This window comes from Bacillus sp. K2I17 (assembly GCF_002209985.1).
Taxonomy (GTDB): domain Bacteria; phylum Bacillota; class Bacilli; order Bacillales; family Bacillaceae_G; genus Bacillus_A; species Bacillus_A wiedmannii.
Genome location: NZ_NJGF01000023.1, coordinates 1 through 57671, shown reverse-complemented (window position 1 = coordinate 57671; position 57671 = coordinate 1). Strand labels below are relative to the sequence as shown.

Annotated in this window: 56 protein-coding genes and 1 pseudogene (1 of these 57 running past the window's edge); 17 read left to right on the top strand and 40 right to left on the bottom strand. The window is 35.4% G+C overall.

What is annotated here, in order from left to right; all coding sequences use genetic code 11:
• From CER22_RS22080 to CER22_RS22070, 3 genes are all read left to right on the top strand, one after another.
• Nucleotides 1-345 carry the 3' portion of an amidohydrolase gene (locus tag CER22_RS22080; protein ID WP_000698306.1) on the top strand. 786 nt of this gene lie to the left of the window's left edge, so 345 of the gene's 1131 nt are visible here — the last part of the coding sequence; its start codon lies beyond the left edge, outside the window; its stop codon occupies nt 343-345.
• Between the two features lie 241 nt (nt 346-586).
• A complete protein-coding gene (locus CER22_RS22075; RefSeq protein ID WP_000914737.1) occupies nt 587-1144 on the top strand; it encodes a GNAT family N-acetyltransferase in 558 nt (185 codons plus the stop codon).
• Nucleotides 1145-1254: 110 nt separating this feature from the next.
• Nucleotides 1255-1374 carry a YfhE family protein gene (locus CER22_RS22070; RefSeq protein ID WP_000358487.1) on the top strand — a complete coding sequence of 40 codons (120 nt, stop codon included), beginning with the start codon at nt 1255-1257 and terminating at the stop codon, nt 1372-1374.
• Between the two features lie 369 nt (nt 1375-1743).
• Here the strand turns inward: CER22_RS22070 and CER22_RS22065 are convergent, their stop codons facing one another.
• From CER22_RS22065 to CER22_RS34120, 13 genes are all read right to left on the bottom strand, one after another.
• On the bottom strand, nt 1744-2910 hold the full coding sequence (locus tag CER22_RS22065) for a diglucosyl diacylglycerol synthase (protein ID WP_000594705.1): 1167 nt from the start codon (nt 2908-2910) through the stop codon (nt 1744-1746).
• Nucleotides 2911-3322: 412 nt separating this feature from the next.
• Nucleotides 3323-4054: a pyruvate formate-lyase-activating protein gene (gene pflA / locus CER22_RS22060; RefSeq protein ID WP_000589742.1), complete on the bottom strand. Its 732-nt coding sequence runs from the start codon at nt 4052-4054 to the stop codon at nt 3323-3325.
• A 68-nt stretch (nt 4055-4122) separates the two neighbouring features.
• Nucleotides 4123-6372 (bottom strand): formate C-acetyltransferase, encoded by a 2250-nt coding sequence (pflB, locus tag CER22_RS22055; protein WP_088609562.1) that lies wholly within the window; start codon nt 6370-6372, stop codon nt 4123-4125.
• Nucleotides 6373-6711: 339 nt separating this feature from the next.
• Nucleotides 6712-8259 (bottom strand): glycosyltransferase family 2 protein, encoded by a 1548-nt coding sequence (locus CER22_RS22045; RefSeq protein ID WP_141542761.1) that lies wholly within the window; start codon nt 8257-8259, stop codon nt 6712-6714.
• Nucleotides 8252-9217 (bottom strand): NAD-dependent epimerase/dehydratase family protein, encoded by a 966-nt coding sequence (locus CER22_RS22040; protein WP_060486943.1) that lies wholly within the window; start codon nt 9215-9217, stop codon nt 8252-8254. The genes CER22_RS22045 and CER22_RS22040 overlap by 8 nt, the downstream gene beginning before the upstream one ends.
• Entirely contained in the window at nt 9214-10455 is a 1242-nt protein-coding gene (locus CER22_RS22035; protein WP_075313226.1) for a nucleotide sugar dehydrogenase, read from the bottom strand. Before CER22_RS22035 ends, CER22_RS22040 begins: the two co-directional genes overlap by 4 nt.
• Nucleotides 10448-11992: a glycosyltransferase family 2 protein gene (locus tag CER22_RS22030; RefSeq protein WP_088061666.1), complete on the bottom strand. Its 1545-nt coding sequence runs from the start codon at nt 11990-11992 to the stop codon at nt 10448-10450. Before CER22_RS22030 ends, CER22_RS22035 begins: the two co-directional genes overlap by 8 nt.
• Nucleotides 11993-12005: 13 nt before the next feature.
• Nucleotides 12006-12200, bottom strand: a complete 195-nt coding sequence (locus CER22_RS22025) for a hypothetical protein (protein WP_000899469.1) — start codon at nt 12198-12200, stop codon at nt 12006-12008.
• Between the two features lie 16 nt (nt 12201-12216).
• Nucleotides 12217-12618 carry a hypothetical protein gene (locus CER22_RS22020; protein WP_000335522.1) on the bottom strand — a complete coding sequence of 134 codons (402 nt, stop codon included), beginning with the start codon at nt 12616-12618 and terminating at the stop codon, nt 12217-12219.
• 167 nt (nt 12619-12785) lie between these two features.
• Complete coding sequence (locus tag CER22_RS22015) at nt 12786-13601, bottom strand: sugar ABC transporter ATP-binding protein (protein ID WP_088609561.1); 816 nt, start codon at nt 13599-13601, stop codon at nt 12786-12788.
• A 239-nt stretch (nt 13602-13840) separates the two neighbouring features.
• The gene (locus CER22_RS22010; protein ID WP_088061664.1) at nt 13841-15094 is read right to left on the bottom strand and encodes a serine hydrolase domain-containing protein; all 1254 of its coding nucleotides are present in this window, start codon (nt 15092-15094) and stop codon (nt 13841-13843) included.
• A gap of 254 nt (nt 15095-15348) precedes the next feature.
• Entirely contained in the window at nt 15349-16851 is a 1503-nt protein-coding gene (gene nagE / locus CER22_RS22005; protein WP_048567302.1) for an N-acetylglucosamine-specific PTS transporter subunit IIBC, read from the bottom strand.
• Between the two features lie 142 nt (nt 16852-16993).
• Nucleotides 16994-17107: a transcriptional regulator gene (locus CER22_RS34120; RefSeq protein ID WP_074651593.1), complete on the bottom strand. Its 114-nt coding sequence runs from the start codon at nt 17105-17107 to the stop codon at nt 16994-16996.
• 69 nt (nt 17108-17176) lie between these two features.
• On the opposite strand from CER22_RS34120, the gene glsA reads away from it, so the two are divergent.
• Together glsA and CER22_RS21985 are read left to right on the top strand one after the other, a co-directional pair.
• Entirely contained in the window at nt 17177-18106 is a 930-nt protein-coding gene (glsA, locus tag CER22_RS21995; RefSeq protein ID WP_001149862.1) for a glutaminase A, read from the top strand.
• Nucleotides 18107-18281: 175 nt separating this feature from the next.
• Nucleotides 18282-18623, top strand: coding sequence for a DUF3969 family protein (locus CER22_RS21985; protein WP_000766602.1), 342 nt, complete (start codon nt 18282-18284; stop codon nt 18621-18623).
• A 22-nt stretch (nt 18624-18645) separates the two neighbouring features.
• Here CER22_RS21985 and CER22_RS33170 read toward each other — a convergent pair whose 3' ends face one another.
• Complete coding sequence (locus CER22_RS33170; RefSeq protein WP_000532409.1) at nt 18646-18804, bottom strand: hypothetical protein; 159 nt, start codon at nt 18802-18804, stop codon at nt 18646-18648.
• A 115-nt stretch (nt 18805-18919) separates the two neighbouring features.
• A complete protein-coding gene (locus CER22_RS21975) occupies nt 18920-19531 on the bottom strand; it encodes a manganese efflux pump (RefSeq protein ID WP_000100745.1) in 612 nt (203 codons plus the stop codon).
• Nucleotides 19532-19661: 130 nt separating this feature from the next.
• Here CER22_RS21975 and CER22_RS21970 point away from each other — a divergent pair, with 130 nt between their 5' ends.
• Nucleotides 19662-20315 carry a DUF1232 domain-containing protein gene (locus tag CER22_RS21970; RefSeq protein WP_001123723.1) on the top strand — a complete coding sequence of 218 codons (654 nt, stop codon included), beginning with the start codon at nt 19662-19664 and terminating at the stop codon, nt 20313-20315.
• 99 nt (nt 20316-20414) lie between these two features.
• On the opposite strand, the gene CER22_RS21965 is transcribed toward CER22_RS21970, so the two are convergent.
• The 3 genes from CER22_RS21965 to CER22_RS21955 all read right to left on the bottom strand — a co-directional run bounded on the left by CER22_RS21965 (nt 20415) and on the right by CER22_RS21955 (nt 23573).
• Nucleotides 20415-21737, bottom strand: coding sequence for an acetylornithine deacetylase (locus tag CER22_RS21965; RefSeq protein ID WP_142291667.1), 1323 nt, complete (start codon nt 21735-21737; stop codon nt 20415-20417).
• Nucleotides 21738-21797: 60 nt separating this feature from the next.
• Entirely contained in the window at nt 21798-23219 is a 1422-nt protein-coding gene (locus CER22_RS21960) for an amino acid permease (protein ID WP_000969239.1), read from the bottom strand.
• Between the two features lie 99 nt (nt 23220-23318).
• The gene (locus tag CER22_RS21955; protein ID WP_000784766.1) at nt 23319-23573 is read right to left on the bottom strand and encodes a biotin/lipoyl-containing protein; all 255 of its coding nucleotides are present in this window, start codon (nt 23571-23573) and stop codon (nt 23319-23321) included.
• Between the two features lie 274 nt (nt 23574-23847).
• Here CER22_RS21955 and CER22_RS21950 point away from each other — a divergent pair, with 274 nt between their 5' ends.
• Both CER22_RS21950 and CER22_RS21945 read left to right on the top strand, forming a co-directional pair.
• Nucleotides 23848-25251 (top strand): sigma-54 interaction domain-containing protein, encoded by a 1404-nt coding sequence (locus CER22_RS21950; protein WP_088061645.1) that lies wholly within the window; start codon nt 23848-23850, stop codon nt 25249-25251.
• A gap of 106 nt (nt 25252-25357) precedes the next feature.
• Nucleotides 25358-25555 carry a hypothetical protein gene (locus CER22_RS21945; RefSeq protein ID WP_000063921.1) on the top strand — a complete coding sequence of 66 codons (198 nt, stop codon included), beginning with the start codon at nt 25358-25360 and terminating at the stop codon, nt 25553-25555.
• A gap of 53 nt (nt 25556-25608) precedes the next feature.
• Here CER22_RS21945 and truA read toward each other — a convergent pair whose 3' ends face one another.
• The 6 genes from truA to CER22_RS21915 form a co-directional block, all read right to left on the bottom strand.
• Complete coding sequence (truA, locus tag CER22_RS21940) at nt 25609-26346, bottom strand: tRNA pseudouridine(38-40) synthase TruA (protein ID WP_075313210.1); 738 nt, start codon at nt 26344-26346, stop codon at nt 25609-25611.
• Nucleotides 26347-26402: 56 nt separating this feature from the next.
• Nucleotides 26403-27782 carry a 23S rRNA (uracil(1939)-C(5))-methyltransferase RlmD gene (gene rlmD, locus CER22_RS21935; RefSeq protein ID WP_000615214.1) on the bottom strand — a complete coding sequence of 460 codons (1380 nt, stop codon included), beginning with the start codon at nt 27780-27782 and terminating at the stop codon, nt 26403-26405.
• Between the two features lie 10 nt (nt 27783-27792).
• A complete protein-coding gene (locus tag CER22_RS21930) occupies nt 27793-28656 on the bottom strand; it encodes a DNA-3-methyladenine glycosylase family protein (RefSeq protein ID WP_000269433.1) in 864 nt (287 codons plus the stop codon).
• 59 nt (nt 28657-28715) lie between these two features.
• A complete protein-coding gene (gene pdaA, locus CER22_RS21925) occupies nt 28716-29498 on the bottom strand; it encodes a delta-lactam-biosynthetic de-N-acetylase (RefSeq protein WP_000875960.1) in 783 nt (260 codons plus the stop codon).
• Between the two features lie 126 nt (nt 29499-29624).
• Complete coding sequence (gene fumA, locus CER22_RS21920; RefSeq protein ID WP_000413499.1) at nt 29625-31145, bottom strand: class I fumarate hydratase; 1521 nt, start codon at nt 31143-31145, stop codon at nt 29625-29627.
• A 206-nt stretch (nt 31146-31351) separates the two neighbouring features.
• Nucleotides 31352-31534: an SE1561 family protein gene (locus CER22_RS21915; RefSeq protein WP_000513547.1), complete on the bottom strand. Its 183-nt coding sequence runs from the start codon at nt 31532-31534 to the stop codon at nt 31352-31354.
• A gap of 212 nt (nt 31535-31746) precedes the next feature.
• Between CER22_RS21915 and yfkAB the strand changes: the two genes are divergently transcribed.
• Entirely contained in the window at nt 31747-32874 is a 1128-nt protein-coding gene (gene yfkAB, locus CER22_RS21910) for a radical SAM/CxCxxxxC motif protein YfkAB (RefSeq protein ID WP_000156029.1), read from the top strand.
• Between the two features lie 118 nt (nt 32875-32992).
• Here the strand turns inward: yfkAB and CER22_RS21905 are convergent, their stop codons facing one another.
• Nucleotides 32993-33790, bottom strand: coding sequence for a YfkD famly protein (locus CER22_RS21905; protein ID WP_088061643.1), 798 nt, complete (start codon nt 33788-33790; stop codon nt 32993-32995).
• An 81-nt stretch (nt 33791-33871) separates the two neighbouring features.
• Nucleotides 33872-34927, bottom strand: a complete 1056-nt coding sequence (gene cax, locus CER22_RS21900; protein WP_142291666.1) for a calcium/proton exchanger — start codon at nt 34925-34927, stop codon at nt 33872-33874.
• 179 nt (nt 34928-35106) lie between these two features.
• On the opposite strand from cax, the gene CER22_RS21895 reads away from it, so the two are divergent.
• The 3 genes from CER22_RS21895 to CER22_RS21885 all read left to right on the top strand — a co-directional run bounded on the left by CER22_RS21895 (nt 35107) and on the right by CER22_RS21885 (nt 36397).
• Nucleotides 35107-35523 (top strand): pyridoxamine 5'-phosphate oxidase family protein, encoded by a 417-nt coding sequence (locus tag CER22_RS21895; protein ID WP_000550224.1) that lies wholly within the window; start codon nt 35107-35109, stop codon nt 35521-35523.
• Between the two features lie 154 nt (nt 35524-35677).
• Nucleotides 35678-35824, top strand: coding sequence for a BH0509 family protein (locus CER22_RS21890; RefSeq protein WP_000817786.1), 147 nt, complete (start codon nt 35678-35680; stop codon nt 35822-35824).
• Nucleotides 35825-35968: 144 nt separating this feature from the next.
• On the top strand, nt 35969-36397 hold the full coding sequence (locus CER22_RS21885) for an EamA family transporter (RefSeq protein WP_088061639.1): 429 nt from the start codon (nt 35969-35971) through the stop codon (nt 36395-36397).
• Between the two features lie 8 nt (nt 36398-36405).
• Here the strand turns inward: CER22_RS21885 and CER22_RS21880 are convergent, their stop codons facing one another.
• Nucleotides 36406-37002 (bottom strand): DedA family protein, encoded by a 597-nt coding sequence (locus tag CER22_RS21880; RefSeq protein WP_046953695.1) that lies wholly within the window; start codon nt 37000-37002, stop codon nt 36406-36408.
• A gap of 474 nt (nt 37003-37476) precedes the next feature.
• Between CER22_RS21880 and CER22_RS21875 the strand changes: the two genes are divergently transcribed.
• A complete protein-coding gene (locus tag CER22_RS21875; RefSeq protein WP_088061637.1) occupies nt 37477-40239 on the top strand; it encodes a tetratricopeptide repeat protein in 2763 nt (920 codons plus the stop codon).
• Nucleotides 40240-40281: 42 nt separating this feature from the next.
• Here CER22_RS21875 and lepB read toward each other — a convergent pair whose 3' ends face one another.
• The 3 genes from lepB to CER22_RS21860 form a co-directional block, all read right to left on the bottom strand.
• Nucleotides 40282-40818, bottom strand: a complete 537-nt coding sequence (lepB, locus tag CER22_RS21870; protein ID WP_087982334.1) for a signal peptidase I — start codon at nt 40816-40818, stop codon at nt 40282-40284.
• Between the two features lie 218 nt (nt 40819-41036).
• Nucleotides 41037-41717, bottom strand: coding sequence for a lysoplasmalogenase (locus tag CER22_RS21865; protein WP_088061635.1), 681 nt, complete (start codon nt 41715-41717; stop codon nt 41037-41039).
• 122 nt (nt 41718-41839) lie between these two features.
• Nucleotides 41840-42790 (bottom strand): DMT family transporter, encoded by a 951-nt coding sequence (locus CER22_RS21860; RefSeq protein ID WP_088061633.1) that lies wholly within the window; start codon nt 42788-42790, stop codon nt 41840-41842.
• Nucleotides 42791-43060: 270 nt separating this feature from the next.
• Here CER22_RS21860 and CER22_RS21855 point away from each other — a divergent pair, with 270 nt between their 5' ends.
• Nucleotides 43061-44986, top strand: coding sequence for a heavy metal translocating P-type ATPase (locus CER22_RS21855; RefSeq protein WP_088061631.1), 1926 nt, complete (start codon nt 43061-43063; stop codon nt 44984-44986).
• A gap of 186 nt (nt 44987-45172) precedes the next feature.
• On the opposite strand, the gene CER22_RS21845 is transcribed toward CER22_RS21855, so the two are convergent.
• The 3 genes from CER22_RS21845 to CER22_RS21835 are packed head-to-tail and all read right to left on the bottom strand — an operon-like array spanning nt 45173 to nt 47082.
• Nucleotides 45173-46042 (bottom strand): YihY/virulence factor BrkB family protein, encoded by an 870-nt coding sequence (locus tag CER22_RS21845; protein ID WP_001226530.1) that lies wholly within the window; start codon nt 46040-46042, stop codon nt 45173-45175.
• A 6-nt stretch (nt 46043-46048) separates the two neighbouring features.
• Complete coding sequence (locus tag CER22_RS21840) at nt 46049-46564, bottom strand: DUF4075 domain-containing protein (RefSeq protein ID WP_001085384.1); 516 nt, start codon at nt 46562-46564, stop codon at nt 46049-46051.
• A 53-nt stretch (nt 46565-46617) separates the two neighbouring features.
• A complete protein-coding gene (locus CER22_RS21835; RefSeq protein WP_000250910.1) occupies nt 46618-47082 on the bottom strand; it encodes a low molecular weight protein-tyrosine-phosphatase in 465 nt (154 codons plus the stop codon).
• Between the two features lie 173 nt (nt 47083-47255).
• On the opposite strand from CER22_RS21835, the gene CER22_RS21830 reads away from it, so the two are divergent.
• Nucleotides 47256-47480 (top strand): DUF1128 domain-containing protein, encoded by a 225-nt coding sequence (locus CER22_RS21830; RefSeq protein WP_000366197.1) that lies wholly within the window; start codon nt 47256-47258, stop codon nt 47478-47480.
• Nucleotides 47481-47673: 193 nt separating this feature from the next.
• The gene (locus tag CER22_RS21825) at nt 47674-50340 is read left to right on the top strand and encodes a cation-translocating P-type ATPase (protein WP_088061627.1); all 2667 of its coding nucleotides are present in this window, start codon (nt 47674-47676) and stop codon (nt 50338-50340) included.
• 82 nt (nt 50341-50422) lie between these two features.
• On the opposite strand, the gene CER22_RS21820 is transcribed toward CER22_RS21825, so the two are convergent.
• The 7 genes from CER22_RS21820 to CER22_RS21790 all read right to left on the bottom strand — a co-directional run bounded on the left by CER22_RS21820 (nt 50423) and on the right by CER22_RS21790 (nt 57003).
• On the bottom strand, nt 50423-51505 hold the full coding sequence (locus CER22_RS21820) for a toxic anion resistance protein (protein ID WP_001064402.1): 1083 nt from the start codon (nt 51503-51505) through the stop codon (nt 50423-50425).
• Between the two features lie 18 nt (nt 51506-51523).
• Entirely contained in the window at nt 51524-53155 is a 1632-nt protein-coding gene (locus tag CER22_RS21815; protein ID WP_000492830.1) for a YceG family protein, read from the bottom strand.
• Between the two features lie 110 nt (nt 53156-53265).
• Complete coding sequence (locus CER22_RS21810; protein WP_000025692.1) at nt 53266-54057, bottom strand: TerC family protein; 792 nt, start codon at nt 54055-54057, stop codon at nt 53266-53268.
• Between the two features lie 73 nt (nt 54058-54130).
• Complete coding sequence (locus CER22_RS21805; RefSeq protein WP_000236650.1) at nt 54131-54709, bottom strand: TerD family protein; 579 nt, start codon at nt 54707-54709, stop codon at nt 54131-54133.
• Nucleotides 54710-54791: 82 nt separating this feature from the next.
• The gene (locus CER22_RS21800; protein ID WP_000146727.1) at nt 54792-55376 is read right to left on the bottom strand and encodes a TerD family protein; all 585 of its coding nucleotides are present in this window, start codon (nt 55374-55376) and stop codon (nt 54792-54794) included.
• A 26-nt stretch (nt 55377-55402) separates the two neighbouring features.
• The gene (locus CER22_RS21795; RefSeq protein ID WP_001121585.1) at nt 55403-55996 is read right to left on the bottom strand and encodes a TerD family protein; all 594 of its coding nucleotides are present in this window, start codon (nt 55994-55996) and stop codon (nt 55403-55405) included.
• Nucleotides 55997-56133: 137 nt separating this feature from the next.
• On the bottom strand, nt 56134-57003 hold the full coding sequence (locus tag CER22_RS21790) for an ROK family protein (protein WP_088609560.1): 870 nt from the start codon (nt 57001-57003) through the stop codon (nt 56134-56136).
• A 201-nt stretch (nt 57004-57204) separates the two neighbouring features.
• Here CER22_RS21790 and CER22_RS21780 point away from each other — a divergent pair.
• A pseudogene (locus tag CER22_RS21780) lies at nt 57205-57671 on the top strand (cell wall anchor protein); the annotation flags it as partial.

The following is a 57671-nucleotide window of genomic DNA, read 5'->3' as shown; positions in this document are numbered from 1 at the left end:
TCTAAAATCGAACTTAAAAACAAAACATGGGATACTTACCATATATTATCGAAAAATGGTGTGGAAGTTTCTATAACAACAGATCACCCTTATACACCAATTCAATATTTAAATATTTGTGCTGCTGTCGCAGTAAGAGAAGGATTAGACGAAAAAACTGCACTAGAAGGAATCACCATATTTCCAGCACGAAATTTACGTTTAGAGGATAGAATTGGAAGCATTGAGGTCGGAAAAGACGCTGATCTTGTGTTATGGACTCATCATCCTTTCCATTATTTAGCCAAGCCTGTACTAACCATGATTGATGGAAAAATAATTTACAAAAAAAATAAAAAAAACTAGTTTATTTTTTTGACTAGATAAAGTATTATACGATTATAAACTGAATGAAACCATAATCAATTTGTGTCGTGATTATCATTTTCAAATTGATGAATGGGGAAGGCAAATGGTGCGCCACCAGCGTTAGAAACTGGTTCTAGTGGGTTCGATTCCCACCCCGAAATTTTTTAAAGATTGATATAAAAATTTCGAGGGTGGGGTGTTTTTTCGTCATGCTACCCTCGTGTGAGGAGGAGTTAGTATGTTGAAAAAACGCGACTTACACGACAGCCACGTTCTATACGAGTTAATGGTGGACCCAGCTGTCTTCCCTTTTGTGCGTCAAAAGGCTTATTCTTATGAAGAGTATTTATTTTTAACGAAACAAACGATTGAAGCTGAAGAGCGTGGGGAATTAATTTCACGCACAATTTTAGATGAATGGGGTAACCCTATCGGAACAATTACTTTATTTGATGTGCAAGAAAAAGCCGGATTTCTCGGAACATGGCTTGGCAAACCCTATCATGGAAAAGGCTATAATAAATTGGCGAAAGATTCATTTTTTAGTGAACTTTTCTATGAATTAGATATTGAAACAATCTTTATGCGTATTCGTAAAATAAATATTCGTTCTATTAAAGCTGCCGAAAAACTACAATATGTAAATCTAGCAAACGAAACAAGAAAAGCCGTTTATGATGAAATTAACGCAAATGAAGAAGTATATAACTTATATGAAATCCCAAAAGATCAATATACACTTGCTACAATGCGAGATACAACGTTCCAAGATGCTCACCAATTAAAAGAAGCATAATCTAAATTTCCAGAAAAAATAGTTAATCATTAACATTTTACCATATACGTATATCACCCTATGTCTTTGGAAACGATAGATAGTGACTTTAGGACACGAGGTGATTTGTAATGGATAAAAAGAAACGTGACAAAACAAAAAACACATTATCTAGTACACAAGAAGTTCTTTACCAACGAGAATTTCGCAAAGCAGATCGCGCAGCGGGTTATCGCTCGAAAAGTATTTAAAGTGAGAATGAATAATTAGAAGTTTTCCCCCCTAATTATTCATTCTCATTACATATTTTTTCTACGTGATAGAATAGACAAAAAGGTTCCTTATTTATAAGGAACCTTTTTTGTGTGGATAACGTTATCCACACAATTTATAGAATTGTGAATAAATTCAACAAATCCTTCACAAGTTTATATGTTGTAACGCATAGTAAATGTTAGAATTGTGGATAGTTTTCTAAAAATTGTGGACAATGTGGATATAGTTGTTAATATTTCGACTTTACTGTTTAATGAAAGCGTAATCTTCATGTGGATAAGTTACTACTTTATCTTATAAAACAATAAAGAACCCTCTTTAAACATATAAAAGAGGGTTTCATATTAAGTAAATAATTGTGCAAGAGCAGGTGATTTAATAGGTATATGATTCGGTTCTACATGATTTTCTGTCAAAATTGTATCCACAATATGACCAGCTGGCTCCGGACGATAAATGCTTTTCATCGCTTCTTTCATTTGAAGAAGCTTCATATCATCTTGTAATAACGCCTCTGTCTTTGCAAAAACCTCACTATCATCACGAATGACAACTGCAGCTCCTTTTCTTTCAAAGTACATCGCATTTTCATTTTCTTGCCCTGGAACAGGCTTATATAAAATGACAGGTACTTGCAATGCTGCCGCTTCACTTAACGTAATACCGCCTGGCTTCGTAATCATACAAGAAGTAACACGGAATAATTCATCAATATTTTCAACATAACCAAATACTTTTAATGCATCAGGATTTTTTTCCTGTACTCCTAATAAATCCTGTTTTAACGCTTCATTCTTTCCACAAACGACAACTACTTGTAAATCAGGTAATGACATAAATGATTGGCATAGTTCTTTTACACTTCCTAATACCCCATGAGCACCTGCTACAATTAGTAAAATCTTTTTATTCTTACATAACTGATATTTATTATATATAATGTCTGGATTGATCTTCAGCTCAAAACTACTACGAATCGGAATTCCAGTTTCAACAATTTGCTCCGAGGGCACACCAATATCAACCATAATTTTTTTCACGTGATCCGTTGCTACAAAATAACGATCTACTTCCCGATGAATCCATATTTTGTGCACACAAAAATCCGTTAATACGTTATAAACAGGAATTGAAATACCTGTTTGCTTTTTTAACTCTGGTACAGCTATGATCGGAAAAGTATTAATAACAATATCCGGTTTCTCTGCTTGTAAAAGTAATTTCAAACGTTTTCTTCCAAAGTTCGCATACCAAGATGCTATTTTTTTATCATAAATTTTTTCTACGCCATAATAAAACAAGCGGTATAATTCTTTTCCTATTGTATAACTTTTTAAATATAAATATTTTGTAATATCGGTTATAACTGGATGTGATTCTCCGAACAAATCGCATACAATTACATCTTTAATTCCTTTTTGGCGAAATGTTTGTTCTAATGTTTTCGCTACTTGCACATGACCATTACCGTAATGTGCAGTTAATATTAAAACCTTGGGGTTTTTTATCAAACAAATCCACTCCTAGCTTATTGTTTCTCCATATTGCATATACGACAATAGGAAAAACATTTTCCTTAAAAATTACATAAACAGATTCTAATACTTCTCTTTCAGCTATGTACCTGTCGTGGATATGCAAAGCATATAAGATTGACCCCTTAATCCTATCTGTGCTCATATCTTTACATTATACTTTCCTATAAGAGCTTTCGCAATAACTTACAAATGTTCTCTATTCCATGATACTCACTCTTTTACTTCTTAATTCTTTTTACTATTTTGATTTCCCTTTACAATTATGTAAATTTCTCCACTTATTCCTTACAAAAATATGGATATTCTATTTTTAGTATACTCTTTTCTATATACATACTCTAGGTTTTATTGTAAAGAAAGCAAAAAGCCTAATCCAATATTTGGATTAGACTGCTTGTAAAATATGTCTTGCTTGCTCTACATTTTTTTCAGTAGGTGGTTCTACATTCGCGAGTGGATATTTATGCCCAAGTGCCTCCCATTTATATACACCAAGCTTATGATATGGTAGCACTTCAACCTTCTGAACATTAGACAGGCTTTGAATAAAGCTAGATAATTTTTGTAGATCCTCTTCATTATCCGTAACACCAGGAACTAATACGTGTCTTACCCAAATTGGTTTATTTTTATCCGATAAATAACGAGCAAATTGTAAAATATGTTCATTTGGTTTCCCTGTTAATTTACGGTGTTTCTTTGAATCAATATGTTTCAAATCCAATAAAACTAAATCTGTGTAATCCATTAAAATATCTAGCTTATTTTGGAATTCTGGTTCTTCAGAATAACAACCACCCGAAGAATCAATTGTTGTATGAATTCCAACTTCCTTACATTTCTTAAATAATTCAATTAAGAAATCTAGCTGTAATAATGGTTCACCACCACTAACTGTTATACCGCCTCCAGAAGCTTCAATAAAAGGAAGGTAACATGTCACATCCTGCATTACTTCTTCAACTGTTATTTCTTTTCCTTTACCGATCTCCCACGTATCAGCATTATGACAGTATTGACAACGTAATAAACACCCTTGTGTAAATATGACATAACGAATTCCTGGGCCATCAACAGTACCACAAGACTCTACAGAATGAATTCTTCCTTTTATCATGTTACTTCCTCCTTTATTGAAGCAGCCCCCCTCTGCTATTTATAAAAAGCAGAGGGACACTTTTTCACTTACATACTTTCATGCATTGTACGATTAATTACATCGATTTGTTGTTCACGAGTTAATTTAATAAAGTTTACAGCGTAACCAGATACGCGAATTGTTAATTGTGGATATTTCTCAGGATGTTCCATCGCATCCATTAATGTTTCACGATTAAATACGTTAATATTTAAGTGATGGCCTTCTTTTACTGCATAACCATCAAGCATTGATACTAAGTTACGTACTTGTACATCATCTTCTTTACCAAGTGCTTTTGGAATAATAGAGAATGTATTAGAAATACCATCTTGTGCATCTTCATATGGTAATTTAGCTACAGATAATAATGAAGCTAATGCACCTTTTGTATCACGACCATGCATTGGGTTCGCACCTGGTGCAAATGGTTCTCCAGTACGGCGACCATCTGGAGTGTTACCAGTTTTCTTACCGTATACAACGTTAGATGTGATTGTTAAGATCGACATTGTATGAACAGAATTTCTGTATGTTTTATGTTTACGAAGTTTATTCATAAATGTTTTTACAAGATTTACAGCGATTTCATCTACACGGTCATCATTGTTACCGTATTTAGGGAAATCTCCTTCGATTTCAAAGTCAACTGCAATACCGTTTTCATCACGAATTGGTTTTACTTTTGCGTGTTTAATTGCACTTAAAGAGTCTGCTACTACAGATAGACCCGCGATACCTGTTGCCATTGTACGAAGAACATTTGTATCATGAAGTGCCATTTCAATACGTTCGTAGCTATATTTATCATGCATGTAATGAATAACATTTAATGTGTTTAAATATAGACCTGCTAACCATTCCATTGTCATATCAAACTTACGCATAACTTCTTCATAATCTAATACTTCAGAAGTAATCGGTGCGTACTCAGGACCAACTTGTGCTTTAGATTTTTCATCTTTACCACCGTTAATCGCATATAGTAATGCTTTTGCTAAGTTTGCACGTGCGCCGAAGAACTGCATTTGTTTACCAATTCTCATTGCAGATACACAACAAGCAATTCCGTAGTCATCACCGTAGTCAGCACGCATAATGTCATCATTTTCATATTGAATTGCTGATGTTTTAATAGACATTTTCGCACAGTAGTTTTTAAAGTTCTGCGGTAATTGTTTAGACCAAAGAACTGTTAAGTTTGGTTCTGGAGCTGGTCCTAAATTATCTAATGTATGCAAGAAACGGAATGAGTTCTTTGTTACTAATGGACGACCATCTAATGCCATACCACCGATAGACTCAGTTACCCAAGTTGGGTCACCAGAGAATAATTCATTATAATCAGGTGTTCTTGCAAATTTCACAAGACGTAATTTCATAATGAAGTGATCCACAATTTCTTGTACTTCTTCTTCTGTTAAAGTACCATTTGCTAAATCTCTTTCAATATAAATATCTAAGAATGTAGAAGTACGTCCAAGACTCATTGCAGCTCCGTTTTGCTCTTTAATTGCTGCAAGATATGCGAAGTATAACCATTGGAATGCTTCTTGTGTGTTTGTTGCTGGCTTAGAAATATCAAAGCCATGAGAAGCAGCCATTTGTTTTAACTCTTGAAGTGCACGCATTTGCTCAGATAACTCTTCGCGTAAACGCATTGTATCTTCGCTCATTACACCGCCAGTTAAATTCAAATCAGCTTTTTTCGCTTCAATTAAATGATCAATACCATATAATGCTACGCGTCGGTAGTCACCGATAATACGTCCACGTCCGTATGCATCTGGAAGACCAGTAATTACACCTGATTTACGTGCATTTCTCATTTCTGGTGTATAAGCATCGAATACACCTTGGTTATGAGTTTTTCTCCAATCTCTAAAAATACGACTAAGCTCTTTATCCATTTCGTATCCATAAGATTCACAAGCTTGTTCCGCCATACGAATACCACCATATGGTTGTAAAGAACGTTTAAATGGTTTTTCAGTTTGGAAACCGACTACTTTTTCAATATCTTTATTTAAATATCCTGGTTCATGTGATGTAATAGAAGAAACAATTTTTGTATCCATATCAAGAACGCCACCGTTTTCACGTTCTTTCGTTGTTAAATCCATTACTTGATCCCAAAGTTGTTTCGTTGCTTCAGTTGCTCCCGCTAAGAAAGATTCGTCTCCTTCGAAAACGTTTACATTATTTAAAATGAAATCGCGAACATCAATCTCTGCTTTCCATTTTTCACCTTTAAAGTTTTCCCATGCGTTTTTAACATTTTCTAATACTTGAGTCATCCTAATCTCCTCCATTTTTGATTAGTACAGGACTAAGATTTTTTATATAACAGCTTACACACTTAGAATACTACTTTTTTGCTAAAGTGAACGAAATAGTTGTGACATGTTTGTGAAATATTGAGCAAACTACTATATGCACAGTGTTAACTTCACTTAAAAGTCTTTATAATTAACCCTTTCCTTAATTGTATTTTTTTGGTACCCTTATATACGAGTCCTATTTTGTAATATAAGAACAATACCCATTGTAGAGCTGTAATACTCTTATCTCCTAATCTGTTATAGTTTTTATAACAGAACAAAAAAGTGTACATATGTTGTACACTTTTTTTGTTACTACTCTAAAACATCTCTTTTTCTATTCCCATCATAGAATCCACCACGGCTACCTTCTAATACAATTAATTGCTCTAATCCTTCTATATGATCACCTATAATTCGCAAGACAGCTGGAGGATGACCTATTTTTGCAAAATGTTCACTGGGACGAATGCGGTTCATCTTATCGACCTCTACACGACTTACACACGCAATTTCGAATCCTGAAAGAATAGCTTTCACTTGCGCTACGCAAGGTGACAATAAAGACCTATACCCAATTGATTTCAAACACTTCTGGCTAAACGCATTAGGTACAGCGATAAGAGATCCTACTCCTAAATCTTTTCTATCACAAGCTAAATTTAATGCATATTTAAATGCAGTTACAAGATGAAGCGGTACTCTTAAATCTAAATAATGATTTAGATCATTTAATGCGACATCCATTCCATCTGCAATAGCTTTTGCAAATGGATATAGCTCACTAGCTGGAATAACAAAATCACCGTCTATAAATAATACAATTTCTCCTTTGGCGAAATAAGTCCCAAGTGAACGTCCCACATCGTTGCCAAGTGCTTCTTTATATACAATTGTTGTTGCTCCCTTGTCTTTTGCAATCGTTGCTGTTTTATCAGACGAACCATTTACAACAACGATAATTTCAAAAGGTTCAATTTTGCGAAGCTCTTCTATAACATTTCCAATTGTTTTCTCTTCATCTTGTACAGGAATAATGACTGATAATTGCTTTCCTTTATACAATTTAGATGTAATGCCCCATCCTTGATAAAGATCTTCGAAATCTAAAGTATGATAGACACTATCTCTTTTCCTATTTCCATCATAATATCCTCCGCGCTCATCACTACCTACTATTCGCTCCGCTACAGCTTCTATATGATCACCTATCATCCGTTTTTCAGATTGCGAAAGACCCGTGCCGTACGCAGCATGCTCGGTCGGCCGAAATTTATTTGGCGTAATAACGTCAATTGCACAATGCCGACTAATTCTCCATTCACTTTGAACGAGGCGTAAATGAGCCAAAATAGGATTAACAAAACATTCATATCCGATGCTTTGAACGACCTCTTTCGTCAGCGCATGAGGTGCATCTAATAAGGAATCAATTTTTAATTCTTCACGCTCTAACATTGCATTTAATATTTGGCGCCATACTGTCACGGCGTGCGGTTTTTGTTTCTTTAAAAATAATGCGTCCAAATTATTTAAAACGATGTCGGCCTGATCATGTAAAATCGGATTAAGGAATAATTGTAATTTTGAAGTTTGAATAGCAAAATCTCCATCTATAAATAGTAATACATCACCTATCGCATGTTTTGCGCCAATCGCGCGGCCAACATCGTTCCCTAGTAGCTCTATATACTTGATTACTTTACACCCTAAACGATCAGCAACCTCTTCTGTACCATCGTTACAACCGTTTGCTACTACAATAATCTCTATTGGATTTAATCCTTTTGCCGATTGGATAACATCTGAAATCGTTTCAGCTTCATTACATACAGGTATAATGACCGATAGTGACTTAGCCATTATTTTCTTCACGGAACCACTTAATAGTTTCTTTCAATCCTTCTTCCCATGTTACTTCTGCTTGAAACTGAACAAGTTCTCTTAATTTCGCAACATCTGGTCTTCTATTTGGAATTTCTTCAAAGCCATGTGGGTACACCTCTTCAAAAGGAACTTGAACAATCTTTGAAGAGGATTTCGTTAGCTTTTTAATTACTTCTGCCACTTCTTTTATACTCTTTTCATTGTCAGAACCTATGTTAATAATTTCACCATTTACCTTCTCATCCATCGCTCGAATCGTTGCCTCTACCGCATCACTTACATACGTAAAACAACGTGTCTGCTCTCCATCTCCATATACGAGAATGTCTTCTCCTTGCAAAGCCGCACTAATAAATCGTGGGATTACCCCTGCATACGGACCATCTTTCGCTCTTGGACCATAAATATTAAAATAACGAACAATCGTTACCGGTAAACCTTCTAATGCGTATCCTAAACATAATGTTTCTTCTAATGTTTTACACACTGCATAACTCCAGCGTATTTTAGAAGTTGCCCCGTATAATCGATCTCCCTCTTCAGAGAAGGGTGGCTTTGCCTTACCATATACTTCTGAAGTAGAAGCAAAGACCACTTTCTTCTTTTCTTTTAGCGCTGCTTGTAAAATGTTTCTCGTTCCATCAAAATTCGTTTCAATAAGCTCTATACTCTTTTCCATTGTCGTTTTCACGCCTAAAATTGCTGCTAAATGAAACACTACATCATGTTGGTTTACTAATTCATAAATAGAATTTTTATCTAAAACACTTATTGGAATAACTCGAATTTCTTTCATTAACTCATCATGATATTTATTTTTCCCTTTATAGAAGTTATCAACGATCGTAACCCCATACCCTCTTTTCACCAGCTCTTCAGCTAAATGTGAACCAATAAATCCTGCTCCACCTGTAATTAAACATTTCTTACTCATACACTCACCTTCTTTATAATTCCACGTGTATCTATTACTCGCTTCATACCTTTAAAAAGCTTCCAATCGATATTAGAGTGATCAGTTAAAATTAATATACAACCCGCTTGTTTAACGACATGTTCATCCAAAGAAACAGATTGGTACACCTTGCCTTCAAACTTTGCAGAAGAAATATATGGATCGTGATATTCGATTTCATATCCTTCTTTTAGTAACAATTCAATAATTGGTAAAGCCGGTGATTCTCTCAAATCATTTACATCTTTCTTATATGCAATTCCTACAATTAAAACTGATGCAGGTGATTGCACCATGCCTTTTACTTTCCGGACTATTTTCTCTGGCATTTCTTCATTAATCACATGTGCAGCCTCAATTAATTGACTAATTTCCCCATTCCTTTTTATTCTCCATTGGAAATATAAAGGATCTACTGGAATACAATGTCCTCCTATTCCTGGTCCTGGCCAATATGGAGTAAATCCAAACGGTTTTGTAGATGCGGCTTCAATCGCCTCATAAAAATCAATTCCTAAACTTTCACATAGTGTGTTTAACTCATTTACTAATGAAATATTGACTAGGCGCTGAATATTTTCAAATAACTTACACATTTCCGCTACTTTCGGAGAACTAACTGGAACAACGACATCAAATGTAGTGCTATACAACTCCTGAACTTTTTGTTTACACTTTTCTGTTTGTCCACTAATAACTTTTGGAATCGTTTGAACAGAATAGTGACTATTAGCCGGATCAATTCTCTCAGGGGAATATCCGATATAGAAATCTTCTCCTACCTTTTTACCTGTTTGAGAAATAATAGGAATGATAACTTCCTCGAGTGTACCTGGATATGTGGAGCTTTCAAAAATGAAGGTTTGTCCTTTTTGAAGGTTTTGTTGTATATAATGTGAGGCTGAAATGAGGGCACTTAAGTCTGGTTCTCTTTGTTCATTAATCGGAGTCGGGACAGTAACAATAACATAATCACTATTTTGAAAATCAGCAATGCCTTGATCCGGTGTGTTCACTATTAATTTTTTTTTCACCAATAAACTTTGTAACTCTTTAGAAGAAACATCCGGAATATAGCTTTCTCCTTTTATAATTGATTCTATTTTTCTAATATCTTTATCTAACCCAAGTACTGTATGCCCTCTCTCTGCAAAATGGACTGCTAAAGGAAGGCCAACATACCCTAAGCCAATAATAGCTACTTTACTACTATTCATTTGTATTCTCTTCTTCCCTTCTCAATTGTTGAATGATATCTCTCTCTCTATCTCCATCCGTAAAGCCACCGCGTTCGTCTGTACATTGTAATAAATACGCAATCGCCTCAATTTGATCACCGAAAATACGATCAAATGCTGAAATACGCCCATTTACAAATTCGTGTTGCTCTGGACGTACTCGATTTGTTTTTATAACATCTAATAACTCTACTGCTGTAATAGAGAATCCTTCTAAAATAGCTTTCACCTGAGCTAATGGAGGAATCACAAGAGAATCATAACCAATTTTCTCTATTACTTTTTTATGCATAGCGTGTGGTACTGCTGTTAATGAGTTATTCCATAAATCTGGTCGCTTCGCTATCAAATTCACAAAATATTTTCCCATGCTAATTGGATCTGCTGGATGAAACATATCTAATAAACACTGTAAATCATTTAATGCCACATCACTTCCATCTTCAATAGCACGCAAAAATAGAATTAAATTTGTTGCTGGAATAACAAAATCACTATCAACAAATAAACAAATATCTGCCGTAGCATACATGGCCCCTATCGCCCGTGCTACATTATGCCCAAGCACTTCATCCAACTCAACAACAATAACATTCTCTAGCTTTACTTGTTTAATGGTCTTTACGGCAGCTCCATTCACAACAACTATAATTTCATCTACACCTGCTTTTTTCACTTCTTGTATAACAGACCTTATAGTTGTTTTCTCTTCTGATACTGGGATAATGGCACTATATTTCGCTTTTTTCTTTTGTAATAAAACTGGTTTATACTTTCCTACAAACTCCCTATCTTTATTGCCCTCTGAAAAACCACCGCGATTACCGTATGTTTCGATTACGTATTGTAAAGCTCGCAAATGATCACCCATAATACGACTAGTCGCTTTCGGATAAGGAGAGCCAGGTGACGTGCCCGTATGGACAGGACGAACTTTATTTGTGTAAATGACATCAACTGAAGCCATATCAGAAATATCTACTCCTCTAGACATCGCCATCGCTTGAAATAGTGCTGGATCCGCTAAATTCCACCACCCTAGTTCTTCAATCACTTCACGACTTATCGCATGTGGTATCGCAATTAAAGATCCTACAACAAATTCTTTTTTGTTCAAATAACGGTTTAACATATATTTTCCAACCGTCGTATAATGCGGTCTCATCTTCAAATAAACGGACCATGTTAAATTATTTAAAACAATCTCATGTCCTTGCTGTATTCCTTTAATAAAATTGTATAATTCTTCACTTTTCATGACGATATCGCCATCTAAAAATAAAACAATTTCACCTTTTGCTTCTCTAGCACCAATTGCCCGTCCCACATCATTACCAAGAGAATATCTATAATAAATCACACGGCAATTAAGCTGTAACGCTATTTCTTTCGTACCATCTGTCGATCCATTATCTACTATGATAATTTCATATGGTTCCAACTTCCTTACTTCTACTAAAACTTTTGATAAAGTACTTGCTTCATTATGCACTGGAATAACAACTGACACTCTCATACTTGTATCACGCTTACCCTTCCAAGCGAACATAAGCAATAATCGGAATACGTACAACTACATCTTCTGGTGGTCCATAAGAAGGAGAAGTACGAACAATTACTGCCCCATCCGTCACAGATAAAAGAACGCCTGCAATGATTTCTACAGCTGTCACAACTTGCACTAGTTCACCAACATGGTTACGTAATTCATCAGTAAATAACATATATAACTCTCCTTTCTTACACTTCTTTAATTGATATAATACTTGTAAATGGTAATAAAACTTCTGTTCCTATTCCTTCTTGCAGTGTTAAGAAATCATCACCAACTGCTACAATCACACCCGTTAACTGTCCAACTGTCACAGTAATCTCTACGTTTTTACCCAAATACTGCTCTGCAATTTCTTTAAAAGGTGATGTATTACATTCTTTTAAAATGTTACAAATAATAGATTGAAATCTACTTGATTCAATAACTTCTTCCGTAGCTTGCTTAGAGTTTCTTTGAATAAATCTCGCGAAGTTTTGTGAAAATAAAAGTCTCTCCACAGCAGGCAATAACTTATTATCTAAAAAATAATCTAATTGTCTATTAAACAATCTCGATAGCTTTTTCCAATACTTACCGAACAAACACATACACTTCTCCTCCTATTATTTTTAAAGTATAAAAACACATCCATACATCTTAATGTATACAGAGCAGGCTTTTTTTGTGATAGGTAAGGCATACATTTTTCAAAGAAACCATCTTTTCTAGTCACACAAAAAAGATAGATGGTATCCCATCTATCTTTATGTATATTTTAATTTTTAATTGTAACAATGGCAGCTGCACTATAATAAACCGCTCGTGGCAATTCTGCCTGTTCACTTATAGAAGCTGTAACAAGTGAACCACCACTTGCCGAGAAATACTTAACAGCTTCTAAAGGAATACCATCTTCTTTTACATCAATATGCGTTCCATCTCGCCAATCTATTTTCTGCATTGTTGCTGAGAAATCGCCAGCCACTTTACCAATTTCTTCACCATCCATCCCTAAAAAGGTCCATTCCCACTTTGTTAAACTTAGTACTTGTTTCAACTCTCCAATTTTCTTTCCATCTATATTAGAAAAAGTATAGAAGTTTCGTACTCCCATCTCCTTTTGAACACGCAACAATCTTTCTCCCGAATGATTATATAAATAAAATTGTTGCTTATGTAGTCCCTTTAAAAGAAAAGAAAGTACAACTTGCCATACACGTTGAATAACAAAATCATACTCTTCTTTTAAAAAACCTAATGCACTGCCATCTAATCCAAAGTACGTTATTACTTGAAATATCCCTACCTCTTTACGAACAACAAATTTTTGTTGTTCAAATAATTCAGAATTCTCTATATTATAAATTTCCTTTTTAAGTATTTTTGATCTTCGTTTTTCCATAAAGCTATATATGAATAATCCAAATGCCGGTATTACAACACTTATTAATTTCAAATTTTCTTTCTCCGAAGTGAATAGCGTCCCTTTTTTATATTCCATCACTAATACAATTGTGACAATAACCCATACAATAATAGATACAAAAAAAATGCGTTTTGCATTACGTGCGTGATGCCTATCTATACTCATACTCCTCCCCCTTTTCCATTTATCCCGCTATTCGCCGGGCAGTAAGACCCCCACTTCAAAATTCAGCGCAAGCAAAGAAGTTAGGTGGGGGATCGACTGCCCGTAAAAGCCCGATTGGTGAGGGCTAATAATCAGTGAGGGATGAAGAATCCCCCACTGATTAAAGTTTCACTTTATTTCATTATCCCATTGCCCCTACACTTCCTCAATAAAAAAAGACTATCCAATAGGATAGCCTCTTACACTTCAATATTTCGCAACATCGTATAAATGTCGTTATTCACTTTACCAAACGATTTAATATTATTTTGAATATTAGATAATAAAACGACATACACACTTCCGTTTTTGCTAAATCCATTTAAACAATTCCATCCTGGCATTACACCGTGATTCGAATAACTTCCCGGGTCTACATACCAACCAAATCCGTAATCCTTTTTCACAGCCGTAAACATTTGATTATAACTCTCTTTTGAAATCAGCTTTCCAGAGAAGAGTGCTTCATTAAATAAATATAAATCATGTGCACTTGTATATATATCACCACAACCATATAGTTGTGACATACTTGGAATATTAGGTGTTGTCATATTGTTATTTACTATTTTATAACCTGTTGATGGGAACCTTGTTTGCTCTAACGCTTTACCGAAACCAGAATGTTTCATACCCGCAGTAGCAAAAATATGTTGTTTAATATAGTCTTCTAACGGTTGTCCACTTACCTTCTCAGCGATATAGGCGAGTATCGAATAGTTCGAATCGGAATATTTCCATTTCTCTCCTGGGCTCCCAACACGCTTTTGCTTTCCTATTCGTTTTATCAGTTCTTCATGAGAAATATCCTCTGTTCCTTGCTCATACTCTGGAATTCCTGATGTATGTGTTAGTAAATGCTTTAACTGAATCCCATTACCTTGAGGGAAATCTGGAATATACTTTGCAACCGTATCCTCTACATTTAATTTATTTTGATCCTTTAATTGCATAATAGCAGTCGCTACAAATGCCTTTGAAATAGAACCAATATAAAAAGTTGTCTCTGAATTATTCGGTACTTGTTTCTCTTTGTTCGCCATACCGTATCCTTTATTCAAAAGAACTTTTCCGTTCTTCACAATAACAGCTGTCCCGCTAAATCCTGCGTTTTGTAAATATTGATCTAATTGAGCGTTTTCATTAATTTCTTGAGGTGGTCCCTCAGCAGGCTTTTCCACAGCTTGTGCTTGCTTCACTTGTTCTTCTTGTTCTTCCTGCTCTTTTTGTTTTTGTGCTTCTTGTTTCTTTTTTTCTTCTTCTTTCTTTTTCAGCTCTTCTTGTTTCTTCATTTCTGCCGCTGCTTTTAAAGTTTCTTCTTTCTTATTATGCGCAACAATTTTTGTATACATGAAATATACAAGTGAAAATAGTAAGACGAGAATGATTGTTCTTTTTATGTATACAATCGGCCGACGTGCTTTCCCATTCGCATTATTTTTTTCCTGATCCATGATTGCTTTTTTCCCCTTACTCACCAATAATTTACTTCCTCTACTAAAGATTTATTTTAGCAGATTATGGATACTCTATTCTATATCATCCCTACTTTATCACGCACTGCACATATTACCAACCTATATGTATAAAAAAGAAAAAGAAAATTTACAAAAGTAAGATTCCCGTTAAATCGTTAACATAAAAAAGAGGATATCCTCTAAAAAAATTGATGTTATCAATCTTTTGGGATATCCTCTTATCTCATTATTTATACGTGTTTTTTCATATCATCGGCAACAGATTCAACATTTGTACCTACGATAACTTGGACACTCGTGTTACTTAATTTCATAACACCTTTTGCACCAGCACGTTTTAATGCTGCTTCGTTTACTTGACCAGCATCTTTCACTTGTAAGCGTAGACGTGTTGCACAGTTATCAATAACTGTTAAGTTTTCTTTTCCACCTAAAGCTGCTACGTAAGTTTCACCAATTGAACCTGCAACAGGTGCGTCACCCTCTTCAGCTAGCTCGTCGTCATCTTCGCGACCAGGAGTTTTTAGATCGAACTTCTTAATTAAGAAGTAAAATACAACGAAATAAATTACTGCGTAAATTAAACCGACTCCCGCGAGTAATACTGGTTTTGTTGCAATACCGAAGTTTAAGAAGTAATCGATTGCACCGGCACTAAATGTGAAACCATCGTGAATGCCAAGAGTTGTTGTAATAAATAGAGACAGACCTGTTAATACAGCATGAATACCATATAATACTGGTGATAAGAACATGAATGAGAATTCAATTGGTTCTGTAATACCAGTTAAGAATGAAGTTAATGCTAGACCACCTAACATACCTGTAACCATTTTACGTTTTTCTGGTTTAGCAGCCGCAATCATTGCGAAACATGCTGCTGGTAAACCGAACATCATAACTGGGAAGAAACCAGTCATAAACATACCCGCTGTTTTATCTCCTGCAAGGAAGCGAGCAATATCACCATTTACAACATTACCTGCTGCATTTGTAAAGTCACCAAGTACGAACCAGAAGTATGTGTTCATTACGTGGTGTAAACCGATTGGAATTAATAGACGGTTTAATAAACCAAATAGACCTGAACCAACTGCCCCTAAATTAACAATTCCATGAGCTAATGCATCGATAGCATTTTGAATTGCTGGCCAAATTTGTGCGAATAGAATTCCTAATAGTAACATCACAACCGATGTAACAATCGGAACGAAACGTTTTCCAGCAAAGAACCCTAACCATTCTGGAAGTTTAATCTTATGGAATTTATTATAAAGAAGTCCTGCTATAACACCGACAATAATACCACCTAAAACTTTCATATCCACTTTAGTCGATAATTCGGCTGCCTTAGATACCTGTGTCATTGTATCTGCAAGCTTAGATGGGTCTACATTAGCGCTATTACCTATTAAATCTTGAACTTTGCCTAATTTATCTTGTAATTCTACAGTAGAATATCCCTTACTAAGTGCATCAATACTGTTTTTCATAACTAGATAACCAATTGCACCTGCAAGACCTGCTGCACCACTACCATCAACAGACAAACCGATTGCAATACCAATTGCAAAAATAAGTGCTAAATTATCAAAAACTGCTGCACCGGCCTGTGCCATAACAGGAATATCAAATACATCTGGTTGTCCTAGACGAAGCAATAATCCTGCTGCTGGTAGCACTGCGATTGGAAGCATTAACGCTTTACCAATACGTTGTAGAAACTGCAACATTTTAATTCCCCCTAATTCAATTTATGAAATCGTTATCATTATAAGTACGCCTTAGAAAACGCTTTCTATTTACATAACCATAATAACATATAGTTGTATAGATGTGTAGTTTTTATTTTTGAATTTTTTATGGATAAATCTCCTATTTCCAAACTGTTATATAAAAGGAAAATTCTCCTTTTTTAATATAGAATACTCGAAACGAAATACCTACTATAGAACATGTAACTTTCGTTTTATCATTCCACCTTTTCATGTTATTATTTATTTCCGAGCATATCGGGAAAAGTAAACGTAGTTAATTCGAAATAGGAGCGTTGGTACTATGCAGTGCATTGAAACAAACAACTTACAACAGTTGTTAGAACAAGTAAAACCATATACGAAAAAAGGAAAGCTTGCTACTTATATCCCCGAACTAGGAAATGCAAATCCAGACGATTTAGGGATTGCCATTTTCCATAAAGAAACAGAATATATCCATGCTGGCAACTCACAAACACTATTTACTCTTCAAAGTATTTCAAAAGTAATTACACTTGCACTTGCCCTTTTAGATCGTGGTGAAGAATATGTATTTTCTAAAGTTGGAATGGAACCAACTGGTGATCCATTCAACTCTATTATTAAGTTAGAAACAACAAGTCCATCCAAACCACTTAATCCAATGATTAATGCGGGAGCACTAGCTATTACGAGCATGTTAACAGGAAAAGATAATGAAAAAAAAATGGAGCGCATCCTTCATTTTGTACGTGAAATAACAGATAATCCTACCATTAATTATTCTTCTAAAGTTGCCAATTCAGAATTAGAGACAGCTTACTTAAACCGTTCACTTTGTTACTACATGAAACAAAACGGAATTATCGATTGTGACATCGAAGAACTTATGGATTTATACACTCGACAATGTGCAGTTGAAGTAAACTGTATCGATTTAGCACGTATCGGCTTAATTTTTGCGATGGATGGATATGATCCATATAAGAAAAAACAAATTATCCCTAAACATATTACAAAAATCTGTAAAACATTTATGGTTACATGTGGTATGTATAACGAGTCTGGTGAATTTGCGATCCGCGTTGGTATCCCCGCAAAAAGCGGCGTAGCTGGTGGCATTTTCGGCTGCGTAAAAGGAGAAATGGGAATTGGCATTTTCGGACCGGCTTTAGATGCAAACGGAAATAGTATCGCTGGTTTTAAAATTCTTGAACTTCTTTCTGCTCAAGAAGGTTGGAGCATTTTTTAATTCAGAGTTATCCTGCTATACTAGCAGGATTTTTTTCATTTCATAAAAACCTCAACTTTATCCGCTATCCATCCCCTTACAAAACAGTACTAAAAGTTTCTCTATATCATGCATATTTGCTCCCCCCTCCTGAATAATATAGTACAACCTAGCGCTATATGTGGAGGTGTGAAAGATGAAACTAATATTTCAAATGGAAAAACAGCCTGTTCTTGAAAAAACGATTCTTCTTTTTATATTGAGTATTGTAGAAAGCTTGAAGTTAAAAGTGGTTTCACTCGATGAAGCTCACCGATACATATTCAATTTAGAAGTACTTGAACTACTAATGGATCGGAACATCGATGATCAAGTACTTGAACTTATTCATTTCGGAATGGGACTTGAAGACATTCATCATGTGCTTCCAGAAGAACTTGAACATACTATCGAAGAATTAAAGTGGCTTTGCATTCAAGTGTTAAGTGAATACAGTATGCATGAAGAATCGGAACAACTAATTGAAGATATACGTTGAAAAAGCACCTATGTAGGTGCTTTTAATGTTTTTTTAAACTATTTTTATACGCCTCAATATTTACTGGTAGCTCTTCCTCTTCTAAAGTATGTTCATTTACATCTTTATGAATAAACGCACCTTTAGGCGGTTGATGGTCATGCCCTTTTTTCTTATGATCAAATGCTTTTCCGCGTCCCATACGGATCATCCTTTCTTTAAAAGAAATCCGTATTAGTATGGAGAAAAGTACGTCGATATATGCAATCCTTTGCCATATTTCCAAGGAAATACTCGAACATTGTTTTCTGTTCTCCTCACAATAACTGATCTATCCCAATAAGAATTAATAGCACGCCCGCAATAACAGTAGCCCATTTCCCTAAGTATTCTGCTAAAAATCGTTTTCCTACATAAGCAAAACCACTAATACAAATAAAACTAAACACCCCAGAAATAGTTGCTGTAAGCCACAGATTCAAGTTTGTTACCCCAGCGTCAAATCCACCTGCAATATTATTAATAGACAACGCAACCCCTAAAACAATTGCTTCTGAAAAACTAATTGTTTTAGAACCATCAAAATCTGCTTTTTCTGGATCACGTAAAATGCCCATAAGTACATTACCATCTTTAGAACCTACAGTATTTCTTTGCCCCAAGAAAGGCTGGCACAAAATAAACACACCGATTATACCTAAAACGATTGCTCCAATTAGGTTTGCAGTAAACTCTGAAATAAATAACGCTATCCAGTTCCCAAAAAAGCCAGCTAATAAAGTAAATAAAAAACCAAAAAATGCGATGATAAAATTGTTAAGCCACGAAATTCGAATTTTACGAATGCCATATGCAATCCCAACACCTGCATTATCTAAATTAGAAGCAATACCGATTAAAAAAATTGAAAATAGACCTGCCGTACTCATAAACAGCCACCCCTTTTTCTCACTTTTCAATGCATATTATGAAAATGTTGAGCAACTGTGCCTGTCTGTTTCATATACATGTAAGAAATGCTCAACATTTTTTCAACAATAAAAAAGGAGTGCCTTCACTATGCCTAAAGAAAACCCAAATGAGCGGCTTAGTACATTAATAAAAAAACTTTTAAAAGAACGTGCCTTATCCATGCGTCAATTAGGAATGCATACAAATATTGATCCCGCAACAATCTCAAGAATTATGAATGGTAAACAACCGCCAAAACAAAAACATCTACAAAAATTTGCAGAATGTTTGCAAGTTCCACCCCAATTGTTATTTGATGAAATGTATCCTGATTCTCCTCACATTAATAAAGAAAAGACGGATATGTACACATCTCTTGATACAATTCAGCAAACACTGCAATCCTCTAACTTATTCGATTTTGACTATACAACAACTCGCGTAAAACAAGAACTTGAAAACTATGAACGCTATGCTCAGACAACAGAAGGTGAAAAACGTATTCATGAAAGTTTCGCGAGTAAATTAGAACAAATTGATAGCGCTGGTCCTTTTATTGAACAATTAACCGATATGTATCAACAATTTTGCAATGAAACTATCTCAAAAGAAGAGCGTGCAGTTCTTGGAGGCGCATTACTGTATTTCATTTTATCGACAGATATTATTCCCGACTATCTCTTTCCAATTGGCTATTTAGATGATGCAATTGCTGTTGAATTAGCGAAAGAAAAATTAATCGAACTAAAACGAAAAACATAGAAAAATAAAGAACTATTTCAGTTGTTTCTGTTCAACTCTGAAATAGTTCACTAAAAAATCGTACAAGTATACATACCTGTACGATTTCAACACACTAATCTATTTTTTCGTGTGACACCATTTATATATAAATGCTGTTATTACTTTTGTAAATTCAATTAACTGTTCTACTTCAACTTTCTCATTTATTGAATGAGCTTCTTCTAATGTACCTGGTCCGTAAATAACAGCTGGAATATGAAATTCACTAAACCAACCACCATCCGTTACCGTTGCAGACATATCTAAAATTGCATTTTTAGATAGAATTGATTCGTGTACTGAGCTAAGAGTTTTTACTGCTTCATGTTCACTATCTACTTCTAAAGAAGGGAAAATTTCGCCACGATCCACAATCATTGATTCTCCGCCCCACTTAAATTGTGGTGGATTTTCACTTAACCATGGATCGGCAGCCGCTACTTTCTCAATATACTCTTCAATTTCTTTTATTATTTGTTCATGTGTTTCATTCGGATAGAAGTGCACCGTTATCCATAACCGGCACTCATCCGCAATAAATGCTGCATGCCGTCCGCCTTCAATAACAGCTGGGTTAATTGTTGTTGTTCCAGATGGATAACCTTCATATGTTTTCATAACTGCCCAATGACGCTCTAATTCTTGTAAACTTTGCACAATTTTCATCATTTTTTCAATCGCACTCGCTCCGAATAAACGTCCTCCAGCATGAATCATTTGCCTGCGTGTTGCATCATGAAACGTCTGGGGGCTTTTCACAGTAATCCATCCAGTAATTACGCCGCCCTGTCCTTGCATATGTAAATCACTTGTATCCACTACGACTGCAAAATCAGCATCATAACCTCTTTTGCAGCATTGAAGTGCACCTGCTTCTCCAACTTCTTCCCCAATTACTGATTGAAAGATTAAATCTCCAGGTAATTCAATTCCAGCTTCTTGTAACAGTTGAATAGCAAATAGTGCTCCAGCCAGTCCTCCTTTCATATCCGCCGCACCACGTCCAACTAACCAACCATCTTTTATAAATGGCTCAAACGGATTGGTTTCCCACGCTTCATCTACCGATACTTCTGCTACATCCACATGTCCATTAATAATAAGACTTTTATGTGTGTCACTTTCTAGCCCTTTTCTCACCCCAACAACGTTCGGGTCATTCGGATATACATCCCATTTATCAACACTAAAATTTCGTTTTTTTAGAAAATCTGCAACAAATTCTTGCGCCTCATTTGTGTTTCTCGCCGGCGGTGCTGGTGTTTCAAAACGAATTAAAATCTTTGTAAGCTCTAGTAACTCATCTTTTCGTAAATCAATCTGTTCTAATAGCTGTGAAACTTCTTGATTCATCGCTAGTTCCCCTTTGCATACATAGTATGTTTCCAGCTTTATTGTCACAAAAAAAGAGACTGTTTACAATTTTACAGTCTCTTTTTTTAGCATAAGTTTCTAATATATTTACAAACTTTCTGCCTCTGTTGTATTTGTTTTTTCAATATGTTCTACCTTACGTGCCTTATTTCTTGTCGCACGGTAAAACAGTAAACAAACAATCATAAATGGAATACCACAATATAATGCCATTCTTTGTTCTGGAATAAAAGCCATACCAACAATTACTGTTACATTTAATACTAACGCAAGCAGTGGTACGAATGGATACAGCGGTGTTTTAAATTTCAAGTCCTTCACATCCCCGCCCTGCTTAATGTATGACCTTCTAGCCAACAAGTTAGATAGAGCAATAGATGCCCAAACTAATATCGCCCCGAACCCGGCAATAGAAAGTAGCCATAAATAAACTGTATCTTCCGCATAAATACCTGATAGTAATGAAAGGCAACCTACAATTGTACTTACAATCAATGCATAAATAGGAACACCATTTTTAGATAACTTACCGAAAATTGGACTAATCATTCCTTGATTAGACATAGACCATAGCATACGAGAAGTTGCATATAATCCTGAATTCGCAACGGATAGAACCGCTGTAATAATAACGAAATTTATAATATCGGCTGCATAAGGAATACCAATTTTATCAAATACAACTACGAATGGACTTTCTATCACTCCCGCTTGCTGCCAAGGGAATAAGCCTGCAAGAATGAAAATAGATAATACAAAGAACACAAGTATACGCCAAACTGTATTATTAATTGCCTTCGGAATCGTTTTCTCTGGATTTTCACTCTCTCCAGCTGCAATACCAACTAGTTCCGTTCCTTGGAAGGAAAAATTAACTGCAATCATCGTAATTAAAATGGCTGATAATCCATTTGGAAACAACCCACCATAATCAGTAAAGCTAGAGAACATCGGTGCTGGTTCATTTCCTTTCATATCTAGAAAACCAAACATTGCTGCCCCGCCTAAAATAATAAATGCAATGATTGTAATTACTTTAATACTTGCAAACCAAAATTCAACTTCTGCAAAACTTCTTGAAGATAACGCATTGATAGCAAAGAGAAGCACCGCAAACGCTACACACCAAATCCATGACGGTACATCAGGAAACCATCGTTTCATTAAAATACTAACTGCAATCAGTTCAATACCTATCGTAGCAGACCAGTTTAGCCATGACATCCAGCCGACTACATAACCCGCTGCAGGGGAAATGTGCTTTGTAGCATACGTTTGATAAGATCCTGCGTCAGGCATCGCAACAGCTAACTCTCCAAGACAGAGCATCGTTAAATACATAACAAATCCTCCAACAAGATACGCTACAATCGCTCCTCCAGGCCCAGCTTCATGAATTGTATACCCAGATCCTAAAAAAAGACCGGTACCAATAACTCCTCCAAGTGCAATCATAAAGATGTGCCTGCTTTTCAATTCCCTTTTTAACCCTTGGTTTTGATCCATCATATAAATCCCCCCTTTTCACTTTGGAAACCCATTTCATGTAAGCGTTTTTAAAAATGTTCATAATAAGAATAATTATTGAAAAGAGCAAAATACATAGTATCAATCACTACCTGTTATTAAAAGATCATCCCTCACTGTTATTAATAACTTTTTATCAGCGATAGCTTGTCCTTCTACTACTTCTAATGATTCGATATATCCACTGATTCCTACTTTAATTTCTACTTTCTGTTTATCTATTGTTTCAATTAACGCTAATTTCTCCCACTCGTATACGTAAGAACTTTCCGTAACAAATAACTTCTCTACTTTCCCGTAACAAGGACTATACACGCCTTCTATAACCATCTTCACTTTATAAACTCCTCCTTCTTATTAATCGGTACTGAAACGTTGCATATCCCTCCTTTAGAGATTTCAACTATTATTTATGCAAAATGCGTACCAATCTCCAATTCCTATTTAAAATGAAGGTTTCTCAAAAAAAAATCTTCATAACCGCAAAATTTTTCTATCATTTGAGAAGTTTTAAAGGGAAAATAGCAAAAAAATTTTGCGATTTTATAAGAATTTTAATAAAATTATAAAAAGTCAGTCTTCATAGGGTGAAATGAGGAGAAGATAATCTATGCGTACAGAAGAAATTAATTTTAAACAGATCATTGAAATGAATATGCTATATGAAACTTTACTCAATGAGCTCGATATCGGGATTCATATTATTAATGAGGAAAGTAAAACGATTATCTATAACCGCAAAATGATGGAAATTGAATCAATGGAACGCTCAGATGTGCTATATAAAAGTCCTTTAGAAGTATTCGCATTTGAAGAAAATAAAAATAGTACTCTAATAGAGGCATTAAAATTAGGAAAAACAAACAAAAATATAAAACAAACGTATTTTAACAATAAAGGGCAAGAAATTACAACAATTAACAATACTTTCCCTATAATAGAAAACGGAAAAATTAAAGGCGCTATTGAAATTTCAACAGAGATTAGCCATTTCAAACAAACAATGAAAACGAACCTTTCTCGAAAACAAAATAATAAGTTTACCTTTGATCACATAATCGGTGATTCTAATGCTATTCAATCTGTCATTACAGAAGCAAAGAGAGTAATTCGTACATCCTCATCCATACTTCTCGTAGGAGAAACAGGGACCGGTAAAGAACTATTTGCACAAAGTATCCATAATGAAAGTCAACGTTCAACAAAACCATTTATTTCACAAAACTGTGCCGCTATACCTGATACACTCATGGAAAGCTTATTATTTGGTACGAACCGAGGTGCATTTACAGGAGCTATCGATAAAGCTGGTTTATTTGAAGAAGCAAATGGAGGAACTTTGTTATTAGATGAGATCAACTCATTAAGTCCAGCACTTCAAGCGAAGTTACTACGAGCTATACAAGAAAAAACAATACGAAGAATCGGAGGCACACAAGAAAAAGAAATTGATGTTCGTATTATAGCAACTATTAATGAAGATCCTCTTGAAGCTATTACACATAATCGATTACGGGAAGACTTATATTACCGATTAAGCGTCGTTACTTTATGTCTCCCGCCTTTACGTGAACGAAAAGAAGATATTCCTGATCTTGTGCAGCACTTTATCGAAAAGTACAACATTCAATTTGGACTTGGCGTAACGGATCTAGATGTACATGTAAGAGAATTCTTGTATGCATATGATTGGCCTGGAAACGTACGAGAATTGGAACATATCATTGAAGGTTCGATGAATTTAGTTGAAGATGAAAATATCATTACAGCGTTTCATCTTCCCGCTCGCTTTCGTGAACAAATAAAAAAAGAATTCAATATGCAACCTTCCCTAACTAATAACGAGGATGATGCACCTAAAACGTTAAAGCACACAATAGAGACAATGGAGAAGAACTACATCAATCAAATTCTGACAGAGTATCACGGTAATATCTCACAGGCTGCAAAGTTTTTAGGATTAAGTAGGCAAAACTTACAATATCGAATTAAAAAATTGCATTTACACATATGAAATGAAACTTTAATCAAATGTAGGATGAATCCGCTTCCAAGCGCAAATGAAAATTGGGAAAATATGCTGCAATAAACATATAACATACTAGAAAGGAACGATATATATGAGTAATGATAACAAATTAAAGTTATTACAATACTTAGCCTTCTTCCCTACCCTTGTATGTATGATGTTACTAGTTGATATGAATGCTTATCCTTATGCAAAACTATTAGCAACAATTAGCGGCTCCTTTGCAGCTATTATGCTTGCTGCTTTTTGGAATTTGAAGATACGTATGAAGAAAGAAAAATCTTCTTAATGCCAAAACAATAAAAAAATCGAGCTTACAAAGCTCGATTTTTTTATTGTTTATTAAAATTCAACATTCTCCAAATACAAACCACTCGCCTCAGCAAGACAATTAATTTGATTACGTTGTTTTTCCTCTAAAATATTTGGGATTGCGTCCGCATCTAATTGTCCTAATCCAACTTCAATTAATGCTCCAACAATTTTTCGTACCATGTTATGAAGGAATCCGTTACCACTTACTCTAATTTGTACAAATCCTGCTTCTTCCATCACTTCAAGTGTATATACTTCTCGAACCATAGACTTTTTCTTTGATTTCGCATTTGAAAAAGCAGTAAAGTCATGTGAACCAACTAAATGTTTCGCAGCTTCTTTCATGCTTTTCACATTTAATTTTTTATTCACATGCATGCTGTATTTACGCATAAATGGATTTGTATGCTCTTCATTCCAAATTTTATAAAGATATGTTTTTGCTTTAGAATTATAACGGGCATGGAAGCGATCTTGTACTTCTTCTACATTCGTAATGCTAATATCGTTGGGTAAATATTGATTTAAATATTTTTTCACTTTATGTTCCACTAACTTCTCATCACTTTGAAAGTTAGCAACTTGATTCAAAGCATGTACACCCGCATCTGTTCTACTACAACCGATAATTTCAATTTCTTTTCCGATCATTTCAGATATGACACTCTCGATTTTTCCTTGAATTGTATTATCGTTATTACCGAGACGTTGCCATCCTTTAAAACGTGCACCATCGTACTGAATCGTTAATTTATAATTATTCATTTTACTCTCCTTCATAGAAAATATTCCCTCATATCGTGAGGGAATATGAATACACTTTACTTTCTAACAAGCTTCACTACATTTTCTACATGGGCTGTATGTGGGAACATATCAACTGGTTGTACATATTCCACTTCATAACTCTTCATTAATGCTTGTACATCACGTGCTAATGAAGAAGGATTACAAGATACGTAAACAACTTGTTTTGGTTTCACTTTTAAAATTGTTTCCAGTAATTTATCATCGCAACCTGTACGAGGTGGATCGACAACAATTACATCTGGACGCCATCCTTCTTTTACCCATTTCGGTAACCATTGTTCAGCTTTACCTGCTTCATATTTCGTATTTGTAAATCCGTGACGCTTCGCATTTTTTCTTGCATCTTCAATCGCTTCTGGAATTACATCCATACCACGTACTTCCGCTGCATCATTTGCAAGCCAAAGACCGATTGTACCAACACCACAATAAGCATCTACAATTTTCTCATCGCCTGTTAAAGCAGCTGCTTTTTTCGCTTCATCGTATAAAACAACTGTTTGTTCTGGATTTAACTGGAAGAATGCACGTGCTGATAATTCAAATGATAAATCACCTAGTGTTTCTTGAATTACTTCTTTTCCAGCTAATTTAAATGTTTTATCACCGAAAATAACAGATGTTTTACGCCAGTTTACGTTTTGCATAATTGATTTAACAGCTGGCATCTGTTTTTGTACTTCTGCGATAAATTGATCTTTATTTGGTAATTCTTCTTTTGTTGTAATAAGTGTAACTTGTACTTCCCCTGTTTGAACTGCAGTACGTGTCACAATTGTGCGTACTAAACCTTTTTGTTTTTTCTCATTGTAAATAGAAACATTTAATTTTTCTAATATACGTCTTACAACTTTTGTCGCTTCATTCGTTGCTTTATGTTGAATCATACAGTGAGCAATATCAATTAACTGATGTGAATTTTGCTTATACAGCCCTGTAATAACCTTTTCGTCTTTACGTCCCACTTGTAATTGACTCTTATTACGATAATGCCATGGGTTTTCCATACCAAGCGTTGGACGAATTTTTTCTTCCAAGCTGTTGTTCATATACTTCTCGAATGCTTGTACGACGATATCACGCTTTTGATTTAATTGTTCTTTATAATCTAAATGTTGCAGCTGACAACCGCCACACTCTTCATATACCGGACATGGTGCTTTCACACGATGTGGTGAAGCTTTACGAACTTTTTTCACTTTCGCTTCAGCGAAGCCACGCTGAATTTTCGTTGTTTCAGCAACAACTTCTTCTCCTGGTAATGCCCCTGGAATGAAAACAACTTGTCTCTTAAAATAACCAACGCCTTCTCCGTTAATCCCAAGACGTTTAATTGTCACAGGAAACGTTTGACCAACTTCCAACTTACTCTCATGTTGCTTTTGTATCATTATTACACCTCTACTCTATACTTTTCCATAAATATAACGCTGCATAACTGCAGTATGGTTCACACTCTTGTTTCACTTTTTCTAAAAATGCATCATCAGGTTTATCATCTAATTGAAATACACCTTGCACTGCACGCTGAATCCCAATGTCCGCTTTCGGAAACATATTTTTCCGTCCAAGCCCGAACATTAAAAAATTTTGCACTGTCCATGTACCAATCCCCCTAATTGGTAACAATTGTGCGGAAACCTCTTCATCCGCCCTGGTTTCTATACTCGCTAAATTTAATGTACCGCTGACAATACTTCGACCTAACCCTACTATATATTCAGCCTTTCGCTGACTAAACTTCTGCTCCCTCAATTCTTCTATTGAAATATTTGCTACTATTTCTGGAGTGGGGAAAAAGAATACACCGTTCTTCTCTGTTCCATATCGTTTCACAAACTGTTCTGTTAACACAGTAGCAAATTTCAAATTTATTTGTTGATGAATGATACAGCGAAGAAGACAAGCAAAATAATCAAACTCTAAAATAATTGGAGTATAAGCATATGTTTCAAATAGTGGACGTAATGATGTGTTTAAAAAATGATTTTGTATATCTTGAAACGGTTCATTCCAATGAAAAATGGCCCTCATTCGTTTCATGACTTTCTCTTGATCTCCTGCCTGACTAGAGATCCAAAACTGTGGATTTTGAACAGTACCAATCCCTTGCAAGCGAACAACAATCTGTTCCTCGTCTATACAAAGCGGGACATAAATGACTTTCTCATCTAATTGAATGACGTTAAGAGGATCAAAAGATAAACGTTTTAATACCTCTTCAAAATGATACGGATACTCTAACGTAACATGTTCGCTCCACATACGTTTCCCCATCCTTTTTACACATCATTATAGCATGAGAAAACCGCAAGCATACATGCTTACGGTTGATTGCTTTTTACTAAGTCATCTAGACTTTTAAAATGATACCCTTTCTCGCGCAAATCATCAATGATTTTCGCAAGTGCTTCTGCATTATCTTTTGATATTGCATGAAGTAATAAAACAGATCCTGGATGAATCATCGTCATTACATTATTATGTGCATATTGCCATCCTCTTTGCTCGTCCACTTTCCAATCCAAAAATGCAAGTGACCAAAATACATTATAATAGCCCATTTCTTTCGTAAGAGCCAACGTTCTTTCACTAAATACGCCGCGCGGCGGACGTACATATTTTACTTCTTTTTGCCCAGTTACTTTTTTAATCTCTTCCGTTACACTCGTTAATTCTTCACGAAGTTTCGCATCATTTACCGTTGTAAAATCAGGATGACTCCACGAATGATTTCCAATAATATGTCCTTCATTCTTCATTCTTAATAACAAATCTTTTTGTGTTTTAATATAATGACCCGTTACAAAGAAAGTTGCCGGTACTTTTTTCTCTTTTAATACATCTAAGATTTTCCCTGTGTATCCATTCTCGTACCCATTATCGAATGTTAAATAAATATCTTTTTTCTTTGTATCCCCTAAATAAAACCCACCATTTTTTTGTAGTAAATCTGTGTATAACTTTCCTGCATCTGGTACTGTTTCATTTTTAGGACGCGGGATTCCCCAGTTATGTGGAGTATTTGTATAAGCTAATGCTGAAACTGGAACAAGTGCCATCATAATTGAAAAAATGAGACCGATATATAACCATTTATATTTCATAAATAGTCTCCTTTCCATATATAATCGTACTTGTAGTTTCTGTTGCCGTGCATTCTTTCATGCTGAACATGTTTTTCTATATATACCAAAAAAATGCATCTCGAATCATTCGAGATGCATTTTTGTTTACTTAAATACTGGCTCTTTAAAGCTAGCTAATTTTTCAAGTGATGTTTTATCAACATCTGCATGTAAGCTATTACCATGAGAATCCATCGTTACAACTGCTTTAAATCCTTCGATACGTAAATGCCACATTGCCTCTGGAATACCAAATTGTAAGAAATCAACATCTTTTACTTCTTTAATACATTCGGCATAATATTGCGCTGCACCGCCAATTGCATTTAAATATACACCACCGTGCTCTTCTAAAGCCGCTAATGTTTTTGCACCCATACCACCTTTTCCAATGACAGCGCGAATACCGAATTTCTTCATAATATCGCCTTGGTACGGTTCTTCACGAATACTTGTCGTTGGACCTGCCGCTTTAATTTGCCAGTTTTCATTTTCATCTTTCACGACAACTGGACCACAGTGATAAATAACTTGTCCTTTTAAATCTACTGGACAATCGTTATCCATTAAATGCTTATGGATTGCGTCACGACCTGTATACATCATGCCATTAATTGTTACAACATCACCAACGCGAAGTTCACGAATTTGCTCTTCTGTAATTGGTGCTTGTAATACAATCTCACGTTGCTCTGTTTTTTCTTGCGCTTCTTGCTGAAGTGTATCCTCACCTTCTTGATATAGCCAATCCATAATTTCACCTGTTTCAGGATGGATTGTTACGCCAAGGCGGCGATATGCCCAGCAATTATACGCAACAGATACGTAGAAACTAGCTGGCAGACGATTATACACGCCAATTTTACAACCAAGTAAAGTTGTTTCTCCGCCAAATCCCATCGTACCAATGCCAAGCTTATTCGCATTTTCTAATACGTACTCTTCAAGTTTTTGTAACTCTGGTACTGGATTGACATCATCTAATGTACGGAATAATTGATTTTTTGCTAATTCGTAACCTGATGTGCGGTCTCCCCCGATACCAACACCAATTACACCTGCACTACAGCCTTGACCTTGCGCTTGATATACAGCATGAAGAAGGCATTTACGAATCCCTTCTAAATCACGGCCAGCGCGTCCAAGTCCTTCTAATTCACACGGTAAGCTATACTGAATATTTTTATTCTCACAGCCACCACCCTTTAGGATTAAGCGTGCATCAATATAATCTTTTTCCCATTGTTCAAACTTAATAACCGGTGTACCTGGTCCTAAATTATTTCCACTATTGTCTCCAAAAAGAGAATCAACAGAATTGGGACGAAGTTTACCATCTTTTGTCGCCCGCTCAAGCGCATTATAGATAGCTTCCTTCAAATGTAATTGATTCACACCAACTGGTGTATAAATTTTAAACGTTGGCATCCCTGTATCTTGGCAAATTGGCGAGATGTTATCATCAGCCATTTTAATATTATTCGTAATTGTGCCAAGTGCCATCGCAGAACGAGTCCCTGCATTTTCTCGTTCTTTCGCTTGTTGAATCGCACGACGAACATCTTTCGGTAAGTTCGTTGACGTTTCAACAATTAGTTGATACATGCTTTCTTGAAGCTTTTCCATTGTTACTTCCCCCTCAATTGTGAACGCTACCAAAACGTTATGAGCTGAAAATTCCATCGTTATGCTCTTCAGCTTTTTATTTGTTTCACGCTATTAAAGCATAAATGAAATTTTTCACAACTTGATTATACCTTTTTTTCTACCGTCCTTCTATTATCCATACAGAAAAAGGCTGCCAATTTTGCATTGGCAGCCTTTTTAATATATTATTCGTCTTTTTTAAATTGCTCACATTTTAATTCTAATTCATCTAACATCGCAAGAAGACGATCTACATCTTCTAACTCTACTTCTTCAGGTTCAATTGTATCAATTACTTCAATGAACATATTTAAACGTTCTTTTAAATATACTAGTTGTGAATCTTTATCTTCAATTGCTTTTCCCATGAAGGCACTCTCCTTTTAATTCGAGATGCTTTTATTATACCGCAAAAATGATTGCTATGGGCATGAAATTTCATCAATTTGTCACAGCCATTCATTCAAATGTAAGCCCTCTCTCTTTTTTCACAAAAAAGTTTCACTTTATAAAAAGTACATATTCTTCTATTATAGAGAATGGACAAATTGTTATTTCAATAGTCAAAGGAGTATTTCATATGACGATATCACAAAAAATGAAGCCGATTACTCCTTCTTACGATCCATGGGAAGCGTATATGGACCTTGAAGAGTACGGCAAACTACTATTAACAAACGTTGAGTTTACAACGACAACGTTATGCAATATGCGTTGCGAGCATTGTGCTGTTGGTTACACATTACAGCCGAAAGATCCAAATCCGCTTCCTATGGAACTTTTATTAAAACGATTAGATGAGATTCCTCATTTACGTTCTTTAAGTATTACTGGCGGAGAACCAATGCTTTCAAAGAAATCCGTCGACAACTATGTAACACCACTCTTAAAATACGCTCATGAACGAGGCGTTCGCACTCAAATCAACTCAAACTTAACTATAGATTTAGCACGTTACGAACAAATTATTCCTTATTTAGACGTATTGCATATATCTCATAACTGGGGAACAATTGATGACTTCGTTGAAGGTGGATTTGCAATGATGGAACGTAAACCTACTTATGAACAACGTGCAAAATTATTTGAACGAATGATTACAAATAGTAAAGCTCTATCAGATGCAGGTGTACTCGTATCAGCCGAAACGATGTTAAACAAAAGGACTCTACCGCATATTGAACATATTCATCGTCAAATTGTCGAAGAGATGGGCTGTAAACGTCATGAAGTTCATCCAATGTATCCAAGTGACTTCGCGAGTAATCTAGAGATCTTAACAAAAGCTGAAATTCGAGATGCAATTGAGCATTTACTAGAAATTCGCGATGAAAATGTATGGATGTTATTTGGAACTTTACCTTTCTACGCTTGTAGCGATGACGAGCGAGACATCGCCACATTTAAGAAATTACAAGAAAGCAAAAATGTAACAGTTCGTAACGATCCAGATGGTCGTTCTCGTTTAAACGTCAACATTTTCGATGGAAATATTATTGTAACTGATTTCGGTGACGTTCCTCTTCTAGGTAACGTACAAACAAACACACTACAAGAAGCGTATGACAAATGGAGTGCTTCAAAAACAGCACAATCATTAAGCTGTCACTGTCCTGCAGTAAAATGCCTTGGACCAAATGTTCTTGTAAAAAATAGCTACTATCCGACAGAAGACTTCTTATCAAAAACAGCAAACATAACATTTTAAAGTTCAACTTTAATCAGTGGGGGTTTTGTTCATTCCCCACTGATTATTAGTTGAACCAATTGCCCACAAATAGCGGGATAAATAAAAACGTCAGCTTATAAGCTGACGTTTTTTCATATTATTGCGAGTGAGAAGAAGAAATGAATTTAAAATACAAATGATCATGAATTGGAATAGCAGCTCCGATTCCTTGTGAGGTAATATTTTTTACTACAAGCCTCTTTTGATTTCCTTTTAACACAAGGTACACTTCTCCAAATGTTACTTTTCCTTTTTCATTTACTGCTGGTGTATAAGCGTATAAATATCCAAGTTGACTCGGACTAATATTATACACACGCTCATGTCCAGTACCATAACCAATGGTCGTTTTAAATGCAAGTGGCAATTGTACTTTTTCAAGTGCTTTGAGAAGCATCATTTTTTTCACATCCGCAGTATTTTTCATATCTGCTGTTAAATCACCTTCAACCGTCTTTTGCGTTTCTTGCTTATAGCGTAGCGGATATAAGCGATCTCCTCCGCGATTATCGTACACATTGCGATTTACTTGTTTATATTCCCAATTAATCGACGTATCAACCGATTCATAATTTAAAGCCCATTGACCTAGATAAATCTTCGCTCGGTACCCTACCGCAAGCGGCGCATTCGAAATTGTCGTTTCATTAAACATTCGAATTAAGTCCGGATTTTCAATTTTAATATTTGCTGTTTTCAATAGTTCTTGAGCAAACTTACTCGGTTGTAAGCGCGGCAAATCTTGCGCATCATTTGGAAACGTATTGTCTTTAGAAATATTTAAAACAGATGAAGGCATTTTTGTTTCTACCGTTGTCTTTGCAAAACTCATGTTAGGAAATAATAGAATAAACGAGACCATAGTTGAAAGACATATGCTGTATACTCGTTTCACCTGTCTGGCTCCTTCCTATGTAAAGGTATATATACTACTTTGTTTATTGTTTTCTCTCAATACAATTGTTATGCCTATTTTTCATAATAAATAAAAACCAATTCCCATAATGACATACGCCGCTAATAAAGTACCGCCTTCAAACCAATTTGTATCTCCATCATTTGAAATCGCAATCGTTAAGAAAACAGCTGTAATCATAGAAACAAGTTCTGGTATTGTAAATACTAAAGGCATCCTTTGTGCAAGGAACATAGAAAGCAGTACTAATACAGGAGCAACAAACATGGCAATTTGCAACGTAGAACCGACTGCAATTTCAACTGCAATATTTACTTTATTTTTATACGCCATAATAATTGCAGATGCATGTTCCGCTGCATTCCCAACAATTGCAACGATAATAACCCCTATAAATAACTCTGACCAACCAAATGACTTTGCAACTGTCTCAAATGTATGCACAAGCGCCTCTGACACATAAGCGACCGCAATTGTCGCTATTGCTAAAATGAGTAGCGCTTTACCTTTCGACCACTCTGGTTCTTCCTCATGAGCTACTTCATCCGTTTTATGTTGATATACACCACGATGCGTAACGAGCTTAAATAGCAGTGCAGCAAGGTACATAATAATCATAATGATAGAAACACCGATACTTAATTGATACGTCTTCCCAGCATCCATCTTCATTGAAAAAATCTCTGGAATAACAAAAGCTACTACTACCGCAAAGATTAATAAAGCTGAATTATGCCTTGCATCATATACATTAAAACTTTGTCTTTTGTATTTAAGCCCTCCTATAAAGAAGGATAGCCCTCCTACTAATAATAAATTCCCAAGTACAGAACCCGTTAAAGAGGCTAATACAACCTCAATTAATCCCGCCTGAAGTGCAAAAATCGAAATAATTAGTTCAACAGCATTACCAAAAGTAGCATTTAATAATCCGCCTATTCTAGGTCCAGAGACAATTGCCAAACTTTCTGTCGCTCTCCCCATAAAACCCGCTAAGGCGATAATAGTAATGCAATACACAGCGAACATAATTGTTTGAGGCCAATGAAGCATTTTTCCAAGTACAGAAAGTGGTACCCCGATCAGCGCTACTATAAGAAATATTTTATTAAACATGCTTTTCATCCTTCCATCGTATGTATTTCTCCTCGATATTATTATTATTCTTCTCCTAACTTGTCCGATTTCATCACAATTACGTTTAAAAAATCGGATTGAAGAAAACAGTATAAAAGATATTTAAATTATCTTGTTTAAACGGAGAAAACAATAAATTATGAACAGGGGTTAAAAGCATGCATTTAAAAGAAAAAATTGAAACTATTATTTGCGGTCAACGAACTGGTGTATTATCTACTGTACGTGAAAATAAGCCTCATAGTACCTTTATGATGTTTTTCCACGAAGATTTTGTGTTATATGTTGCAACAGATCGGAAATCAAAAAAGATAACAGATATCGAAAACAATCCAAATGTACATGTACTACTTGGACGTGAAGGAAAAAAATTAGATGAAGATTATATTGAAGTTGAAGGCTTAGCCTCCATCGAGGAAGACTCCACATTAAAAAACAAGTTTTGGAATAATAGCTTAAAACGCTGGTTACTTGGTCCTGAAGACCCTAATTACGTATTAATAAAAATCAATCCCGACACAATTTATTACATCGATGGTGCTGGTACGACGGAGCCCGAGTTTTTACGACTATAAAATAAAACAAGCCCCCTTTAGGTGGGCTTGTTTTGTCGAAAAGTTCTTCTGAAAAAAACAATAAAATAGGTGGAACTTTCTAAAGATTCTGTTATATAATAGCAGTAACTTAAATAAACTGTATTAAAACAGATTGAGAGGAGAAATCAAATTGATGAAAAGAGAAGAACGCAAAAACATGATTGAGTTTATTGAAAAGAAAAAAGGGATTGAGCGTGATGAATTATTGTTTATGACAGACGATGAAGTAGAACATATTTATAATGTAACGTACTTTTTGTATGAAGAAATTGCAGAGTAGTATAATAATCCCCACCTTATTAGAAATATAAGGTGGGGATTATTTCGTTATTTGCGGAGCGGTAAAATCCCACTGATTAAAGTTTCGCTTTATACGTGAGAATGGTTTTCATGTATAATAATGTAAGATTGGAGGAATTTTACTATGAGTTCATGGCTCTTATTCGCACTATTATCAGCAATCGCTGCTGCCCTTGTATCTATTTTCGGAAAGATTGGTTTAGATGGAATCGATGCCAATGTTGCAACAACGGTTCGTTCTATTATTATGGCATTATTTATGGTGGGCGTTATTATTATCCAAGGTAAATTTCAAAATATCAGCGACGTACTGCTAAATAAAAAAGCACTGCTCTTTATCACATTAAGTGGGGTTGCAGGTGCTTCGTCATGGCTATTTTATTTTCTTGCCCTTAAAACAGGGAAAGTTTCACAAGTGGCTCCTGTCGATAAATTAAGCGTCGTATTTTCTATCATCCTCGCGATGATTATACTCGGTGAAAAGTTAAACTTTATGACTGGCGTTGGTGTAGTCTTTATTACAGCTGGTGTATTATTTATTGCTTTCAGCTAAAAAAACCGCTAATAGCGGTTTTTCTTTTTCTTTATATAAAACCATACAATACATGTAACAACTACTGAAATGAATAAAATCCATACTCCGTAATGATGTAGGCTATACTCAACGAAACGCCACTTCTCTCCTAACTTCCAGCCAAGTCCAATAAAAACACTTATCCAAATAAGCGCACCACCGTAAGCGTACAAACAAAAACGCCAAAGTGTTAAATTCGACATCCCAGCAAAATATGCTGTTAAATGACGTACTCCCGGGATAAAGTAACCAATCATTAAAAGAAATGGTCCATATTTTTCAAATAAAATATGCGTTTTTTCAATGTGATGTTCTTTAATTCTAATCTTCGGTCCATATTTTTTTAAAACAGGGAGTCCAAGTTTTAAACCTAATATGTAGCTTAATGTAATACCTAACATCGCACCAGCCATCCCGCTTAAAAAAGCAGCAGTTCCTGACATAACTCCTTTAGAAACATTATAACCAACGAAGGTCAATAAAAACTCGTCTGGTATCGGTAATCCAACAATTCCACCGGCCAACGCTATAATAATTCCAAAATACCCATAATGCGCGATTAACTCGCCAATATGTTGTTCCATTCGGAAAACACATCCTATGCACGATCGTTATTCCACATTGTGCCCTTTCTATCTTTCAGACAAACATGGTATACATATTCACTATACATTGTTTTTATAATGAACTCTACTTCTATCCATTCCTTTAGCAGGAAGAAAGTGAACCATTAATCAGTGGTGATTTGTTCATCCTAACTAATTTTTAGCACACACCAATTGTGCGCCCGACTCCCTCCTACTTCCCTTGTATTCACCGCTTTTTAAAGTGCTAGTCTTATTATCTGTAAATAGTGGGATTAAAAAATAAAAATTCATATGCTTGTTTTTTTGTTACAATAAAGGAAAGTTACTTTTCGCAACGGTTTAACTCTCAGGAAAAATGATATATCTAGCAAAAACATAGTTTGGTCGATATAATGCAACTTCTACCTATTAAAAGAACATACACCCTTTACATACAACATCATTTTTCTAAATTATACAGGGGGAACGAACATGACCATTGAAAATCAATTTATCCAAAAGGTTTACTATAAAACATTTTTAACAGAAGAAACTTCTACTCCAGTATCAGAAGTACTCGGTGAAGCATATATAAATGAATCTACAAATGAATTCTCCAACATTTCTAATATCCGCTTTGCTCAAGGTGAATTTTATTACCAAAATAAAGACTTTGAAGCAGCGATATTTAAATGGGAGAAAGTAAATAACGAACTTGCACTTTGGGCAACCAAAAATATTGCAGATTCTTATTTTGAACTAGGATTCTTGCCAAAAGCAGAAGAGATTTATCAATCTATTCAAACGGAAGATACAACTCTTACAATGGAAGTTTCCTTACAACTTCTTTCTCTGTACATCGAACAAGATCGTTTAGGTCTAGCATTTAAGACGATTAGTGAGGCCGTTGCATTTCAACCTGACTATCCTAATATTACTGCAATTGCTCGCTCATTCTATGAAAAACAAGAAGATTGGAATAATGCTATCGAACTTGCCGTTCAAGAAGGAATTCGAACAAAATCGTTACACTGGTTCGATACTTTAATCAATTATGTGAATCAAGGATTCACGAAACAAATCAAACCAGAATATTTCTATGAATCTTTAAAAGCATTATATGCAATTGATCAAGTCCAATTTAAAGAACTTGTTATTGCGCTTTGGAACAGCTATCAAAATGAAAACTTGCATCTACCTTGGATTCAAACAATAAATCATTTATTCTTACATATTGAAACAGACAACAATGACGATTGGCATGAAATTGTTGAACGCTATCAAGATACGTACTTTGAGTTAATTACTGGTGAGCATTTCATGCATGAAATGCAGGGACTTGTACCAGATTTATTAACCAATTGGTTTAGTTTAACGAAAGCAAAAGATGCCCTATTTGTCTCTGCTGCAGTGTTAGCATGGAATGAAGTTTCACCTACAACTTTAGAGTCATTACTCGTAAAAAGTGCGGGAGCCCTACTTTCTAATTCAACAGCTGAAACAAATGTAAATATGGAAACAGTTTCTCATTTATTCGAAACAATTGCTGTATGGGCTGAAAAAAACGATGTGGATTTAAGTCATCAATTTACGTTACTCGTTCACGAACTGTGTGATTTAAATGTTACACAATTACTAATAGCGGGAACTAGTGACCAGGATAAATCATCATTCATCAATTCTATACTAGGAGAGAACATCTTAACTGAGACTGTAACAACTCCTATTCTATTTAAAGATGATAGCCAAACTGAAATAACAGAATTCACTGCGTTAGATGTACACAATATACCTAGCTTTGATGAATTCCATCAAAGAATGGCTACACCTTCCGAATCAGAACTTGAGAAAAAATGTATAGAAATTAAGTTACCAAGTAGATTTTTAAGAAAAAATAAATTTGCATTTCTTGTTACGCCACCTGTTCAAGGGCAAGTGGATAAAAACAGCTCATATTTTGAATACTTACAAGCAGCAGATAGCCTTATTTACGTATTAAATTCTTCTTCACCATTACATGGTGAAGAACTTGATACATTACTTTATTTACGTGAACAAGTGCCAAATTTACAAATTCATTTCGTATTACACACAAATAATACGACCAATAACGAAAAACTAATGAGTAAAATTAAAGTCCATTTCCCAAATGCACAGTTCTTCCCATACTCTCCTTCACAAGAGAGTAGCCAGCAACTTGGAGACGTGACAGAGTCTATTCTTTCTAATCTAGCAGAACGTAACATGGAACAAGAACGTATAGAAAAACTAATATGGTTTACTCAAAAGACAATCGCATACCTTGTAAATGAACGTGTGGAGTTAGAAAATACATTAGTGAAATCCGTACGCTGGAATAAACATATCTCAGTTAAATTAAATGGATTTATTAACAACCTTACTGCTCTTGAAAAAGATAAAATTCGTTCTATTACAGAATCTTATCTTTTAACGAAAGAAGAAATCACACGAGATATCCATTCTCAAATTCCTGAATTATTACAGAGTTGTTCTGACCTCGTTCAAGAAGATAGCGACTTCAAATTAGTTCATGAAGAATTAAATACTGCGATGAACGAACGAGTTCAAAAACATGTACAACAAGTGCTTCTTCCTAAATTTACTGGTTCTATTCAGGAATGGATTGAAACAGCTCATAATGAATTTATTCAAGCTCAATCTTATTTAGATGAAATGAGTGAAACGTTTAATAAATTATATAAAGAAGAACGCATGAAACTTCCTTGTGATTTCAAATTACTAGATGACTGGCATCGAGATGTTGTACGCATGACAAATAGAATTACAGTAACGAACATCAATATTTTATTACGCTTTACACCGACACAATTTTTCTTAAAAAGTGCGGGAAAACTATTTGGTAACATGCAAAAAAATCAGTCTATGCTCGCAAACAAATATAAACAATACATTGAAACGGAAGACTATACGGAAATTGCTCAAACAATCTCAAAACAATTCTTCCTTCAATTTGAAGTATTTGAAGGCGCATTAGAACGAGATATCATGATGTTCTTTAAAGATCCACTTAGCATATTGAAACAAAATGTAGAAGCAGCTCAACTTGAAATACAGGAAGACGAGCAAACATTAGCAACATTAAGAAGCAACCCAGAAACTTATCACGATCCGTTAGCATTCTTTAAACTGCAACTATTGCAACACAAATTCGTTTTAAGTACAAACAAAAACAATGAAGACGTCTATGAATTTAATGAGTCTCCTACGATTTAACATAAAAAACCAAGCAAATTTCAGTTTGCTTGGTTTTTTACTTTAATTCATTATTTTCATATGTTCAAATGGATAATAAATTGCCGCTAATTCTCCTAATACATCTTCTCTATCAATAAGTCCTAAACCATTTCTACTATCTCTGCTTATTAAGCGATTATCTCCCATAACAAAAATCTTATTTTTAGGAATTGTAATCGGTCCAAAGTCCTCTGTTAAATTCATAAGTTTTTTTTCAGCTTGTTTTTTATTACTATACAAATACGCTTCCTGTGTCACTTCATGATTCACATATAATTGATCATTTCTCACCTCGATTACATCGCCAGGCAAACCAATAACCCTTTTCACATAAAAATTATCCGTCTTCACAACAATAATATCTTCTCTCCCATAACTTTCAAACTGCTTTGCTAACTTATTAACAATCAGCTTATCCCCATCTTGTAACGTCGGCTTCATGGACGCTCCTTTTACAGTCGTAGGAAAAAACACAAAAATTTTCGCTAAAAACACTAACAAACATGCAATTGCAATTGTTCCAAAGAATTCACGCAAACGTTTTTTCTTTTGCATCATTCCACCATCTCATCATCTTTTTACTTTTATTATAAGGAATTCAACTGTAAAATTTCCACAAAATTCTGAATTATAAAATTGTAATATTACAAACTTAAAAATAACATCCTCATAAATTTATTATTTTTATATACCATAATCTATATTTATCTCACTATTTGCGAGCAGTAAAAAAGATACTCTCAAAATAGTCTATCCACTATTTTGAGAGTATCTTTTTATATTCCCACATATACAATACACATTTGAGCCGCTACATATGTAAACCAAATCCAAAGTGGTTCATACTTTAATTTGCGTCCTCCAATATCTGTCACACCTATAATAAAATCAGAAATCACAAATAGTAAACCACCAAAAGCCGGTATCCACCATATTCCTATATTCTCATAGTATAGGGCGAATGCAAAGCAAGCCATTCCTCCAACCCACAATCCGTAAATTAGAGCTCCTATCGTAAACAATTTATCTTGTTTATCATTTCGTATAAAAAAGAACCATCCTATAATTAGAAAGAGTCCGTATACGAGTAAACCAATCCAAAAACCATTCCATGAGATGCCTGTTTGCAAAAATGCTTTTACATAAAAACAATGCGCAAGGGCAAAAGTAATCATACCTCCAATTAATCGATGACCAATTGGAATCAAACCTGCCATAAATAAATCTCCTACAGTTGATAACGTCATACCTAGTGCAACCCACGTACTATACTCTACTGATGGATCTTGTAACCATATCCAAATTGCACTTGCTGTTAAAGAAAAACTAAGAATAAGACGCACCGCTAAAGGTAACGGCATATTATTTCTTGTTTTTTTTGTCTGTCCTATTGCGTACATTGCACCAATTAAAAAAAGAATGATTTGTCCAATTAACACCATGTAAAATAGATTCATAACATGTTCTCCTCAATAAATGCTTTTTGTATCTTTTTTCGTTACACCTAGTCTATTATCCTTTTTCTATATAAAAAAAGAAGAACAGTACTGTTCTTCCATTGTAATCGTTTTCCTGTTATCTATGCTACTTGTTTTTCGTTCGCCCTTTTCTGCTTAGCTGTCGTTCGATTCACCACGATAATTCCCGCGGCTACACATGCCAAACCGAATAATACAAATGAATGAATTGCTTCTCCTAAAATCATGCTCGATAATAACACACCAAATACGGGTATAAAGAACATGTACATTGATACTTTTCCAACCTTGTTATACTTCATAATTGTATTCCAAATGCAAAAGCCTGCTGCGGATAAGAAAGATAAGTAGAGAAGCATAAGTATTGCATGTACACTAAATGTAAATGGCATGGCTCCAACTTGCAAAGCCCCTATACATAATAGCCCGATAGAACCAAAAATCATTTGGTATGCTGTCATATAGCCAACATCTAATGTTTTGCTACCTTCTTTCGCCAATATGTTTCCATATGAATACAACATTGCTGCACTAAGAAGTAATAAGCTACCGATTCCGAAATGGAATGACAAACTACCATCACTCGGTACATTTACTAAAATGACACCACAAAAGCCGATAGAGACCCCAATTATTTTTCTCATATTGAGAGCGTCATCTTTATATAAAAAGTGAGCGAGTAAAATTTGAAAGAATGATGATGTTCCTGAAATGATAGCTCCTTCAATGCCAGAACTATAACTCATTCCAATATAAAAACATATATATTGAAGAAATGTTTGAAATAAACCAATTTGTACTAACTGTTTCCCCGTTCCTTTTTTGAAGCTCATATCTTTTCCTAATACTTTAAAGAATAATAAGAGCATGACTCCAGATAAAAAGAAACGATAACCAGCAAATAATATTTGCTCCCCAACTTCTTGTGGCTGAATTCCAAGTTCAGCATAACTTAATTTAATAAATGGGAATGCGCTCCCCCATAAAAAAGTCGCTACTATTGCAGCAATTAGTACGCCAATCGGATGGGTAAAAAATTTCTCTGTCTTCACTTGTTGTCTTCCTTCCCGATCTTTATATGAACAATATTCATATATACCAAAGGTATTGCGAAAACACAAGTTTTCCGTTTATACTTGAAACAAAACTGTGCCATCTTATAAAAAGATATGATATACTATAGAATAATTACAACATAATAACTATTAAAATCAGATTCAACAGAAATGCTGCTATCCATTATGGATGGCAGCTTTCGTCGTTTTATAGGGGTTTCGATTTTGATTCTTTTTCTCAATAAGAATTTGGAAGGAGCGAGTAGAATGAACTCAGAAGTAAAAACATTACAAGTACAAAAGTCTATTTCTCATCCCTCTTTATGGGATACATTAAAGAAACATCATGAACTTATATTTGCAATCGCATCTGGTATTTTCATTTTAGCTGGTTGGTTATTCACAAAGAACGATGCAGTGAATGTAGGCATTACTTGCTATATCCTTGCTTATATAGTTGGTGGATATGCAAAGGCGAAAGAAGGTATTGAAGATACAATTGAAGAGAAAGAGCTAAATGTCGAAATGCTCATGCTCTTCGCTGCTATCGGTGCTGCAATCATTGGCTACTGGGCAGAAGGCGCGATTTTAATCTTTATCTTTGCACTGAGCGGTGCGATGGAGTCTTATACATTAAGTAAAAGTCAAAAAGAAATTTCAGCGCTTCTTGATTTACAACCAGAAGAAGCATTACGTATTTCTAATGGAACCGAGGAACGTGTTCCTGTTGGACGATTACAAATTAACGACATTATTTTAATTAAGCCAGGTGAGCGCGTTCCTGCTGACGGTACGATTCATAACGGTGAAACAAATATCGATGAAGCAGCAATTACTGGAGAACCTATTCCAAATGAAAAAAAATATGGCGATGAAGTATTTGCCGGTACTGTAAATTTACGCGGTGCTATCGAAGTTAAAATTACGAAGCCGAGCGATCAAACATTATTCCAAAAGATTATCCGTCTCGTCCAAAGTGCACAAAGTGAAAAATCACCATCACAACTATTCATCGAAAAGTTTGAAGGAACATACGTAAAAGGTGTACTACTCGTTGTTGCGCTTATGATGTTCGTCCCTCATTTCTTACTTGACTGGAGCTGGAATGAAACGTTTTATCGCGCTATGATCTTACTTGTAGTCGCATCTCCTTGTGCACTCGTTGCTGCCATTACACCAGCAACATTATCTGCAATTTCTAACGGAGCAAGAAATGGAATTCTCTTTAAAGGTGGCATACATTTAGAACGCCTCGCTTCAGTAAAAGCGATCGCCTTTGATAAAACAGGAACATTAACACAAGGAAAACCTACCGTAACAGATGTATATGTTCGAGAAAGTATGACAGAAAAAGAAGTACTTTCTATTACAGCATCAATTGAAAGTCACTCTACACACCCTTTAGCTGAATCTATTGTTAAATATGCACAACATGCGTATGACATTGCATTAAAAAAACCAGAAAATGTTGAAGATGTAACTGGTTTTGGACTCAAAGGAATATTTGAAAACAAAGCTTATAAAATAGGTAAAGCTGATTTTATCGGTGAAGAAACAAAGACATTTCATAATGGTATTTCTGCCTCACTTGAAAAAGAAGGTAAAACTGTCGTTTATATTAGTGATGAGAGAGGCATTCTTGGACTTATCGCTTTAAAAGATACACTTCGCCAAGAAACAATAGCTGCTATTCGCGAATTACAAAGCATCGGTGTCGAGGCAATTATGATTACTGGAGATAATGAAGAAACGGCAAAAGCTATTGCCTCTGAAAGTAATATAAAAGAATATTACGCATCATGCTTACCAGAAACAAAAGTTGAAACGATTAAAAAGCTAAAGGAAAAATACGGGACAGTAGCAATGGTCGGAGATGGTATAAATGATGCCCCTGCACTCGCTACTGCTAGCATTGGTGTAGCAATGGGAGAAGGAACAGACGTAGCTTTAGAAACTGCAGACGTTGTACTTATGAAAAACGAATTATCTCGACTTTCTCAAGCGATCCGCTTATCAAAACGAATGAATCGTATTGTAAAGCAAAACGTAATCTTTTCACTAGCTGTAATTGCAATGCTGATTTGTTCAAACTTCTTGCAATTTTTAGCTCTTCCATTCGGTGTTATTGGGCATGAAGGAAGTACAATTCTTGTCATTTTGAATGGCTTACGATTATTAAAAGGAAACAAATAAGAAACGGGTCCCTCATAGAGGACCCGTTTTTTTTAATGGTAGCTATTATGCCCGTTCGCACTCCCACTCGTTTTATGCTTTGGATGCGAACTACTCTTTTGTTTATTGTTATTTTTATTGTTGTGATTCTTTTTATTATTACTCATGAAATATCCCCCCTGTTCCCTATTATTATGGAACAAGAGCTCACTTTTCATTACGGGAATTATTGTCACCCGTCCTATAATGATGGAGTAAACCATTAATTTCACCGCCAAGTAAAATGACCCATCCAGTCAAATAAAACCATAACATTAAAATAATAATACCACCGAGACCACCATATGTATTGGCGTAATTCGCAAACTTATCTACATAATAAGCAAATGAGTACGATACCACAATCCATCCCACAGTAGCAAATGTTGCTCCTGAAATGACTTCTCTTCTTTTTAACTTTCGATCTGGTGCAAATGTATATAAAAAACTAAACAATGCAAATAGCACGAAAAAACTCGCTACTAATCGCGTAATACTCCACACGTAAGAAAAACTATCCGATAACCCAATTGCTTTAAATACCGCTGCTCCAATGACTTGTCCAAACACTGGAACAATTAGCGCAAACACAATCATAAAAATAATCGCTAATGTAAACACAATGGATAAAGCTCTCGTTTTAATAAAGGAACGTGTTTCTGTTACATCATACGCACGATTAAAAGCATTCATAACCGCATTTACCCCGTTTGAAGCAAACCATAGCATTGATAATAAACCAAATGATAATAAACCACCATTTTGCTCATTTACAACTTTATCAACGTTTACTTCAATTAAAGACATTGCATCTTCGGGTACGTACGGTTCTAATAAGTTGAGCACACTTTCTGTTTGAAGGTCAATGAATCCAAGAAGCGTAATTAAGAAAACAAGCCCAGGAAAAATCGCAAGCAAGAAGAAATAAGCGAGCTGTGCTGCCAAGCCCGCTACATCATCGCGCATCGTCCGGTCATACAAATCTTTACCAAACGAATAAGTACGATTTCTTCTCACCTTTTCTAAAATTTTTCTCATATATGTTTAAACGCTTTTCTTCTCTTCTTTATCTTGCTTCAACTCAATGTACGCTTCAGTTTTTTTTTCCTCTACATTTGAGTCTTTCATAAATAGTTCACGCGCTTCTTTCATACCGCCCTCTTCAGCAACTATTGGCTCTTCTTCTGCTTTCAGCTCATCTACCTTTGAAGATACAGCTTGAATTTCAATCGTTTCTGGCTTCTCTGCTGGCTCAACCTTTTTCTTACTAAAAATTTCTTTCGTTTCTTTTAACGTCTCTACAACAGACGGCGTCAATTTTTTAATTTCTGCTACTTTCGCTTTTACTACATTGAAGTCAGCGAGTTCGCGTCCTTTATCTGTAACAGTTTGCACTTTTTCTTTTATCTTCGCATTTTCACCGATTTCAATCATCTTTGTTTTTGCTTTTTCCGCAGTATTTTTTACTTTTTCACGGTTTTCCTTCTTCAACATAGATACAGCCACACCTGCAGCTACACCAATCGCAATGTTTCGAGCAATATTATTTTTCTTTGCCATATTCCTTCACCCTTTCATTTCTTATGTTAGAAAGTATTTCTTTCTAAGCTTCCTCATATTCCTTGTTCATTTCGAATGAAAGCTAATAGCTTTGCACACCCTTCTGTTACAAGGTCATATACTTCTTGGAAATTCCCTGTATAGTAAGGGTCGGGAACGTCTGTCCAGCCACCGTCTGGAACAAAATCGGACAGTCTACCAATATAGCCTCCAGTTTTACCTAAACTTTTTAAATCTGCTATATTCTTGTTGTCCATGGCAATAATATAATCAAACTTTGTTAAGTCTTCTTTTTCTACTTGCCTTGCTTTAATTCCTTCAAAAGTGACTGCATTTTCTTTTAAAATTTTTTGTGTTCCTTTATGTGGCGGATGGCCAACATGCCAATCTCCAGTTCCTGCAGAATCAATGACAATTTTCTCCTCGAGTCCCTCTTTTACGACAAGATCTCGAAAAATTGCTTCTGCCATCGGTGAACGGCAAATGTTCCCAAGACAAACAAACAATACTTGAACCATATTTTTGTTCTTCCCTTCTTGGTGCATTTCTTTATATATACTTATAGTATAAACAACCAATTATTAATTATAAAGGAAATCCCTACTAATTTAATAGGATTGAAAAGATTCATTAACGAAAATGATAAAAAATGTTAAGATATCCTTATGTTATTTTAAAGGGGGACACTTCGGTGGATTTATCCGTAAAGTCAGAAGAAAACGTTGAATATATGGTCGAAGCTATTAAAGAAAAATTACGTATGGTTAATGCTGGAGCGATGAGAGCTGCTAGCTTTAATGAAGAAATGTACGAAGACTTACGTGACATTTATGAGCATGTTATGAAACGTGAAACATTCAGCATCAGTGAAATGCAAGCTATTACAGAAGAATTAGGTACATTAATTAAAAAGTAAAAAAAGCCTCGTTTATATGAGGCTTTTTTTTATTTCCAACAAATTCATGACAACTCTTCTCTTTCCCTCAACCAACTGTAAAATACTGTACAATGGAAGTAGAACCTCACCTTAGATTTTTTCTCCATACATACTACTCACAAATAATAGCAACACTACCATTGCTAACTGTTTTTACTGGAGGTGCTTACTTATGAGCAATTGGTACAGTAAGACGAAAGATCAAACATTAATCGACTTAGAAACAAACGAACAACACGGTTTAACAGATGAAATCGTAAATGAACGTTTAAAGCAATACGGTTCTAATGAATTAGCTACAAAACAAAAACGCACGTTATGGCAGCGTATTTTCGCCCAAATTAATGACGTCCTCGTATATGTCCTTATTATTGCTGCCCTTATTTCTGCCTTTGTAGGTGAATGGGCTGATGCAAGTATTATCGCGCTCGTTGTAGTTTTAAACGCTGTTATCGGTGTCATCCAAGAATCGAAAGCAGAACAAGCTTTAGAGGCATTGAAAAAGATGGCGACACCTAAAGCTATCGTCAAGCGAGATGGTGAACTAAAAGAAATTCCATCTGAACAAGTCGTTCCAGGTGATATTGTCATGCTGGATGCAGGACGTTATATCCCATGTGATTTACGGCTTATCGAAACCGCAAATTTGAAAGTTGAAGAATCTGCTCTAACTGGTGAATCCGTCCCTGTTGATAAAGATGCAATTTACCACCCTTCTATGCAAAGCGATGAGCAAGTACCACTGGGCGATCAAAAAAATATGGCCTTTATGTCGACACTAGTAACATATGGGCGCGGAGTCGGTGTCGCTGTTGAAACGGGAATGAACTCACAAATTGGTAAGATTGCTACCCTTTTACATGAAGCCGACGATGATATGACACCACTTCAAAAGAGCTTAGCACAAGTCGGAAAGTATTTAGGCTTTGTCGCTGTATCTATTTGCGTCATTATGTTTATCATCGGTTTTTTACAAGGACGAGATACTTTAGAAATGTTTATGACTGCTATTAGTTTAGCCGTTGCAGCTATTCCAGAAGGCTTGCCGGCTATCGTTTCCATCGTTCTTGCAATTGGTGTGCAGCGAATGATTAAACAAAATGTTATCATTCGTAAACTACCAGCTGTCGAAGCTCTCGGTTCTGTCACAATTATTTGTTCAGATAAAACAGGTACGTTAACGCAAAATAAAATGACCGTTACTCACTTTTATAGTGATAACACATACGACCACTTAGAAAACTTAAATGTAAATAATGATGTACAACGTCTATTGTTAGAAAATATGGTGCTATGCAACGATGCGTCTTACGGTTCCGATTCACAAACAGGGGACCCTACAGAAATCGCCCTTCTTGTTGCCGGAAACACTTTTAACATGCAAAAAGATCATTTAGAAAAGATACATGAACGCGTTAACGAGCTGCCTTTCGATTCAGATCGTAAAATGATGTCAACCGTTCATACATACGATGAAAGCTACTATAGCATGACAAAAGGTGCTATTGATAAACTCTTACCTCGATGTACCCACATATTTAAAAACGGTAAAATCGAGGTTCTAACAGATGCTAATAAAAATCAAATATTAGAAGCTGCCGGGGCAATGTCTCAAGAGGCTTTAAGAGTACTTTCATTTGCATTTAAACAATACAATTCAAACGATGTGGTTATAGATCATCTTGAAGAAAATCTCATCTTTATTGGTCTTGTCGGTATGATTGATCCACCGCGAACTGAAGTAAAAGATTCAATTACAGAATGTAAAAAGGCCGGTATTCGCACAGTTATGATTACTGGTGACCATAAAGATACCGCCTTTGCAATTGCCAAAGAACTTGGCATTGCTGAAGACATATCTGAAATTATGATTGGAACTGAATTAGATAACATTTCAGATACAGAGCTAGCAAGCAAAATTGATCACTTAAATGTATTCGCTAGGGTCTCTCCAGAGCATAAAGTAAAGATTGTAAAAGCATTACGTGCAAAAGGAAATATCGTTTCTATGACTGGTGATGGTGTCAATGATGCTCCATCTTTAAAGCAGGCTGATGTTGGCGTAGCGATGGGCATTACAGGAACAGACGTTGCAAAAGGGGCAGCGGATGTAGTGTTAACAGATGATAATTTCTCATCTATAGTGAAAGCTGTTGAGGAAGGTAGAAATATTTATCGTAACATAAAAAAATCAATTCTCTTCCTACTCTCTTGTAACTTTGGAGAAATTATCGCTTTATTTTTAGCTATTTTACTCGGTTGGGCAACACCACTACGACCTATTCACATTTTGTGGGTCAATTTGATTACAGATACACTGCCTGCATTATCACTTGGGGTTGACCCTGAAGATCCAGATGTGATGAAGGAAAAACCACGACATGCGAAAGAAAGCTTATTTAGTGGTAGCGTTCCTTTTCTTATTTTCAATGGAGTTGTCATTGGACTTTTAACGCTAACAGCCTTTATCATCGGGGCAAAATTCTATACCGGAGATACAAATTTATTTCCTCTTTTCCCAGAGAAAATTGATGAAGATGCTCTATTACACGCTCAAACAATGGCATTTGTCGTTCTTAGTTTTTCTCAGCTCGTTCATTCATTTAACTTGCGTTCAAGAACGAAATCCATTTTTTCAATTGGGATCTTTACAAATAAATATTTAGTCTTCTCCCTTCTTATCGGTGTTCTTATGCAAGTGTGTATTATCTCCATCCCACCTCTTGCAAATATATTCGGTGTACATGCATTAACGATGCGAGATTGGGGATTTGTTCTCTTCTTAAGTATCATTCCACTTGTTGTGAATGAGATTATTAAATTAGTAAAGAGAAACTAAAAGGCAATGAGGATTATTCCTCATTGCCTTTTCATTTATTTCACTATTTGTGGGAGATGTCCCCGCTGATTAAAGTTTCACTTTATCCTTGTAATTCTTTTTTTATGTTCTCTGTTAACGTAGCCATACGCTTGCGGCTTTCTTCGCGCTCACGTTTATTTTGCTCTTCAATTTGTTGTGTTTCTTGCATACCTCTTGAAATAATGTTCCAAGTTTCCTCAAGTGTTTCCATCTTAATACTAGAAGAACCTGATAATCTCGCTACTTCCACACTTTGCGTTGCGATATTTTGTGCATTTTTCTTAAGTAATTCATTTGTGCGGCGATCAAGTTCAGCCATAGAATCTGCAACAAGCTTTTGACGTTTCGCATTTACCGCTTGAATAATACCATTTTTAAAGATAGGAATCGTTGTAATAAATGCTGTATTGATTTTACCAATTAATTTATTATTACCACGTTGAACCATACGAATTTGTGGTGCTGTAAGTAGCGCAACCATACGTGCTTTTTCTAAATCATCAATACGCTGCTCTAAAATTTCAACAGAGTTTTTCAGTGATTCTAATTCAATACCTGCTAATTGGTCATTGTTACGCACACGCTCTTCGTACATTGGAACCAACTCTGTATTTAAACGCTCTAATAACATTTCCCCTGCTACTACATACTTTTCTAAGTCTAAATAATATTTCAAATTTTGCTCATATAAACCATCTAACGTACCGATTGATTTTTTCATTTCATCTTGATACTTTGTAATTTCTACGTATACTTTATCCATTTCGCGACCCATTGTTTGGTACTTACTAAAGATCTGTTCAATCATTTTATCAGCTTTTTTGAACATGCGTGAGAAGAAACCGCTTTTCTCTTCCGCAAAGTCTTTGCTATCGAATCTGTCCATAATTTTACCAAGCTGTTTTAATAATTCTCCAGAGTCTTCTATTTTTGATAAAGACATTGTATGTAAAATTTGATCAGCGAAACGTGAAATTTCCATAGATGGTTCTTTTCCAAGCTCGATTAATTCTAACTGATCTTTAATATCTACTGCATTATAAATACGTTGTACTTCTGCATCTTGTCTAAGTTGTAAACGAACATCTTGTGCCGTTTGCTCATTTAATTCTGTTTTCGAATCTAGTATGACTGGGTTATTCATATGGTATTCTCCCTTTCCTTATAAAAATGGACGAAATAGTCCTTTTATTGTTTGTGATAAATTTTTATAGGCTGATGAACCATGAAACTCAAGATCGAAATTAACTTCTTCAAGCCAATGGGAATCAAATGCTCCTGCTTCAATATACGGTTCGATATCGTTTCTTCCCGTTGGATTGAAATGGAATACATCTACTCCAATTTGATTTAAAAATAGTAATAAAACAGCATCTGAACGGCTTAATTCTCCGCTCTTCTCATTATTAAATATAACAATTTTCGGTACTTCTTGCGAGTAATCAAATTTCTCAAGTTGCTCTAAAATGTTCGGCGGTATTTGAGAAAGCTGTGCGAAAACATACAGTGCTACATCTTGTTTCGTCTCTTTCGCAATGGGTTTACACATTTCACTTTCGCACGTATGGATGATCGCCTCTGCAATACCATGTTGCAATCCTTCTGGCAAACGTTTATGTGGCCACCAATGACTGTTCATAATTAAATCAGGGTGTAATTTCCCCCCGCGGTCTAACGCATCTCGGTAATGATATTGGAAATTCGCTTTTTGTTCTTTCGTAAACGGAAATGTATTAATTAATAAACTGTTATCAAATGATGTAATAGCCTTTAATCGCTGAAAATATTCTTTATCATTTTTTGAGACACCTGATATTTTCGCAAATAAAGAAGGGATATAAATGTGTTTATTTTCAACAAAGAATGTTGGACGCACAAATGCCTTTTCTTTCGTAATTAAAAAGAGTTCATCATACGTTGTTTTGAGCGTACGAGCTACAGGCGTATAGGAACGAAATTGCCATGGCTTGTACAGCAGTGAGTTATCGTGGTGAAGTACTTGTTCAATTTCTTTTGAAGCCTGATACGCTACTGTCGCAACTCGCTCACGGCGGCGATCTGGAAATGGCTCAAGAGAAATGCGACCTGGATGAGACACAACAAAACTTCTTCCTTCCTCATCAACATTCTCAAATCCATCTTTTCCTTCTGGGTGATAATAAAGTACATCGCAACCGAGCATAATAAGAAAGTATAAGAAATATATACGGCTTTCCTGTGCATCACCGTACCAAATAATGCGCGGCATTTGTTTCTTATAATTAATCGTAGAGAACCACTTCGCTACGTAATTGTCACTTAACTTAATCATATCGATTAAGAAACGACGGAACCCTTCTGTTTTTAATGATTGGTTATGTTGTTTTTCATACAATTTCAATACAGAAATAAACGTCGTATGTATATAATGCTGTAAGTCAGGATTGTCTACTTGTGGTAATAGTTGTTTTCCAGACAGATGGGCGACAAGCCTATTTACTGTAAGGCCATTCGGTGCTTCTTGATGTAATGTAAAAACCTCTTGAATATGGCGCAGTTTTTCGGGATCAATCACCTTATTTAAATTTTGTTCATGCAAAACCACGATTCCTTTCACTTCGCTATAATCAAATAGCTCATTGAAATATTCATCTACATCATTAGGAACACCAAGAATACGAGTTGCTATATAACTAAACTTCATCTCATTCTCTGTCAGTTCATATTGTGGGCGTTTTTCTAAAAGCGCTTCAAATTGCTTTAAATCTGATTCGTCTTTTAATGCACATGGTTGAAGTGTAAAACGTGAAAACACAACAGTTCACCTCCAAAAACATTTACTTTTTTTATAAAGTCTCTCTTCTATTATAAACTATTTTTAGTTATAAAAAATGGGCGCTCGCATAACGAGCAAACCCATTTCAATTATTTATGATTATTTTTAGTAGCTGCAACTTCTTCTTTAGCTTGTCCAGAATTCTTCATGTAGTGAAGTATAAACGTTGCTCCAAATGCTACAACTAAAATGATAAAGAATAGCATATGACTTATTTCAATATGAATAACAGACAGTAACATTTTTGCTGCAATAATTAAGATTAAAATATATGCTGTCGTTTCAAGTTCTGGAATACGCTCTAACAATTTTAAGAATACACCAGCGATACCACGCATCATTAAAATACCGAGCATTCCACCTAATAATAGAATCCAAACTTCATTTGATACACCAAATGCAGCAAGTACGCTATCTACAGAGAACGCGATATCCATTAATTCAACCATCGCAACTGTTCCCCAGAAGACGCCAAACATTCTGAAGAGAATACTGTTTTGGTTCATACCATGAGCTTCCTCTTCTTCTGCATTACCTTTTCTTTTATCAATGAAGTATTTAATTGAAAGCCAAGCTAAGTAAAGTGCACCTAACACTTTTACCCAAGCTAATTTAATTAAGAACATTCCAATTCCAATCGCAATAAATCGGAATACATAAGCTCCAATAAGTCCATAGAATAATGCCTTTTTACGTTTTTCTTCCGGAAGGTGTTTTACCATTACTGCTAATACAAGTGCATTATCAGCAGATAACAAACCTTCAAGTACAACAAGTGTACCTATTAATCCCCAAGATACTGGATCTTGCAACACTTTAATCCACATGTCCAAGTCGAAAAACTGAGCATACGTATCAAGGATCCCTTGCAAAATACTCATCTTACCTTTATCCCCTATTCTTTGCTAGATTTATAGAAAGGTCAAAAAAAGGAAACGAATATCGTTTCCCTTCTTATGCATCCAAGCCATACGCTCTTACAAGCGCACCTAAGCCACCTTGGAAACCGCTTCCTACTGCATTAAACTTCCACTGTCCATTATGACGGTATAATTCACAAAAGACAACTGCTGTTTCAATGGAGAAATCTTCCCCTAAATCAAAACGAAGAACTTCTTCACTAGTTTCTTCATTCGCTAAACGAACGAATGCGTTTCCAACTTGTCCAAAGTTTTGATTACGGCCTTCTCCATCATAAATTGTAACTGTAATAGCAATTTTGTGCACATCTGCCGGAACTTTCTTTAAGTCCACAACAAGTTGTTCATCATCGCCTTCACCTTCACCTGTCCGGTTATCCCCTGTATGCAGAACAGATCCACAAGGAGACTGTAAATTATTATAGAAAATAAAATCGGTTTCCTTCGTACATTTTCCGTTCGCATCTAATAGGAATGCTGATGCATCTAAATCGAAATCTGATCCACCGTCATAAGATTTAATATCCCATCCAAGACCAATTACTGCTTTTGTTAAGCCAGGGCTTGTCTTACCTAAATCAATCTTCTGTCCTTTTTGCAATTGAATAACCATTTATATTCACCTCTATATTTTATATCTTTAAAAATATATCCATCAGTAAACACCTGTTTCACCGATGGATATATAAAATCTATTACTCTACATCTAAACCGAAATTATTACATAGAGATGCTAATCCGCCCTGGAACCCACTTCCGATTGCATTGAACTTCCAGTCACCTGCATGACGGTATAATTCCCCTACTACAACAGCTGTTTCAATAGAGAAATCTTCTCCTAAATCGTAACGAATTAACTCTGCATTCTTTTCTTCATCTAAAATACGTACGAAAGAGTTAGAAACTTGTCCGAAGTTTTGGCTACGACCTTCTCCATCGTAAATTGTGATTGAGAAACAAATACGTTCGATATGTGCAGGTACATTTTTTAAATCTACTTTAATCGATTCGTCATCGCCTTCACCTTCACCAGTTCGGTTATCTCCTAAATGCTCGACAGCACCATTCGCACCTTTTGGATTATTATAGAAGACGAAATCCTCTGCACCTGAAACTTTACCGTTAGCACCTACTAAGAAAATACTAACATCTAAATCGAAATCGTTTTGTCCGTCATAACGATTCGTATCCCAACCAAGTCCTACAAGAACTTTTGAAAGACCTGGATTTGTTTTTGTTAAGTCTACCTTTTGTCCTTTTTTCAATGAAATTGATGCCATATTCAATTCCTCCTCGGTTTATTTTATTAATAACGTGATACAATCTCACTTAAGTTTTTATCTTGTGTGCCTTCTCCAACAGCTGAAAACTTCCATTCACTTCCGTGGCGATACATTTCACCTGCAATTAGAGTCGTTTTGCCAGCATAATTATCCGATAAATTATAGCGTGCTAATTCTTCACCAGTTTGCGGGTTTTGAATACGAATATATGCATTACGAATCATCCCGAAATCTTGACGACGATTTACACAGTCATAAATATTTACAACGAATACTAAACGATTAATACGGCTTGGAACTTTATGTAATTCTACGAAAATTGTTTCGTCGTCACCAGCGCCTTCACCTGTTAAATTATCTCCTGAATGAATAATACTACCACAAGTAGAAAGTTTGTTTCCGAAGTAAACTAAATCGTTTTTGTTTAAAAAGCGATCCCCTTCTAACATAACAACAGATGCATCACAATCTACATTTGGTTTACTTCCAAATAATGAAGACAGAAACCCACCTGATTGTCCAATTGGATCCCAGCCTAAGCCAACCTGTAGTTTTGCTACTTTTGGTTGTCCTTTCGTTAAATCGATCTTTTGACCTTTTTCTAAAATAATAGGCATGAAGTTTCTTCCTTTCTACAAAGCATTTTCCAAATCGGAAAATATTGTATTCTCCCCTTATATTGTAGCATTATTTACCTAGTGATAAAAAGGATAAATTCTCAGTTATATGAAAACATTCATATAACTTATTTATGCTAATGTAAGAAGTGGTAAATAGCACCAACCATTCCTGCGCAATTTCCGTTTTGTGCAAGTTCAATCTCACAATTATTATAAATCTCTTTATTTAAATATTTTTCTACCTCTCCTTTTACTTCTTTTAAGAACTGCTTTCCCCTATCAGTAATTCCTCCACCTATAACAATCATTTCTGGATTAAAAATATAAGCAAGGTTACTAATTCCAATCGCTAAATGTTTAAAGAAAACCTCAACTGCTTGCGTAACTTCTCTATCTCCTTTATCATACAGTTCGAAAATCGTTTTTCCATTCCAATCACTTTCACCTTTATATTTTCGCACAAGACAAATTAACCCTGAAATGGAAGCGACCTCTTCAAACGGCCTTCCTTCTATCAACATATTTCCCCATTCGCCAGCACTAAACGAATGCCCCCTATATAAATCTCCATCTATAAAAATTGCTCCTCCAATACCAGTTCCAAGAGTAAGCATAATAAAATTTCTTTTTCGGTTTCCAATACCTTTCCATTTCTCTCCCAAAGCTGCACAATTCACATCATTTTCAATGGACACCGGAACTTGTAATACCCTTTGCAATCTATCAATAATAGGAATAGTCGCGTAGTTCGGAATATGCTCCACCCCTCCCGTTACAACCCCTTTATGAATATTAACAATTCCCGCAGTACTAATACCAATTCCCGAAATCGTATGCTCATTCATTAATTTTTTGGATAGAAGAATAAGTTTTTGAATGATTTGTTCCCCGCCCAAATGAATTTCTGTTGAAACTGTTTTATGCTTTAATACCGTCCCTGTTTCTGAAACAATCCCATATTTAATTTGCGTACCACCAATATCAAATGCAATATATTCTTTCATCTGCTGTCACTTCCTCTACTGTAATGAGTGTAAAATTCCCACCACTCTACTATTATAAAGAATTTACACTAACTCTTTTCTCTCTTCAGAAATACACCACCTTTTTCTATATATAGTTTTTTTTGCATAAAACTCTTTTTCCTATGAAATATTACAAAGGGATGTATTTTAGATGGAATATTAATTTTCAGGAGGAAATCAATGACAAAAATCTTCATTTTAGCATCAACTCTTTCTTTATCTTTTTTTAGTGGTTTAAATATCGGTAATGCAGCAACAGACAACTTCTCTCCAGTAACAAATGCGATTGTACAAAATAACGATCATTTAGCAGAAGGCAACTCAAAAGATAATAATAAACCACCAGAAAACAATGGTTCTCAGGACGATAGTGGTTCTGGCGGCAATGACTCGGGTGGCAACGGTTCTGGTGGCAATGGCTCGGGTGGCAATGGTTCTGGCGACAACGGCTCTGGCGGCAGCGGTTCTGGCGGCAATGGCTCGGGTGGCAATGGTTCTGGCGACAACGGTTCCGGTGGTAACGGTTCTGGTGGCAATGGTTCTGGCGGCAGCGGTTCTGGTGGTAGCGGTTCTGGTGGTAGCGGTTCTGGTGGTAACGGTTCTGGTGGTAACGGTTCTGGTGGTAACGGTTCTGGTGGTAACGGTTC

Excerpts from the sequence above, each read along its gene's own strand:
- CER22_RS22075 (WP_000914737.1), top strand. The coding sequence starts at position 587 with ATGTTGAAAAAACGCGACTTACACGACAGCCACGTTCTATACGAGTTA.
- CER22_RS22070 (WP_000358487.1), top strand. The coding sequence starts at position 1,255 with ATGGATAAAAAGAAACGTGACAAAACAAAAAACACATTATCTAGTACA.
- pflA (WP_000589742.1), bottom strand. The coding sequence starts at position 4,054 with ATGATAAAAGGAAGAATTCATTCTGTAGAGTCTTGTGGTACTGTTGAT.
- pflB (WP_088609562.1), bottom strand. The coding sequence starts at position 6,372 with ATGACTCAAGTATTAGAAAATGTTAAAAACGCATGGGAAAACTTTAAA.
- CER22_RS22045 (WP_141542761.1), bottom strand. The coding sequence starts at position 8,259 with ATGGCTAAGTCACTATCGGTCATTATACCTGTATGTAATGAAGCTGAA.
- CER22_RS22040 (WP_060486943.1), bottom strand. The coding sequence starts at position 9,217 with ATGAGTAAGAAATGTTTAATTACAGGTGGAGCAGGATTTATTGGTTCA.
- CER22_RS22035 (WP_075313226.1), bottom strand. The coding sequence starts at position 10,455 with ATGAATAGTAGTAAAGTAGCTATTATTGGCTTAGGGTATGTTGGCCTT.
- CER22_RS22030 (WP_088061666.1), bottom strand. The coding sequence starts at position 11,992 with ATGAGAGTGTCAGTTGTTATTCCAGTGCATAATGAAGCAAGTACTTTA.
- CER22_RS22025 (WP_000899469.1), bottom strand. The coding sequence starts at position 12,200 with ATGTTATTTACTGATGAATTACGTAACCATGTTGGTGAACTAGTGCAA.
- CER22_RS22020 (WP_000335522.1), bottom strand. The coding sequence starts at position 12,618 with ATGTGTTTGTTCGGTAAGTATTGGAAAAAGCTATCGAGATTGTTTAAT.
- CER22_RS22015 (WP_088609561.1), bottom strand. The coding sequence starts at position 13,601 with ATGAGTATAGATAGGCATCACGCACGTAATGCAAAACGCATTTTTTTT.
- CER22_RS22010 (WP_088061664.1), bottom strand. The coding sequence starts at position 15,094 with ATGGATCAGGAAAAAAATAATGCGAATGGGAAAGCACGTCGGCCGATT.
- nagE (WP_048567302.1), bottom strand. The coding sequence starts at position 16,851 with ATGTTGCAGTTTCTACAACGTATTGGTAAAGCGTTAATGCTTCCAATC.
- CER22_RS34120 (WP_074651593.1), bottom strand. The coding sequence starts at position 17,107 with ATGAAAAGGTGGAATGATAAAACGAAAGTTACATGTTCTATAGTAGGT.
- glsA (WP_001149862.1), top strand. The coding sequence starts at position 17,177 with ATGCAGTGCATTGAAACAAACAACTTACAACAGTTGTTAGAACAAGTA.
- CER22_RS21985 (WP_000766602.1), top strand. The coding sequence starts at position 18,282 with ATGAAACTAATATTTCAAATGGAAAAACAGCCTGTTCTTGAAAAAACG.
- CER22_RS33170 (WP_000532409.1), bottom strand. The coding sequence starts at position 18,804 with ATGGGACGCGGAAAAGCATTTGATCATAAGAAAAAAGGGCATGACCAT.
- CER22_RS21975 (WP_000100745.1), bottom strand. The coding sequence starts at position 19,531 with ATGAGTACGGCAGGTCTATTTTCAATTTTTTTAATCGGTATTGCTTCT.
- CER22_RS21970 (WP_001123723.1), top strand. The coding sequence starts at position 19,662 with ATGCCTAAAGAAAACCCAAATGAGCGGCTTAGTACATTAATAAAAAAA.
- CER22_RS21960 (WP_000969239.1), bottom strand. The coding sequence starts at position 23,219 with ATGATGGATCAAAACCAAGGGTTAAAAAGGGAATTGAAAAGCAGGCAC.
- CER22_RS21950 (WP_088061645.1), top strand. The coding sequence starts at position 23,848 with ATGCGTACAGAAGAAATTAATTTTAAACAGATCATTGAAATGAATATG.
- CER22_RS21945 (WP_000063921.1), top strand. The coding sequence starts at position 25,358 with ATGAGTAATGATAACAAATTAAAGTTATTACAATACTTAGCCTTCTTC.
- truA (WP_075313210.1), bottom strand. The coding sequence starts at position 26,346 with ATGAATAATTATAAATTAACGATTCAGTACGATGGTGCACGTTTTAAA.
- rlmD (WP_000615214.1), bottom strand. The coding sequence starts at position 27,782 with ATGATACAAAAGCAACATGAGAGTAAGTTGGAAGTTGGTCAAACGTTT.
- CER22_RS21930 (WP_000269433.1), bottom strand. The coding sequence starts at position 28,656 with ATGTGGAGCGAACATGTTACGTTAGAGTATCCGTATCATTTTGAAGAG.
- pdaA (WP_000875960.1), bottom strand. The coding sequence starts at position 29,498 with ATGAAATATAAATGGTTATATATCGGTCTCATTTTTTCAATTATGATG.
- fumA (WP_000413499.1), bottom strand. The coding sequence starts at position 31,145 with ATGGAAAAGCTTCAAGAAAGCATGTATCAACTAATTGTTGAAACGTCA.
- CER22_RS21915 (WP_000513547.1), bottom strand. The coding sequence starts at position 31,534 with ATGGGAAAAGCAATTGAAGATAAAGATTCACAACTAGTATATTTAAAA.
- yfkAB (WP_000156029.1), top strand. The coding sequence starts at position 31,747 with ATGACGATATCACAAAAAATGAAGCCGATTACTCCTTCTTACGATCCA.
- cax (WP_142291666.1), bottom strand. The coding sequence starts at position 34,927 with ATGTTTAATAAAATATTTCTTATAGTAGCGCTGATCGGGGTACCACTT.
- CER22_RS21895 (WP_000550224.1), top strand. The coding sequence starts at position 35,107 with ATGCATTTAAAAGAAAAAATTGAAACTATTATTTGCGGTCAACGAACT.
- CER22_RS21890 (WP_000817786.1), top strand. The coding sequence starts at position 35,678 with ATGAAAAGAGAAGAACGCAAAAACATGATTGAGTTTATTGAAAAGAAA.
- CER22_RS21885 (WP_088061639.1), top strand. The coding sequence starts at position 35,969 with ATGAGTTCATGGCTCTTATTCGCACTATTATCAGCAATCGCTGCTGCC.
- CER22_RS21880 (WP_046953695.1), bottom strand. The coding sequence starts at position 37,002 with ATGGAACAACATATTGGCGAGTTAATCGCGCATTATGGGTATTTTGGA.
- CER22_RS21875 (WP_088061637.1), top strand. The coding sequence starts at position 37,477 with ATGACCATTGAAAATCAATTTATCCAAAAGGTTTACTATAAAACATTT.
- lepB (WP_087982334.1), bottom strand. The coding sequence starts at position 40,818 with ATGATGCAAAAGAAAAAACGTTTGCGTGAATTCTTTGGAACAATTGCA.
- CER22_RS21865 (WP_088061635.1), bottom strand. The coding sequence starts at position 41,717 with ATGAATCTATTTTACATGGTGTTAATTGGACAAATCATTCTTTTTTTA.
- CER22_RS21855 (WP_088061631.1), top strand. The coding sequence starts at position 43,061 with ATGAACTCAGAAGTAAAAACATTACAAGTACAAAAGTCTATTTCTCAT.
- CER22_RS21845 (WP_001226530.1), bottom strand. The coding sequence starts at position 46,042 with ATGAGAAAAATTTTAGAAAAGGTGAGAAGAAATCGTACTTATTCGTTT.
- CER22_RS21840 (WP_001085384.1), bottom strand. The coding sequence starts at position 46,564 with ATGGCAAAGAAAAATAATATTGCTCGAAACATTGCGATTGGTGTAGCT.
- CER22_RS21835 (WP_000250910.1), bottom strand. The coding sequence starts at position 47,082 with ATGGTTCAAGTATTGTTTGTTTGTCTTGGGAACATTTGCCGTTCACCG.
- CER22_RS21825 (WP_088061627.1), top strand. The coding sequence starts at position 47,674 with ATGAGCAATTGGTACAGTAAGACGAAAGATCAAACATTAATCGACTTA.
- CER22_RS21820 (WP_001064402.1), bottom strand. The coding sequence starts at position 51,505 with ATGAATAACCCAGTCATACTAGATTCGAAAACAGAATTAAATGAGCAA.
- CER22_RS21810 (WP_000025692.1), bottom strand. The coding sequence starts at position 54,057 with ATGAGTATTTTGCAAGGGATCCTTGATACGTATGCTCAGTTTTTCGAC.
- CER22_RS21805 (WP_000236650.1), bottom strand. The coding sequence starts at position 54,709 with ATGGTTATTCAATTGCAAAAAGGACAGAAGATTGATTTAGGTAAGACA.
- CER22_RS21800 (WP_000146727.1), bottom strand. The coding sequence starts at position 55,376 with ATGGCATCAATTTCATTGAAAAAAGGACAAAAGGTAGACTTAACAAAA.
- CER22_RS21795 (WP_001121585.1), bottom strand. The coding sequence starts at position 55,996 with ATGCCTATTATTTTAGAAAAAGGTCAAAAGATCGATTTAACGAAAGGA.
- CER22_RS21790 (WP_088609560.1), bottom strand. The coding sequence starts at position 57,003 with ATGAAAGAATATATTGCATTTGATATTGGTGGTACGCAAATTAAATAT.